This window comes from Rhizobium sp. N621, assembly GCF_001664325.1.
In the GTDB taxonomy this organism is placed as follows: Bacteria; Pseudomonadota; Alphaproteobacteria; order Rhizobiales; family Rhizobiaceae; genus Rhizobium; species Rhizobium esperanzae.
In genome coordinates this window covers 57,672-112,867 of sequence record NZ_CP013498.1, presented here as the reverse complement: position 1 = coordinate 112,867, position 55,196 = coordinate 57,672, and the positions used below count along the sequence as shown (strand labels likewise).

Below are 55,196 nucleotides of genomic sequence, written 5' to 3'. Positions count from 1 at the left end.
CAGCCTTCGCTCTTTCGATCGATGGACCGTGATAGTCGAAGCCGGTGAAACGTGAGGCGGGATAGGCCTGCGCCATCAAGATGGTCGATGCGCCGTGACCGCAGCCGACATCGGCGACGTTGGCGCCCGCCTTGAGCTTTTCCTCCATGCCGGCAACAGACGGAATCCATTCGTCGACGAGATGGCTGTTGTAGCCCGGGCGAAAGAACCGTTCGGTTCCGCGGAACAGGCAGGTGCTGTGTTCATGCCAGCCGAGGCCTTTGCCGGTGCGGAAAGCGTCGGCAACCTTCGGCTCATCCATCCACATGGATTGCACGACCTCAAAGGCGCCGACGAAGAAGGCGGGGCTGTTTTCCTTGGCAAAGACCATCGCCTGCTCCGCCGTCAGGCTGAAGCGATCGGTTTTTTCATCGTAAGTGACATAATCGGCGGCAGCCTGGGCGCTAAGCCATTCCCGGAGATAGCGCTCCTTCACCCCCGTTTTCGCGGCGAGCTGCTCGACTCTCAAAGGTGTCCCATCGGCCATCGCCTTGAACAACCCCACCTTGTCGCCGAGCACGACCAAGGCACCTGACATGGCGGCGCCGACATCGCCGACAAGACGGCCGACAAGCGCATCGAGTTTCTGCATATCTGGCTCACGCATTGTGACCTCCCGGGGTGCGTGACAAGGAGGAGTTAAATTAGACTTTGATAATATTCAGTCAATCAACCCTCCCCCTCGCCCAATCAGGTAGGTCGTCAAAACTCGCATCGAGCCGGAGATCATCATCACGTGCTTGCTTTCCCAGCCTTCAGGCACATCTTCATTGCTGACCCAGGCCAAGGATCGGAGTCTCGATGCAAGACGGTTCGTCGTGCCTATCGCCAGCGCAGTGCCGCGCCGCGCGGGCACTCATCGCGTGGTCGAAGGGCGATCTGTCCTCAGCCTCGAAGATCCCCGAGGCGACGATTGCCGGTTACGAGGCCGGAAAGCTTTTCCCTGATGAGCAGGCCTTGCGTGACATGAAGCGCAGCCTGGAAAATGCGGGCGTGCTTTTCATCCCCGAAAACGGCGGCGGCGCCGGCGTTCGCTTGGCAAGACCTGCATCGGCTTCTATAGACACTGACGAGACCGAGACGGTCCAGTACGAAGAATATCTGAAAAACGACGCCCCTCCCGGCGCTGGCGGTTGAATGGCAAAGAAACAGCAGCTTGAGCACTCCGAATTGGCAGGGGAATTCACCGATGACGGAGTAACGGTGCTCGTCGACATCTTTCGAACCTCCGGCAGCAATGAGGACTGGACGATGGAAGTCGTCACCCAGGCGGAGGATCTGATCCGCTGGGAGGAGCCCTTTGCGACCGACCGGGAGGCCTTCGACGAATTCCTGGCAGTCGTGGAGCGGGACGGCATCCGATCCTTCCTCGACGATGAAGAACCTTCCGTGCATTGAGGGGCGGCCCCCATGAAAAGCATCAATGATCTCGTCGCCTCGGCGAAAACCGTCTGCGAGCGATACCGGGCCGGGCGGATGGAGCGCGAGACCGTGCGCGAGTGGGTTCTCCGGCTGGGCGCCTATCCCGCGCCGCACGGGGACCGCGTGCGTGACGCCGCCGAATGGTTCCGCCTTCACAATCGCGAACCCGTTTCCGAAGATATCGTGTTGGGCGACATCGACCGGCTCGAGGCGATTTCAGCACCGTGACGGGGGCGTGCGAGCTCTGTCTGGAATAACTTCAGCCCGATCCGGACTGGCGCAATTACGCCGTTACTCGACGGCGTAGGACCAATGACGATTATGAGCCTTATGCATAATGGCTTATCCAGCTTCGAGAGGGAGAGGTCTGGGGTTTTGCAGCTTCGGCAAATGTGACACGCTCACGAGGCTGACATGGCTCCTGCATCTCACGCGAAGCGTAAGCCAAGCGCGGCTAGGTAGTTTTAATTCGTGCGGAAATAGAAGGAACAGCACGTGGCAGCATTTCCGGAAAAGGCAAAGGTCGTCATCATCGGGCTCGGCGGCATCGTCGGCGCCTCTATCGCGCATCATCTCGTCGAGCGCGGATGGGACGATATCGTCGGCATCGACAAGTCGGGCATCCCGACCGATATCGGCTCCACAGCCCATGCCTCGGACTTCTGTTACACCACCAGCCACGACTATCTCTCCGTCTGGACCACGCAATATTCGATCGATTTCTACGAGAAGATGGGGCATTACGCCCGCATCGGCGGCCTCGAAGTGGCGCGTACCGGCGACCATGCCTGGATGGAGGAAATCAAGCGCAAGCTTTCCTCGGCCCGCGCGTTCGGTACGCGCGCCCATTATGTCAGCCCTTCCGAGATCAAGGAAAAATTCCCGCTGATCGAGGAAGATCAGGTGATGGGCGGCCTCTTCGATCCGGATGCCGGCCTCGTCATCCCGCGCTCGCAGACCGTCGCCGGCAAGCTGGTCGATGCCGCCGAAAAGGCCGGCAAGCTGCAGGTGTTCGGCAACACGCCGGCGAAGTCGCTGATCGTCGAAGGCGGCCGCATCAAGGGCGTCGTCACCCATCGCGGCACGATCATGGCCGACCACGTCATCGTCTGCGCCGGCCTCTGGGGACGCCTGATCGCCGAGATGGTCGGCGAAGACCTGCCGGTCATGCCGGTCGATCACCCGCTCACCTTCTTCGGCCCCTATAACGAGTTCGAAGGCACCGGCAAGGAAATCGGCTTCCCGCTGCTGCGCGACCAGGGCAACTCCGCCTATATGCGCGATACCGGCGACCCGGCGACGACCGAGGGCGGCCAGATCGAGTGGGGCTATTACGAAGCCAACAATCCGCGCATGTGCCATCCGCGCGAGCTTCTCGAAAAACACGAAGCCCGCCTTTCGCCCTCGCAGCGCGATCTCGAGATGGAACAGATCCTCGAGCCGCTCGAGCGTGCCATGGAACTGACGCCGATCCTCGGCGAACTCGGCTATAACGAAGGCCACTCCTTCAACGGCCTGCTGCAGGTTTCCGCCGCCGGCGGCGCGTCCTGCGGCGAGAGCCAGAAGGTGCGCGGCCTCTGGTATTGCGTTGCCATCTGGGTCAAGGACGGCCCGGGCTACGGCAAGCTGATCGCCGACTGGATGACTGACGGCCGTACCGAAATCGACCACAACAGCATCGACTACGCCCGCTTCTATCCGCATCAGTTGACCGAAGAATTCATCGAAGGCCGCTGCTACGAAGCCGCGCAGAAGATCTATTTCCCGGCCGTTCACACCCGCGAACCCTATCTATCCGGCCGCAACGCCAAGCGCTCCCCCTTCTACGAGCGCGAGAAGGAGCTGGGCGGCTACTTCATGGAACTGGGCGGCTGGGAGCGTGCGCACGGCTATGCCGCCAACGAGCACCTTCTGGAAAAATACGGCGACCGGGTGCCGGTGCGCGAGAACGAATGGGACAACCGCCATTTCTGGCGCGTCTCGAATGCCGAGCATCTGGCGATGAGCGAGGATTGCGGCATCGTCAACCTCAGCCACTTCCACATGGTCGATATCGAGGGGCCCGATCATGTCGAGCTGATGGAGTGGCTGTGCGCCGCCAAGGTCGGCGGCGATGCCAATATCGGCAAGGGCGTCTACACCCACTTCCTCGACGACGAAGGCATGGTCCGCGCCGACTTCACCGTCTTCCGCATGGCCGACCGCTGCCGTCTCGTCAACGGCGCCGATGCCGGCCCGCGCGACCTGCACTATATGAGACGCGTCGCCCAGGATCGCGGCCTTGACGTGACGATCACCGACGTCTCGGAAAAATTCGTGACGGTCGGCATCTGGGGTCCGAACGCCCGCGAGACGCTGAAAAAGGTCGTGGCCGATCCGGCCGGGCTCGATCAGGAAAACTTCGCCTTCGCAGCCATCAAGCCAATCGAAATATCAGGCAAGACAGTCACCGCCTTCCGCATCTCCTATGTCGGCGAGCAGGGCTGGGAACTGCACATGAAGTACGAAGACGGCCTCGCCGTCTGGGACGCGCTGCGCTCGACCGGCGTGATGGCCTTCGGCGTCGAGACCTATGCAAACTCGCGCCGCATGGAAAAGAGCCTGCGCCTGCAAAACGCCGACCTGCTGACCCAGTACAACCTGATCGAAGCCGATCTCGCCCGTCCGAAGGTCAAGGAAGCCGATTTCCGCGGCAAGGCAAAACATCTCGAATACAAGGCGCGCGAACACCAGCCGGCCATGCTCTGCACGCTTGTGATGACCGAGAATACCGACAAGTCGGGCGTCAAGCGTTATCCGCTCGGCAACCTGCCGGTCGTCGATCCCGCCACCGGCGAGGTCCTGGTCGACGAGCTCGGCCGCCGCTCCTACACCACCTCGATCGCCTACGGCCCGACGGTCGGCAAGAACATTGCGCTCGCCTACCTGCCCTGGTCCTATTGCCAGGTCGGACGCAAGCTGAATGTCGAATACTTTGCCGAGACCTATCCGGTGGAAGTCGTCGGCGTCGGCTACAAGCCGATCTACGACCCGGAAAACCTGAAGCCGCGCACTTAAGCGCTGAAATCCCTGTGGCGCCCCATGCGGGCGCCACAGTCGTTCTAAGCCTATGTCCTAGTCACCGTCGCCATTGCCGTTTTCGAGGCCATCGCCCGGGGCTCTGCTCGGGACGAAGCGTTTCGAGATCAGCCAGCAGCCGAGCGCCCAGAGGGCGCCCGCACACCATCCGGCGAAGACGTCGGTGGGATAGTGAACGCCGAGATAGATCCGGCTCAAGCCGATGATGACGGCGAGGAAAACGCCGGCGGCCATGACGAAGATCCGCGTCGAGCGGTAACGCTGCGTGCGGGCTAAGAGCGCGCCCAGCGTCAGATAGGTCACCGCCGAAACCATCGCATGGCCTGAGGGAAAACTGAGATCGCTGACCTCGACGAGATGCGGGACGATATCGGGGCGCGGCCGGGCGACGAGGATTTTCAGCGTCGTGCTCGCCAGCCATCCTGTCAGCACCGAGGAAAAGACGAAGATCGCGATCGGCCAGCGCCGGTCAAGCAAGAGATAGACTGTGACGAGAACGGTCATCAGCGAGAGAACGGTGATGCCACCGAGACTGGTGATGTCGCCGACGGCATGCGTCAGCCAGCCGGGGCCGATCGGCACGCCAAGCTCACCCGGCCGTCGCAACGCCAGCAAGATCGTTTCGTCGAAACGGAGCGTCTCGCCTTCGAGCACCTCGCTCGTCAGCCGCTGCAGCACGAACAGCCCGCCGGCGATCGATGCCATGGTGATCAATGTCAGCGGTTCATATGCGCCGAGTCTCTTCCAAAATCCGCGTTGTTGAACCTCGCTCATCCCTGAGTTCGAACTCCCTTCTTATCATGCCGCTCTCCGCCAGATCGGCAAGGTGAGCCGCAAATTCAAGACCTTGCGACATTTGAGGCGTGTTCATAATGGCATCCGCTGCCCATCCCGGCGTCCGGTAGCAAAAGCTCAACCTTCTTTTGCTATCGCTGGAGCGATTGACCTGGAGAGGTTTCGGCGATGAAAATTCTGACCGCGATGGTTCTGATGGCAGCCGCCCTGCCGCCGGTCTCGGCCTTCGGCGAGACCGAATGGATGGGCGGCGCAAGGCAATGGTCGGTCGGCTTTGCCAGCGAGCACCCTGCCTACTGCCGGCTGCAGTGGGACAGCGAACTGGGCAAGACGATGGAATTTCGCCAGAGCGCCACCGAAACCTTCTGGCTGGTCTCGAAGAACACATGGGACATTCCCACCGGCACCACGACCGAGGTGACGCTGACCGATCGAGCGGCAACGAAGGTGGTCGCCGCGGAATTCTTCGACAAGAACACGCTTCGCCTCTGGCCCAAAGGCAGCAAGGGCAGCGGCGGACTGAAGAAGATCATCAAGAATTCCTTTGCTGGAACGCCTGACGTGCAATTGACCTTTGCCGGCGACGAAGGTGACTGGACGCTGCCGCTTTCGCGGGTGGACCAGCTCTATCCAACCTTCGCCCAATGCCTCAAACGGCTCGAGGCCAGCGAGCCGGCCAAGCAGGATTCGGCAACAAGTAAACCTTTCTGACGACTCGCCTAAACAGCCGGCGGCGCTGTCTCGCGGATCAGATTGCGTACGGCCTCGATATCGCCGTTCAGCGGCCGCTCGTCGCCATAATGAACCACATGTTCACGCACGGCTTGATAGAGGAGCTCCGTGCCTGCCGCCCGCGGCGCGGTTGCCGCCAGGAAATCATGCGCCTGGGCTGCGGCCATCAACTCGATCGCCAGGATATATTCGGCATTGTCGATGACGGCGAGCAGCTTGCCGGCGGCCGCCGTCGGATGGGCGAGAAAATCCTCCTGCAGGCCGGAGGTCAGGCCGCCGTCCATGGCCGCGGGCGCGGCAAGCCGACGGTTGTCGTTGCTCAGCGCGGCTGCGGTATATTGGGCGATCATGAAGCCGGAATGGCTGCCGGCATCGCTCGCCAGAAACGGCGGCAGGCCGCTGACCAGCGGATTGACCAGCCGGTCCATGCGTCGCTCGCTGATCGCGCCGATCTGCGCCAGCGCAACGGCGAGGCTGTCGGCCGCCTGCCCGAGCGCCGGGGCGACGGCATGCGCCTCGGAGGAAACGATCGGCTGCTCCGGCGTGCCTGAGACAGCCGGATTATCCGTCACCGAGGCAAGTTCCTGATCGGCGATGCGGGCGGAATTGTCGAACACGTCGCGGGCGGCGCCATGGGCATGCGGTACCGAGCGAAGGCTCAGCGCATCCTGGGTGCGCCGGCCGAAGGCGGCGGCGACGAGGCCGCTGCCCTGGAGGCGGGCGCGCAAGCTGGCTCCGACCTTTTCGATCCCGGCAGACGGGCGCAGCGCCAGCACCGCCGCGTCGAAGGCGGCGATCTGACAGCCTGCCGCTTCCAGCGTCAGCGCCGCGATGGCATCGGCCCAGTCGAGCAGCCGTTCGGCACGCAAAAGCGCTGCTGCGATCAGCCCCGTGGCGCAGGCCGTGCCGTTGACGAGGCTCAGGCCCTCCTTGGCGCCGAGCACCAACGGCTGCAGGCCGATCGCCGCCAGCGCCTCGCGGCCGCTCATGCGCCGACCGGCCACAGTGGCGCTGCCTTCGCCGATCAGGACGAGCGCGGTATGAGCATTGTGGGTGAGGTAACCGGCCGAGCCTTTCGACGGCACGTCGGGAATGCAGTCATGCTCCAGCAAGGCTGTGAGATGCTGGACGATCTCGCGCCGCACGCCGGAATGGCCGTGGGCGAAATTGGCGATCTGGGCGGCGATGATGGCGCGCACCTCCCGCCCGGCCAGCAGCGGCCCGACGCCGCAGGCATGGCTGAGCACGATGCTGCGCGACAAAAGGCTCTGCGAGGCGCGGTCGACCACGGTATCGGCGAGCGCTCCGACGCCGGTGTTGACACCATAGGCGCGCACGCCCGTCTCGACGATGCTGGCGACGATGCGGCTTGCCTGCTCGACCCGCGCCCAGGCGGCCGGCGACAGCGCAAGCGCCTCCCCTGCCCCGACCCGCGCGACATCGCGCCAGGTCAGCACCCTATCGATGGTGATCGTCATTGGCCTGTTCCGAAATGACCGATGAACTGGCGGAAAGCCGGCGACGCGCCGCCGCCGAACATATCGTCCGGCTTGCCGCTGCTTTCGACCAGCCCTTCGCGCATGAAGACGACGCGGTTCGAGACGTTGCGGGCAAAACTCATCTCATGGGTGACGACGAGCATGGTCATGCCTTCTTCGGCAAGCGCCCGCATGACGCGCAGCACCTCGCCGACGAGTTCCGGATCGAGTGCGGATGTCGGCTCGTCGAAGAGCATGACCTTCGGCTTCATCGCCAAAGCGCGGGCGATTGCGGCGCGCTGCTGCTGGCCGCCGGAAAGATGGGCGGGATAGGCATGACGCTTATCCGCAATACCGACCTTTTCGAGCAGCGCTTCGGCCTCGGCGATGCAGTCAGCGCGTGGCCGCTTCAGCACATGGATCGGGCCTTCGATGACGTTCTGCAGGATCGTCATATGGGACCAGAGATTGAAGGACTGGAACACCATGCCGAGTTCGGAGCGGATATGGTCGACCTGCTTCTGGCTGGCCGGCCTTGTCTTGCCGTTCTTGTGCACCATCTCGATGTGCTCGCCATCGACCCAGATCTCACCGTCGCTGGCGGTTTCGAGCAGGTTGATGCAGCGCAGAAAAGTCGATTTGCCGGAGCCGGAGGCGCCGAGCAGCGAAATCACATCGCCGTCCTCAGCATCGAGGGAAATGCCGCGCAGCACTTCGTGCGTGCCGAAGCTCTTGCGGATATTGCGGACCGAAAGTCGGGTTACGCCTGGCATGGTTGCTCCAATCGATTCAGGTTCCGCCTAGACCTTCAGCGCCTGCGGGATCGCGCGGCGGTGTCGGGACAGCGAATATTCGAGCAGAGCCATGCCCTGCAGGATGATGAAGTTCAAAACGAGATAGATGATCGCCGCGCAGAGGAAGACTTCCATCGTGCGGTAGGTTTGCGAGATCAGCCGCTGGGCCACACCGGTGACCTCCCAGACGGTGACGAGGCTGGCGAGCGCCGTCGACTTCATCATCAGCACGATCTCGGTGGAATAGGCCGGCAGCGCGTGGCGGAAGGCGATCGGCGCCAGGATGCGGCGCACCATCAGGAAACCGGACATGCCGATCGAGCGGGCGGCCTCGATCTCCTTCGGGGAAACGGCGCGGATGCCGCCGCGGAAGATCTCCGCCGTGTAGCCGGCGGTGCAGAGCGCCAGCGACAGCACGGCGCAGACCATCGGCTCGCGCAGGAACGGCCAGAGGAAGGAATAGCGGATGACGCCGAACTGGCCGAGGCCGTAGAACACCAGGAACATCTGGATCAACAGCGGCGAGCCGCGGAAGACGAAGATATAGCCCTTGGCGAAACCCGACAGGTAGCGGTTGCCGCTGACCCGCATCGTGACGATGACCAGCGCCAGCAGACCGCCGAAGAAGATCGACAATGAAAACAGGATCAGCGTCGTCGGCACCGCCTTCAGCAGCGTCACCATGGTCGAGGCGAGAAAGGTGAAATCCATCGTCGCCCCCTTACGTCTGGCCCATGGCGGAGGCCGGCATGCTGCGATTGGCGCGGCGTTCCGCGCCGTTGAAGATACGGTCGGAAAGACTGGTCAGGATCAGGTAGAGGCAGCCGCCGGCGATGAAGAACAGGAAATATTGCCGGGTCGAGCCGGCCGCCACCTGGCTGGTGCGCATCAGCTCGGCAAGGCCGGTGACCGAGATCAGCGCCGAATCCTTGAGGCTGAGCTGCCAGACATTGCCGAGGCCGGGAATGGCGAAGCGAAGCACTTGCGGGATGATGATGCGGCGGAAACGCATGCCGCGATGCATGCCGATCGCCGAAGCCGCTTCGAGCTCACCCTTGGAGATCGCCAGATAGGCGCCGCGAAACACCTCCGCCTGATAGGAGCCGGAGATGATGCCGACGGCAAGCGCGCCGGCGGCGAAGGAGGGCAGGCCGAGGAAACCCTCGTAGCCCATCGCCTTGCCGATCGAGGTGACGGCGGAGGAGCCGCCGAAATAGATCAGATAGATGATCAGCAGTTCCGGAACGCCGCGAAACACTGTTGTATAGACGTTGCCCAGCGAGACGAGGAGAGGATTGCCGGAAAGCTTCGCACCCGCGACGATCGCGCCCAGCACCGCGCCGATCGCAAGCGCCGTCGCGGTGACGGCCAGCGTCATCAAGGCAGCGAGAATGAGCAGCGCGCCCCATCCCGTCGAGCCGAAGCCAAGCAGTTCCAAGGTTGCCATAGCGTCCGTTCCCCGTCCGTGGCAGTGTTTTGTCGATCGAGAATAACACGCGGTCTCCGGCGATAAAGCCGGAGACCGGCGCCTGCGGCCAAAGGGCCGAAGCGCTTACTGTTGCGGGCTGACGTCGACCTTGAACCACTTCATCGAAAGGTTCTTGACCGTGCCGTCGGCGAGCGCCGATTTGATCGCCACGTTGAACTTGTCGCGCAGATCGGTGTCGGCCTTGCGGATGCCGAGGCCTTCGCCCTCGCCCCAGATCGAGCCGACGATTTCCGGGCCGGTGAAGTCGAGCGCGCCGTTGGCGGCCTGGAAGGCATTGGCGAAATAGACGGCGTCGTCGAATCCGAGGTCGATACGGCCGTTCTGCAGGTCGAGGTCGCGGTCGGCGCCGGTCTTGTATTCGCGGATCTCGGCAATATCACCGAAATTGTCATAGACGAACTTGGCGTAAACGGTCGCCGCCTGGATGCCAATCGTCTTGCCCTTGAAGGCTTCCTTCAGCGCGTCGATCTCCTTCACGCCGGTCTGGCCAGGCGTCATCTTGATCGTGGCACCGGTGCCGGCGGCTTTCGCCAGCGGGCTGTCCTTGGCGGTGGCGAAGGCGGCGGGGGTCGCAGCATAGGGAACGGTGAAGTCGATGACCTGCTTGCGCTCCTCGGTGATCGACAGCGCATCCATGATGACGTCGAACTTGCCGGCATTCAGTGCCGGGATCATGCCGTCCCAGTCGGAGGCGACGAGCGTGCATTCGATCTTGGCGCGCTCGCACAGCACCTTGGCAAGCTCCGGCTCGAAGCCGCCGAGCGTGCCGTCGGCATTGGTGAGGTTCCACGGCGCATAGGCGCCCTCGAGCGTGATGGTCGCCTTCGTCCAGTCCTTGGCAAAGGCGGGGGCGGCAAAGGCGGAAAAAGCGGCGACGCCGCAAAACAGGATGGCGCTAAATTTCATTGATGAATTCTCCTCTGGAGTTGAAACAGACCTTGCGGCACCGCCGATCTCCGCCGGCTTGCCCTTTCCGTCCTATTTTTATCTCGAGGACCGATTGGGAGGTTGTATATGGTACCATATGAGATATTTTGTGATATGCAAGAGGAAAGTCGATTATGTGGCAAATTGCATCCGTGCAAAAGGAATAGGCAATGAAGCGTTCCGGCGAGATGAAGCGCGACCTGGCGGGAAATGACAGCACGCCGCTTTACGCCGGCGTCAAGCAGGTGATCCTCGACCGCATCCACAGCGGCGAATGGCCGCCGAAATACCGCGTGCCGTCGGAAAACGAGCTGGTCGTCGAACTCGGCGTCAGCAAGATGACCGCCAACCGGGCGCTGCGCGAACTTGCCAGTGAAGGCGAACTCGTCCGCATCCAGGGCGTCGGCTCCTTCGTCGCCGAGCGCAAGGGTTATTCGGCACTGTTCGAGGTGCGCAACATCGCCGAGGAGATCGCCGAACGCGGCCATATCCATGAAGCCTCGGTCGTGGTTCTGGCCCGGGAAACCGCCTCTCCGGAGATCGCCGACGCCCTGGAGCTGGCAATCGGCGCCGCCGTTTTCCACTCGCTGATCGTCCACAGCGAAAACGGTGTCCCGGTGCAGATCGAGGACCGGTTCGTCCATCCGGAGGCCGCTCCCGAATATCTCGATCAGGATTTCACGACGCTGACGCCGAACGCCTATCTGACCGCCGCCGCCCCGCTCAGCGGCTCCGAGCACGTCGTCGAGGCGGCGATGCCGCAGGCCTGGGAATGCAAGCTGCTGACCATCCTGAAGAGCGAGCCGTGCCTGACGATCCGCCGGCGCACATGGTCGGCGAAACAGGTGGTTTCGACCGCCCGTCTCGTCTATCCCGGCTATCGCTACCGGCTGGAGGCGCGCAGCGGCAAGATGTTCGAAGACTAAAACACCTGTTATCTTGTATATGGAACCTTGCTTACTGCGACGCCGGTGTGAACCGCGCCACCAGTGCGTGACGATCGCCGGGATAGGTGAAGCGCACGTGGGTCACCGGTCCGGCGCCGCTCCAGGTGCGGCGCTCGACCACCAGGCAGGCGGTGTTGCGGGCGATGTCGAGGGCGGCCGCCACCTCGGCGCTGGCGGAAACGGCGTGAATCCGGTGTTCGGCGGTGCTCCACGGCACCTGGTTGAGCAGCCACGGCCCCGGCGCCACCGTCAGGAAATCGGCATCGGCCGCCTCCGGCACGGTCGCGAGGCTGATCAGCCGTTCCTCCAAACAGAAAGGCCGCGCGCCGGCATTGTGGATGCAGACCACTTCGACGACCGAGGACGCCAGAGGCAGCTCCAGCCGGCGGCTGTCTTCCGCCTTGGCCTTGCGGCTCGTCTTCTTCGACACCGCATAGGAATAAGGCAGGTTCAGCGACTGCACCTCGGCCTTGATGTCGTGGATTTCGAGAACCGCCGATTGCGCCTGCGGCTGTGTGACGAAACTGCCGGATTTCTTGCGGCGCTCGATCAGCCCAGCCTTGGCGAGCTGGGTCAGCACCTTGTTCACCGTCATCCGTGAGACGTCATACTGCGTGGCGAGATCGACCTCGAAGGGAATGCGATGCCCCGGCGGCCATTCGCCCGAGACGATACGGCCTTCGATGTCGCCCAGGATGCGCTGATGCAAGGTGGGATCCCTGCTTTGATTCATCGCCACGTTCCGATTGGTTTCCCGATCTAGTCCGAATGCCCCGCTCATGAAAAGCTCTTTTTCAGGCGGCCAGCAACTCACCCATCGCGGCAAGGAAGCGACGGTCGATGGCGTCACGCTTGCGATGGCGACCGCCCTCCACCTGCTTGCGGCCGCACGCCCAGACGCAATCGACGGAGATGCCGCCGGCAAACAGCCAGTGATCGAGGATCTGATCGCCGGAGAGATAAGGAACGGCTGACATATCGAGCGAAACGAGATCGGCGTGATGGCCCTCGACGAGACCGGCCGGGGCTTTCAGCGCCGCGGCTCCGCCGGCAAGCGCCTGGTTGAACAGCGACAGCGCCGTCGAACCGCCGGGTGCTGCAATGACGTTGCGGGCGCGCAGCGCCAGGCGCTGCGAATATTCGAGCTGGCGCAGTTCCTCCGGCAGGGAGATCCGCACGTTGGAATCCGAGCCGATGCCGTAGCGCCCGCCCTCGTCGAGGAAGAGCGGCGCGGCAAAGGCGCCGTCGCCGAGATTGGCCTCGGTGATCGGGCAGAGGCCGGCGATCGCCCCGCTTTTCGCCATCCGCCCCGTCTCGTCCTCGGTCATGTGCGTCGCGTGGATCAGGCACCAGCGCTCATCCACCGGCATATGATCGAGCAGCCATTGCACCGGCCGCGCGCCCGACCAGGCGATGCAGTCCTCGACCTCTTTTACCTGCTCGGCGACATGAATATGGATCGGACCGTCGCCCGCCATCGGCACGAGCTTCGCCAATTGCTCGGGTGTGGCGGCGCGCAGGCTGTGCGGCGCCAGTCCGAGTTCGGCGCCGTCGAGCCGGCCGGCCACTGCTCGGCATCCCTCCATCAGCCTTTCGAAACTTTCGAGCGAATTGATGAAACGCCGCTGGCCGTCGATCGGCGCCGCACCCCCGAAGCCGGAATGGCCATAGAAGACCGGTAGAAGCGTCAGGCCGATGCCGGTCTCCTGGCTTGCCGCACCGATACGTTCGGCAAGCTCGGCGATATTGGCATAGACGCCGCCATCCCTGTCGTGATGGAGATAATGGAACTCGCCGACGCGGGAAAAGCCCGCCTCCAGCATCTCCGCATAGAGCTTGGCCGCGACCGCCTCGACATGCTCCGGCGTCATCGCCAAAGCGAATTTGTACATGACCGTGCGCCAGCTCCAGAAGCTGTCGTTTGCCGGACCGCGCACCTCGGCAAGACCGGCCATCGCCCGCTGGAAGGCGTGGCTGTGCAGGTTGCCCATGGCCGGAACGATCAGGGCATGGCGCTCATCGCCGGGCGCGGCGGCGACGCCCACCTCGACCCGGGCGATGCGCCCGGCCTCGAGCGTCAGCCGCACGTCCTTCTGCCAGCCTTGCGGCGTCAGCGCCGTCCTCGCGTGAAGTATGGTCATGGCCTTTTCTCCCCTTCTGCCGCGCCGCCGATCTTTCTTTTCCAGAAGAGCGCGCAAAATTTCTCTTGTCACCTGCTTATTATGTATATACATGTTTCGGCATAAGGAAAGGCGCAAAGCTGATGACCGGGAACAATTTTTCTGAAGAAACCGCATCCGCCGAGGTCAGACCGGCGCTGTGGCGCAATGCGCGCTTGGCGACGCTCGCGCCTGACAGAGCCGGGCTCGGCATCATCGAAAAGGGCGCCGTTCTGATCGAAAACGGCCGCATCGCCTTTGCCGGCGCCGAAAGCGAGCTGCCGGCATCGGCCATCGAACGCTCCGACATCGTCGATCTCGAAGGCCGCTGGGTGACACCCGGTCTCGTCGACTGCCACACCCATATCGTTCACGGCGGCAATCGCGCCCGCGAATTCGAGATGCGCCTTGAGGGCGCGACCTATGAGGAGATTGCGCGGGCCGGCGGCGGCATCGTCTCCTCCGTTCAGGCAACCAATGCCCTGTCGGTCGAGGAACTTGTCGCCACGGCGCTGCCGCGGCTCGATACACTGCTTGCCGAAGGCGTGACGACGATCGAGATCAAATCCGGCTATGGCCTCAACCGCAGCGGTGAAGTGAAGATGCTGCAGAGCGCCCGCCTGCTCGGCCACATCAGGCCGGTGCGCGTCGCCACCAGCTATCTCGGCGCGCATGCGACGCCGGTGGAATATAAGGGCCGCAACGGCGACTATCTCGACGATGTCGTGCTGCCCGGCCTCGACGACATGTATAATCTCGGCCTTGCCGATGCCGTCGACGGCTTCTGCGAAGGCATCGCCTTTTCGACAGCCGAGATCGCCCGCGTCTTCGACAAGGCCAAAACGCTCGGCCTGCCGGTCAAGCTGCATGCCGAGCAGCTCTCCAATCTCGGCGGCGCCAAGCTGGCGGCCGCCTATGGCGCGCTTTCGGCCGATCACCTGGAATATCTCGACGAGGAAGGCGTTGCGGCGATGGCCGCTGCCGGCACCGTCGCTGTGCTGCTGCCCGGCGCCTTCTACGCCATCCATGAAAAGCAGAAGCCGCCGGTGGAGGCACTACGCCGGGCCGGCGTGCCGATCGCGATCGCCACCGATTGCAATCCGGGCACCTCGCCGCTCACCTCGATGCTGCTCACCATGAACATGTCGGCGACGCTGTTCGGCCTCACCGTCGAGGAATGCATCGCCGGCGCCACCCGCGAAGGCGCGCGCGCGCTCGGCCTCATCGGCGAGACCGGAACGCTCGAAGCCGGCAAATCCGCCGATCTCGCCGTCTGGAATATCGAGAGCCTTGCCGAGCTCGTCTACCGCATCGGCTTCAACCCGCTTCATACACGCGTCTTCAAAGGCGAAAGGAACGGTCGATGACCATCACGCTCCACCCGGGCTCCGTCTCGCTCAAGGACCTGGAAATCATCTATTGGACCGGCGAGCCGGCAAGGCTCGATCCCGCCTTCGATGCTGGCATTGCCAAAGCCGCCGCTCGCATCGCGGAGATCGCCGCCGGCAATGCGCCGGTTTACGGCATCAATACCGGCTTCGGCAAACTCGCCTCGATCAAGATCGACAGCGCTGACGTCGCCACGCTGCAGCGCAATCTCATCCTGTCGCATTGCTGCGGCATCGGTGCGCCGCTGCCGGAAAATATCGTCCGACTGATCATGGCGCTGAAGCTGGTGTCGCTCGGCCGCGGCGCCTCCGGCGTACGGCTGGAACTGGTGCGGCTGATCGAAGGCATGCTCGAAAAGGGCGTCATTCCGCTGATCCCGGAAAAGGGCTCGGTCGGCGCCTCCGGCGATCTTGCACCACTTGCCCACATGGCAGCGGTGATGATGGGCGAGGCCGAAGCCTTTTTCGCCGGCGAACGTCTTTCCGGCGCCGAGGCCCTTGCACGGGCCGGGCTGAAACCGGTGGTGCTCGCCGCCAAGGAAGGCCTGGCGCTGATCAACGGCACGCAGACCTCGACGGCGCTGGCGCTCGCCGGCCTCTTCCGCGCCCATCGTGCCGCGCAATCCGCCTTGATAACCGGCGCCATGTCGACTGACGCAGCCATGGGTTCCTCGGCACCCTTTCATGCCGATATCCATACGCTGCGCGGCCATAAGGGCCAGATCGATACCGCAGCGGCGCTTCGCGGCCTGCTCGAAAATTCCGTCATCCGCCAGAGCCATATCGAGGGCGACGAGCGTGTGCAGGATCCCTATTGCATCCGCTGCCAGCCGCAGGTCGACGGCGCCTGTCTCGATCTGCTGCGCTCGGTCGCCCGCACCCTCGAAATCGAGGCCAATGCCGTCACAGACAATCCGCTGGTGCTGTCGGACAACTCGGTTGTGTCAGGCGGCAATTTCCACGCCGAACCCGTCGCCTTCGCCGCCGACCAGATCGCGCTCGCCGTCTGCGAGATCGGCGCCATTTCGCAGCGCCGCATCGCTTTGCTGGTCGATCCGGTGCTTTCCTACGGCCTGCCGGCCTTTCTCGCCAAGAAGCCGGGCCTGAACTCCGGCCTGATGATCGCCGAAGTCACCTCGGCGGCGCTGATGTCCGAGAATAAGCAGATGTCGCACCCCGCCTCGGTCGATTCGACGCCGACATCGGCCAACCAGGAAGACCATGTCTCGATGGCCTGCCACGGCGCCCGGCGCCTGCTTGGCATGACCGAAAACCTGTTCGGCATCATCGGTATCGAGGCGCTGACCGCGGCCCAAGGCGTCGAACTGCGCGCGCCGCTTTCGACGAGCCCGGAGCTTTCGAAAGCGATCGCCGCGATTCGCAGCCAGGTGCCGAGCCTCGATAACGACCGCTACATGGCGGGCGATCTCGCCGCCGCCGCCGAGCTGGTGGCGACGGGGGCGCTGAATGCTTCGGTTTCGTCAGGTATCTTGCCGGTTTTGGAGGGTTGATCGTGATGTATGCGCATCTGGCACCCCCCTCTGTCCTGCCGGACATCTCCCCCACAAGGGGGGAGATCGACTCGCGGGTGGAATCTGCCCAAACAATCGATGCTGGAACGAGCGGGTCCGCCGAGCTGATCTCCCCCCTTGTGGGGGAGATGTCCGGCAGGACAGAGGGGGGTAATGCCCGAGACGCCGGAGATCTTTGCTTATGACCGAACCATACGAAATCCATCGGGGTACCTCCCCCGTCATCCTCGCCTTCCCGCATACCGGCACCGACGTGCCGCCGGCGATTTACGACCGCCTCAACGACAACGGCCGGATCCTCGCCGATACCGACTGGCATATCCACGAGCTCTATGACGGGCTGCTGTCCGACGCCACGACCGTGCGCGCCACCTTCCACCGCTACGTAATCGATGCCAACCGAGATCCGGCCGGCGTCAGCCTCTATCCCGGCCAGAACACCACCGGTCTCGTCCCGGCAACGGACTTCGACGGCAAGCCGATCTGGAAGGATGGGCAGGCGCCCGACGAGGCCGATATCGCGGCGCGGCTCAGGGATTTTCATGCGCCCTATCATGCGGCTCTTACAGCCGAGATCGAGCGCGTCAGGGCCATCCATGGCGTGGCTGTCCTTTATGATTGCCACTCGATCCGCTCGCACAGTCCCTTCCTCTTCGAAGGCAAGTTGCCGGATTTCAATATCGGCACCGATATGGGCAGGACCTGCGACAGCGCCATCGAACAGGCGACGCTGACCGTCGTCGAAGCCGCGGAAGGCTATGACAGCGTGCTCAACGGCCGCTTCAAGGGCGGCTGGACGACCCGCCATTATGGCCGGCCGGAAACCGGCGTGCATGCGATCCAGATGGAGCTCGCGCAATCGACCCATCTGCAGACCGAAGCGCCGCCCTTTGCCTATGACGCCGCCAAGGCCGACAGGCTTCGCGTCCATCTCAAAGACATTCTGGTGCGCATTGAGCAGATCGCACCAGGCCTGAAACGATAACGATCACCGACAGGGGAACCGCCATGAGCAATCCACGCCATAACATCCGCGAAATCCGCGCGCCCCGCGGCAGCGAGCTCAATGCCAAGAGCTGGATGACCGAAGCGCCGCTGCGCATGCTGATGAACAATCTCGATCCCGATGTCGCGGAAAACCCGAACGAGCTCGTCGTCTATGGCGGCATCGGCCGCGCCGCCCGCACCTGGGAAGATTTCGATCGCATCGTCGCGACGCTGAAGACGCTGACGGAAGAAGAAACGCTCCTCGTCCAATCCGGCAAGCCGGTCGGCGTCTTCCGCACCCACAAGGATGCGCCGCGTGTGCTGATCGCCAATTCCAACCTCGTGCCGCATTGGGCGACCTGGGATCATTTCAACGAGCTTGATAAGAAGGGCCTTGCCATGTACGGCCAGATGACGGCCGGCTCTTGGATCTATATCGGCACGCAGGGCATCGTGCAGGGCACCTACGAGACCTTCGTCGAGGCCGGCCGCCAGCATTACGGCGGCAATCTCAAGGGCAAATGGATCCTGACCGGCGGCCTCGGCGGCATGGGGGGCGCCCAGCCGCTCGCCGCCGTCATGGCCGGCGCCTGCTGCCTCGCCGTCGAATGCAACCCCGACTCGATCGATTTCCGCCTGCGCACCCGCTATCTCGACGCCAAGGCCGAAACGCTCGACGAAGCGCTCGAGATGATCGACCGCTGGACCAAATCAGGCGAAGCCAAATCCGTCGGCCTGCTCGGCAATGCCGCCCAAATCCTGCCGGAAATGGTCCGTCGCGGCATCCGCCCCGATATGGTCACCGACCAGACCTCGGCCCACGACCCGATCAACGGCTACCTGCCGAAGGGCTGGACGATGGCCGAATGGAAGGCCAAGCGCGAAAGCGATCCGAAGGCGGTGGAAAAAGCGGCGCGCGCCTCGATGCGCGAGCATGTCGAGGCGATGATCGCCTTCTGGAACGCCGGCATTCCGACCCTCGACTACGGCAACAACATCCGCCAGGTCGCGAAGGAAGAAGGCCTCGAAAACGCCTTCGCCTTCCCCGGCTTCGTGCCGGCCTATATAAGACCGCTGTTCTGCCGCGGCATCGGCCCCTTCCGCTGGGCCGCCCTGTCAGGCGACCCGGAGGATATCTACAAGACCGATGCCAAGGTGAGGGAGCTGACCCCCGGCAATACCCACCTGCACAACTGGCTCGACATGGCGAGAGAACGCATCTCCTTCCAGGGCCTGCCCGCGCGTATCTGCTGGGTCGGCCTCGGCGACCGTCACCGCCTGGCTCTGGCCTTCAATGACATGGTCAAGAACGGCGAGCTTTCAGCTCCGATCGTCATCGGCCGCGACCATCTCGACTCCGGCTCCGTCGCCTCGCCGAACCGCGAAACCGAAGCCATGAAAGACGGCTCGGACGCCGTCTCCGACTGGCCGCTGCTGAACGCCCTGCTCAACACCGCGTCGGGCGCCACCTGGGTATCGCTGCACCATGGCGGCGGTGTCGGCATGGGCTTCTCCCAGCACTCCGGCGTCGTCATCTGCGCCGATGGCACCGACGATGCGGCAAAGCGTCTCGAGCGGGTGCTCTGGAACGATCCGGCGACCGGCGTCATGCGCCACGCCGATGCCGGCTACGACATCGCCCTCGATTGCGCGAGGGACAAGGGCCTGCGCCTGCCCGGCATTCTCGGGAACTGAGCCCCATGCGGATCCTGCGCGCCGGCGATCACAAGCGCATGCCGTGGAAAAACGGCGGCGGCGAAACGGTGGAGATCGCCGTTTCGCCGGAAGCGGGCGGCCTTGCCGGCTTCGACTGGCGCGTCAGCATGGCAACCGTCGCCGCCGACGGGCCGTTTTCGATCTTCCCGGGCATCGACCGGACACTTGTGATCCTCGACGGCAACGGCATGGTGCTCGACATCGAAGGCAGCATACCGGTGCTGCTGACGACGGCGAGCGATCCCCTCGCCTTCCCGGCAGATATCCCGGTGGCTGCCAGGCTCCAGGACGGCGCGATCACCGATCTCAACGTCATGACGCGCCGCGACGGTCTCGCCCACACGCTGATCCGCATCGACATCGACGGCGGCACGTCCGTGCCGCTGACGTCGTCGACATGCCTGCTGCTCTGCCATCGCGGCGCATTGTCGTTCAGGCGGGACGGTGAGAGCGGCACGCTTGCGGCCGGCGATGCGCTGCTGATTGCGGATGCGGCTGGAACCGCACTGGAAATCGACGGCGAGGCCAGATGTTATCTCGTCTCGATCGCCACGCCCTGATCTTCGCACAACGGCTTGAAAAAACGGGACAATCGAAAAATGGCTTGGGCCTTCGCAGCGACGATTGCGATTTCCGGCCATGGACGTCATTCCTACTTTTGGTCTAAACTTCGCCTTGCTGATGCAGAAGAAGACCTAGACTGTCCGGACGTGCCGGGTAGCAATGGAGCAGGCGTGACGGATCCCTACGATATTCTCGGAGTTGACCGCGATGCGGACGAGGCCCAGCTGAAGGCCGCCTATCGGCGCCTGGCGAAGGTTGCCCACCCGGATTCGGGCGGCGATTCGCAAGCCTTCGACAATCTGCAGAAGGCCTATGCGCTGCTTCTCGACCCGGTCCGCCGCAAGGTTTACGACGACACCGGCTATGATGTCGAGTTCGCCGATGCCGCCGAGCTGCAGGCGCTTGTCATCATTGAGAAGCTCGTCACCGACGCGGTGCTCGACGAGCGCGCGCCCGGAAGTTTCGATCCCGTCGCCGTGATGCAGGACAGCCTGTCGGAGGAACTGCGCAAGGCGCGGTTCAGCAAGAGTGAACTGGAACGCCACGCCTCACGCGTCGGCCTGCACCTGGAGCGCCTAGAAAAACAGTCCGGCCGCGATGTGCTCGCCCATATGTTCCGCGCCCGCATCGAAGCGATCGCCAAGGCGGTCGCGGAAACCGAGGCGAAGATCAAGGCGACCGAACGCGCCGCCGACATGCTGAGCGGCTATGTCTACGACATCGATCCGTCGCTGTTGCCGGAGGCCTCGGTCACAAACCTCGAATGGATCGAGCCCTCCAGAAACCGCTCCACCGGCTGATGAAGCGCGCTGACGCGTCAATAGGACAGCTTCGGATACCAGTCCGGCGCGCGGCCTTCCGGCGTCGTGTCGATCAAGGTCCAGAGCGGCATCAGGTCGGGGGCGCCGCGCGGATCCTCGCCGGGATCGGAGGTGACGTCGCCCATTTCCTGGCTCCAGAAGTGGCGGATGGTGCCGTCGCGCCGTGTGAAGACGTTATAGGCAGGGTCATCGCCGCCGCCTTTGCCGATGGCGTTGTAGTCGCGGCTGTAATCGCCGGTCGTGTCGGAATAGAGCGGCAGGTGATGCCAGCCGCGTTCCTTCTTGAAGGCAAGCAGCTTTCCGATCGGCGAGCGGGCTACGACCGCAAGGGCGGCGCGTTGCTGGATGTCAGGCACCTCACCGTCCCAGGCCGACAGCAGCGAGGTACACATCGGGCATGGGCGCTCGCGCTCGGGGCCGAACATGTAGCTGTAGACGATCAGCGTGTCCTTGCCGGCGAAGAGTTCGGTGAGCGAGATCGGCCCGTCGGCACCTTCGAAGCGGTAATCCTTCTTCACCGCGCCGCCCGGCGGCAGCGCCCGGCGCTGTCTCGCGACGCGCTCGATGTGCCGGCGCAATTCGATCTCCTCGGCAAGCAGCGCGTCGCGGGCTCTGCGATATTCCTCGCTCTCGTTGGGAAAACGGACGCCGTTTTTTGCCGCGAGCACGGCGGCGGGTACCAGCTGTTGATCATCCATCACATATCCTCCTTCTATCGTCGCGTCTCTGGCGCTCAAAGGATGTGCCGCGATCGCAACGGATTTCCAGCACATCGTTAGAATGACGATCCGCAGATGCGAAAATCGACAGGACCGGCTGGAAAAATCCGCCTTCGAGGAGGAGTGGAACAGAAAACCGCGGTAGCGACCGAGGCGACCGGCATGAAGAACTTCATGCCGGTGCTACCGTTCGCGTGATGCCGTGCCGCTTCTCTGTCTTTCAGTGCTTGAGAACGACCTTCCCGGGAGCGCCTGCCGCAACCGCGTTTTGGGCGAGGCCGATCTGGTCCAGGGTGAAGGTGTAGGAAATCGGGATCACCAGCTCACCGCTGGCGGCGGATGCCAGAATAGCGTCGAGCATGGCCGCGTCGGTGCGATGGTAGAGTTCACGGACGATAACGCGGCCTGCGGTATTGGCGCCTTCCGGCACCGGAACGATGCTCGCAACCGTGCCACCGTCGCGGACATGACCGATGAGGTTGCCGGCCACCGGGCCGGCCGTGCTGATCGCATAGTCGAAGCTTGGGCTTGCGGCGGCAACCGTGATGTCGAGCGCTTCGCCCGCCAGCCCCCGGCCTTCGTTCAGCCGCTCGGGCCGGACGCCGGCAACCGGCTGGGCGCCGATCTGCTTGAGATATTGAATGGCGGACCGTCCGACCGTGCCGAGGCCGCCGGAAACCAGAACCCGTTCGCCGGCCTTGACGCCGAGCGCTTCGACGGTCTGCCGGCCGGTAAGACCTGCCTTGACCAGCGAGGCGCCCTGCTCGAAGCCGAGTGCGGCGGGCAGCCTTGCGATGGATGTCGAGGGAACGACACCATACTCTGCATGGGCGCCTTTGCCGTTTGCGGCAAAATCGGCGACGACCCGCTCGCCGACCGCAAAACCGGTCACGCCTTCGCCGAGGGCCGAGATGGTGCCGGCGGCGTCACCGCCGAGCACGGCCGGCAGCGGAAGCGGGATATACTGGGCCATGAGGCCCTGGCGGAGAATGAGATCGAAAGGGTTGACGGCGGATGCCTCGATCTTGATCAGGACTTCGCCCGGTCCTGGCTTCGGCGCCGGAAGGTCCGCGATTTCGAACTGGTCGACATCACCGTAGGATTTGAGAAGTGCCGCTTTCATGGCGTCTCCAGAATTTCAGCGTTTCGTTATGCCCAATTGCCGCCCGGCAGCCGGGCACAGGCGATTTCCGGATAGTGCCGTCTCAGGCCGTGGCGGGACGACGCGCAGTGTCGAGCGTCCAGGCGCCGCCGCCGGCAAAGGCGATGTAGAAGAAGATGAAGCAGAACAGGATGGCGCCTTCGCCCATGTTGAGCGCCGGCCAGAAGCCATACGGCATGTGGCCCATGAAGTAGGCGGCAGCCATTTCGCCCGAAGCGATGAATGCTGCGATGCGCGTTTGAAATCCGACGAGCATCAGAGCAGAGGTGATTTCGATCGCGCCTGCAACCAGCATGATGGTGGGCAGCGGATAGGGGACGCCTTGAATCGGACCCGGAAACTGCAGAAACTTCATGGTTGCATGTTCGAGGAAGAGTAAGGCCGCCATAATGCGCAGAAGTGCGAGGACGTATGGCGTCCATTTGCCGGTATTGGTCATCGAGTTTCTCCAACGAGGTTGAGGGGAGGTCAGGCGGCGGAGGCCGCCTTCTTGAGTTCCTGATTTTCTTTCCAGAGCCTTATCGACATGGCGAAGACGGCCTGACGTTTCCGCTGGTCATTGCAGGTCTCCATTCGACGGCGCGGCTGCGGGGACGCGGCCGAAACGGAAGCTCGATGCGGTGAGCCCGCCGGCGAAGTCCTTCTGGTGATAGGTGGTCGCGCCGGCTTCGTTCTCGGCGGCGCCGACCACCACCATCAGCGGGATGAGATGGTCTTCGCGCGGATGCGCCGCCCGCGCAGCCGGCGCCTGCTGCCATTCGAGCAGCCGCTCGGTGCGCTTGTCGGATGGCGTGTGAACCAGCGTTTCCTGAAGCCAGGCGTCGAAGCGGCGGGACGGCTCATATCCGCCCGTGCCGCGCATGGCCGAAAGGTTGTGATAGCTGAGACCGCTGCCGATGATCAGGACGCCCTCGTCACGCAAGGGCGCCAGCGCCCGGCCGACGCTGATGTGCAGCGCCGGATCGTAACCCGCATCCAGCGAAAGCTGCACGACAGGGATGTTCTCTTCCGGATAGAGCGGCTTCATGATGCTGAACGTGCCGTGATCGTAACCGCGGGTCGGATCGAGCGCCGCCTCGATGCCGTTCGCCCGCAGCAGATGCTGCACGCGGTTTGCGAGTTCGGGCGAACCGGGGGCATTGTAGGTGATGTGATAGAGGTGTTCGGGAAAGCCGTAATAGTCGTAGACCATGCCCGGCTTGACGCCCGACGATATGGCAAAACCTTTCTCCTCCCAGTGACCCGAGACCACGAGGATCGCCTTCGGCGCATCGCCGAGTTCGGCGCGCATATCGACCAGCGACTGTTCGAGCACATCGAAATTGCGGCGGAATTCACCCGTCATATAGGGCCAGGGGCCGCCGCCATGGCTGACGAAATAAGTCGGGAGTCTGGAATTTGTCATCGGAATTGTCCTTCGCATCATTGCCACGAGCATTGGGGCAGCGCTTCGATGGGAGGATTTTGATTTTTTCTCCGTTATTGATCAATGTGGCAGATATTGAAGAACCATTTCCTGGATGTTGATGATAAATGGATACGATGACGAGCCTGCGGGTGTTCTGCACCATCGCCGAACTGAAAAGCTTTACCGCTGCCGCCGATCGCCTTGGCGTTTCACCGGCAATGGCGAGCAAGCATGTGATGCAGCTCGAGAACCGGCTGGGGACGCGGCTGCTCAACCGAACCAGCCGCCATGTCAGCCTGACGGAGAGCGGCCGGCTTTATTTCAACCAGACCAGGGAGATGCTCGAACGGCTTGACGAGGTGGAAGATGCCATCGGCAATGTGACGGTGGCTCCGCGTGGCACCCTGAAATTGAGTGCGCCGGTTTGGGCGGCAACCGGCTATTTTACAGACATGCTGGCAGCCTATAACCGGCGCTACCCCGATGTCTGCCTGGACCTGGATCTCAGCGGCCGGCTGGTGAACCTGGTTGACGAAGGTTTCGATCTGGCGCTGCGGGCGACGTCGCAGGACAGGCTCGATCCGGGTCTCGTCGCTCGCCCGCTGACGAATGTACAGTTCCGTCTCATGGCCTCGCCGGATTACCTCGCGCGAACCGGGCGTCCTCAAAACGTCGCCGACCTCAACGGCCACGCACTGCTTCGCTACTCCGGCGTCAACCTCGGGGAAAGCATGTCGCTGGAAGGTCCGGACGGACCACACAAGATCACCTTCCGCACCGTGATGCTGAGCGACAACGAGACAATTATGCACCTGGCGGCCCTGCGCGGCATGGGCCTCGCCTTCCTGCCGGCATGGCTGGCTGAGCAGGATATCGAGGCCGGCCGACTGGAGATCGTGCTTCCGGCCATTATGCTCGGCTTCAACAGCACACTTTACGCCGTCTATCCGAGCCGCAAATATCTCTCGGCCAAGGTCCGCACCTTCATCGATTTTCTGACGGCGAGCACCCGGGAGATGGGATAATCCCCGCCCTCATTGGAACCGTAGGCCATCTTGCCTCCAGCACGGCAGCAACGCGAAAAACGGCGGCATGAAAAAATCTCACTTCGGAATCCCGAAATTCCCCCGCTTCGGGATTCCGAAATTCGCCGCGTTTTCCGCCCCGTCGGCGTAAGAAAATACGCAGTGATTTCAATGATGCAGCCAATTTCGGGATTCCGAAGTGCTATATAGATTCTGGTGGGAGTTGCTCGCTACCGCCACCAGGCAATGATTCCACCCGAGGTGCGAGAAGCAAAAAGGGCGCTCGACCCTTGCGGGGAGCGCCCTTATCCTGTCGGACAGCGAACAGCTCGACGACGTCGATACCGGGCGCATCCATTTTTCAGGCAGGGCCGCTATATGGACGCTCGCATTCGTCATTTCAAGGGGTCTTTTGCATCATCGTTGGCGAACGGCTGCTAAAGGGCGACGCCGGTCACGGGATTGACCACCGGCCGCTCGCTTTTGTCGCCTTCCCCAGCCGGCTGCACGGCCGGCGTCGCCATCGATTCTGCGTCGCCCGGCTCCGGTTTTTCGGGAACGGTTCCGACATCCTTGGGACGGCGCTGCTCGGGCTTTACGTTTTCGTCATTCGTCGACATTGTCTGTCTCCTTTCCAGAGAGGAAGTCGGGGCCGTCGACATGGTTCCGGCGGTGAATGGAGGACTGCCGATGTTTGAGAGGTTTCTGCTGCAGGGGCCGCCGGATGCGCGCGTCACCATCCTACTTGCCCATGGCGCCGGCGCGCCGATGGATTCGGCGTCGATGACAGCGGCGGCCGACGCGCTTGCCGGCGTCGGCTTTCGCGTCGCCAGGTTCGAATTCGCCTATATGGCCGCCCGCCGCACTGCGGAAGGCCGCAAGCCGCCGCCGCGCGCCGAAACGCTCAACCCCGAATATCAGGCGGCGATTGCCGCGCTCGACGCCGGCGGTCCCCTGATCATCGGCGGCAAGTCGATGGGCGGACGGGTTGCGAGCATGGTCGCCGACGGTCTCTATGACAGTGGAAAGATCGCCGGCCTGCTCTGCCTCGGCTATCCCTTCCATCCACCTGGCCAACCGGAGAAGCTGCGTACCGGCCACCTCAAAAGGCTCGCGACACCCACGCTGATCTGTCAGGGTACGCGCGACGAGTTCGGGACAAAGGACGAAGTGCCGGGCTACGATCTCTCCGACAGGATCGAGATCCTCTGGCTCGAGGACGGCGACCACGACCTCAAGCCGCGCAAGAAAATCTCCGGCTTCTCCGCCGCCGACCACCTTGCGACGATGGCGAAGACGGCCAAGGCATGGGCCGAACGCCTACCGGTTTAGGCGCCCTTTCGGCGGTCGCCGTCGGGTGGAAAGCTTCCTCACATCGATGCGCCGGTCGGCGGCGAAAACGGTGATTTCGAAATGATCGGCCTGCACCACGTCGCGGATATTCCTCGGCCGGTGCGCCGCGACGTTCACCCCGCCTCGCAGCCGCACACTGTCATAGAGAATGCCGGCGCCGCCGCTTAAGCGCACCGCCTCGCCGAGCAGCTGCGATGCCGCATAACTCGTGCCGTCATAGATATCGGGCCGCAGCGCCTGTTCGCCGCGAATGTCGAGATAGTCACCGATCAGGGTGGCGGCATAACTTCGATAGGTGCGCGCCATCGTCGCCACCCCACGCGCCACAGCCTCGCGCCGGAGATGATGACCGACCTCGGCGGCGGCCGTCTTGAGATTGTCGGCGGCATACCAGGCGCCGAGATCGGGGCCGTTGAAGCGCATGCCGCCCGGTGCGACATGCAGGAACGCCGCCATCACGATACTGGCGTTCGCACTGCCGTAAACCCACTCGTTTTCGGGAAGCCGCCGGATGCGGTCGGCGACGAGCCGGTCGTTGGTCCATCCCACAAGTTCCATCACGGCTTCGAGATCGGCCGCCCTTGCCACCGTATCGAACAAACCGATTGGCGGAAATTGCGACGGGATCAGCCGGTAAGATGGGCGCGGCGCCTCGGCAAAACGATCGCTCACCGGAAGACGATGTCCGTATCTTCGTACGGCGTGAATGCCTCGTCGAGCCCGTTCGGCGGCATGTAGAGCCCGCCGCGCGCACCGTCGAGGAACCGGCGCACGGTCATCAGCCCGTCCTGGGTTCCGCTTGTGACGATATCGAGTGGCGGATGGCCGCCGAAAACAGGCGCCTGATGCGGCGTGCGCAGCCAGTCGACACCTAAGCGTTCGTCGGCAAACAGCACGCGGAGCGCCTGGTGGATGCCGAGCACGGCGGAGATGCGGGTCAGCGTATCGACATCGAGAGTGAAAGCGCCGTGCTCGCGCGCCTGCTTGGCCCAGCTGTGATAGGTCGAGCGGGAGGGATAGCCGAGCACGAGCAGGCGCTGCTCCTCGCTCAAACCCCACAGATCGGCGATCGCCAGAAAGGTCCGCAAAGCCGGCGGACTCAGCCGCCTTCGATTGGCAGGTGCAAACCGCTCCGTTTCAAGCCGCTCCGGCTCCTGCTCCCTGCGTCTTGCCTGCTGCATTAGCAATCTCCTGTCTTGAACTAGATTTAGTCCAAATCTGGGCATCCGGCAAGGGAATTGGAAGAGGGGAGTTCAGGAAAGCTCCGCGGCCGCTTCCCGGATTGTCTGCATCAGGATCGATTGCGGCGCCGACGGCACGGCACCGGCCCGCATCGTCAGCCCGACCGGCCCTTTAGTCTCACCGGTATCGACCGGCAGCAGCGCCAGCCGCCCATCGGCGACATCGCCTGCTACCACGCCGTGGGAAATGATCCAGATGGCGTCGCTTGCCTTGAGAAAGGCACGGCCGAAGGAATCCGACACCGTCTCGATCTGGTTCGACAGGCTGGAGATGCTGTTGGCAATGAGGAAATTTTCGACGACCGGCCGGATGATCGAGCCTCGCGTCGGCATCAGCACCGTATAGTCGCCGAAGCCCGAAAACAGCGATTGCCGGCTGTTCAGCAGCGGATGGCCGGCCCGGACGGCAAACACCACCTGTTCGGAATAGAGATGTTCGAAGGAGAAGCCTGCCATCTTCTCCGCCCCGGCCAGACGGCCGACCACGAGGTCGAGATCGCCGACGCGAAGCTCTTCCAACAGCACGGCGTTTTCGCCGGTGACGATCTTCACTCGGCTTCGGGTATTTTCCTTGAGGAAGAGCTCCATCGCCCGCGGCATGATGCGCGATGATACCGTCGGCAGGGCGCCGATCCGGATCGGCGGCGCATCGGCGAACTGCTCCTGCGAGACGGAATCGAGACCCTGGCGCAGCGCCGTCAGCGCGGCGCCTGCATGGCGCAGGAAGACCTCGCCGTAACGGGTGATCTTGATGCCGCGGCCGTCGCGCTCAACGACGTTGACGCCCAGCACCTGTTCCAGCTCGCGGATCGTCTTCGTCACCGCCGGCTGGCTGACATGCAGCAGTTCCGCCGCCTTCATGACGCTCTTCTGCCGCGCCACCTCGACAAAGGTCTGCAGATGGCGAAACTTAACGCGGCTGTCGATCATCTGTTTTCATAACTCCAGAGTTATCGAAAAGCCGTAAAATATCATTTTACCTAACCGGATCAACCAATCAGTTTTGTCGTCAAGAGATGGTGTCGAGAAGGCTAACCCCAAATTCCGTCACCTCGGGCTTGACCCGAGGATCTATGCCGCGGGTGTTGGTGGGCGCGTGTGGATGCTCGGGTCAAGCCCGAGCATGACGGAGGGTGGGGAGGCATAAGGAGCCATTCGCGGCGTTGTCGCCTGTGGCCGGGCTCCTGTGATGAGAATAGGAAAGAAAGTGCGGCTTGGTGAAACACGCGATGCGATGTGTCACTGTTGGACGAGATCAGTTTGGCGGGAAGGCTAACCCCAAATTCCGTCATCCTCGGGCTTGACCCGAGGATCCATGCCGCGGCTGCTGGTGGGTGCCGTGTGGATGCTCGGGTCAAGCCCGAGCATGACGGAGGGGTGGTGTGCGCTAACTTGAACAGGGAGGAGAGCGGCATGCAATTCGCCCGCATAAACGACGTAACGATCCATTATCAGGTCATCGGCGCGCCCGCCGACCGGCCGATGGTCGTCTTTATCAATTCGCTCGGGACGGATTTCCGCATCTGGCGCGATGTCGTGGTGCGACTTGCCGGCGACTATGCCGTCGTGTTGTACGACAAGCGCGGCCACGGCCTTTCCGATGTCGGCCAGCTGCCCTCGTCGATCGAGGACCATGCGACCGATCTTGCCGGCCTGCTCGATCTGCTGTCGGTGAAAAATGCGGTCATCTGCGGCCTATCGGTCGGTGGCCTCATCGCCCAGTCGCTGGCGCAGCGCCGGCCGGACCTCGTCGGCGCTCTCATTCTTTGCGACACCGCCCATAAGATCGGCACGGCAGAGAGCTGGAACGCCCGCATCGCCGCCGTCGAAGACAAGGGCATCGGCAGCATCGTCGACGCCGTCATGGAGCGCTGGTTCACGCCGGCCTTCCGCCGGCCCGAGAACACCGCCTATTCCGGCTATTGCAACATGCTGACGCGTCAGCCGGTCGAGGGTTATCTCGCCGCCTGCGCCGCCATCCGCGATGCCGACTTCACCGAAGCGGCCAAGGCGATCGCCGTTCCGACGATCTGCATCGTCGGCGACCAGGACGGCTCGACGCCGCCGGATCTCGTGCTCTCCACCGCGCGGCTGATTCCGGGCGCCCGTTATGAGGTCATCCGCGATTGCGCCCACATTCCCTGCGTCGAGCAGCCGGAGGCGTTGACGGCGATCATCCGCGCCTTCCTCACATCGATTTCGCCTGGAGAAAGCAGCCCATGAACGAGACCGCCTCCCCCTCCGAACGCTACCGGCAAGGCATGGCGACCCGCCGCGCCGTGCTCGGCGACGCCCATGTCGACCGCGCCGCGGCCGGCGAGACCGGCTTCGACCGCCCCTTCCAGGAGCTGATCACCGAAGCCGCCTGGGGTCATGTCTGGTCGCGCCCGGCGCTGACCAAGCGCGAGCGCTCGATCGTCACGATCGCCCTGCTGGCCGCACTCGGCCAGGATGAGGAGGTCGCCATGCATGTGCGCGCGACCGCCAATACGGGTGCGACGCGCGAAGATATCTGCGAGGCGCTGTTACATGTGGCGATTTATGCCGGCGTTCCCGCCGCCAATCATGCGATCAAGATTGCCAAGCAGGCCTTTGCGGAGATGGACGCCGAGAAGGCGGCCTGAGGGGGAGAAATGTCCGAACGAGCAAACAGCAAGCCGGAGACCGGCGCCTTCTTCGCCCGCGACCGCGCCTGGCACGCGCCGGCGCTGACCCCAGGCTACAAAACCTCGGTGCTGCGCGCGCCGCAGCGCGCGCTGCTGTCGCTCGACGGCACGATCTCCGAGACGACAGGTCCGGTCTTCGGCCATTCTATCATCGGCGAACTCGACAACGACCTGATCCTGAACTATGCGCGCCCCGGCGAAAGCGCCATCGGCGAGCGCATCATCGTCCACGGCCGCGTGCTCGACGAGCGGGCAAAGCCGGTTGCCGGCGCCCTGGTGGAATTCTGGCAGGCCAATGCCGGCGGCCGCTATCGCCACAAGAAGGAAACCTATCTCGCGGCGATCGATCCGAATTTCGGCGGCTGCGGCCGCGCCATCACCGATGAGGAGGGCCGCTACCATTTCCGCACCGTGCGACCCGGCGCCTATCCCTGGCCGAACGGCGTCAACGACTGGCGCCCCGCCCATATCCACTTCTCGATCTTCGGCCACGGCTTTGCCCAGCGGCTGATCACCCAGATGTATTTCGAGGGCGATCCGATGATCTGGAAATGTCCGATCGTCGGCACGATCCCGGACAAGGCGGCGATCGAGCAGCTGATCGCACCGCTCGATTGGGGCAACACCATTCCGATGGATTCACGCGCCTATAAATTCGATATCGTGCTGCGCGGCCGCCGCTCGACGATGTTCGAAAACACGCTGGAGGGCAACTGACCATGCAGCAGCTCGGCTATCTCAAGGAAACCCCGTCGCAGACGGCCGGTCCCTATGTGCATATCGGCCTGATGCCGAATTTCTGCGATATAGCGGGCGTCTATGACAGCGATCTCGGCACAGTGATGCTCAACGACAAGACGCTCGGCGAACGCATCACCGTCACCGGCCGCATCTTCGACGGCGCCGGCGCGCTGGTGCGCGACGCCGTCGTCGAGATCTGGCAGGCCGACAGCGCCGGCCTTTACAACAGCCCCTCGGAAATGCGCGGCGCCGCCGATCCGAACTTCGCCGGCTGGGGCCGTAGCCCGACCCGCGCCGAGGACGGCGTCTACAGCTTCGAGACCATCAAGCCCGGCCGTGTCCCCTTCAAGGACGGCCGCAGACAGGCGCCGCACATCACCTTCTGGATCGTCGCCCGCGGCATCAATATCGGCCTACATACGCGGATGTATTTCCCGGAAGAGGCCGAAGCCAACGCGGGCGACCCGCTGCTGCTGCGCATCGAACATCGCGAGCGCGTCGCAACCATGGTCGCCACCCGCGACGGCACGATCTGCCGTTTCGATATCCATCTGCAGGGGCCTGACGAAACCGTGTTTCTGGATATTTGATTGTATGCGGGCTCTTTAATCGGAGAGCTTCGCGCAAGTGGCCCCCTCACCCTGCCCTCTCCCCGACGGGGAGAGGGGAACAGTGCCATACGAGATCGCCCGCTCATAAACACCAGGGCCGCGCCCCGAGTCCCTTCTCCCCTGGGGGAGAAGGTGGCGGCAGCCGGAAGAGGGGCCACCACCACAACGAGCCGACCATGACCGCATCGCCCTTCGACCACCCCTTCCTCTCCGGCCTCGTCGGCGATGACGAAATCGCACCCTATTTTTCCGCCGAAGCCGAGATCCGCGCAATGCTCTCCTTCGAGGCCGCGCTCGCCAGGGCCGAAGCCGCGCACGGCCTCATTCCCGGCGAAGCCGCAAGGAAGATTGCCGAAGGCTGCGCCGGTTTTTCTCCGGATCTTGCCAGCCTTCGCGCGGCAACGGCGAAGGACGGCGTCGTCGTCCCCGACCTCGTCAAGCAGCTGCGCGCTGAGGTCGGCGAGGAAGCGGGCAAAAACCTGCATCTCGGCGCCACCAGCCAGGACGTCATCGACACCAGCCTGATGATCCGCCTGAAAGCGGTGGCCTTCCTGTTTGCCGCCCGGCTATCCGCCATCCTCGCAGCGATCGACGGGCTCGACCGGCAATTCGGCGGCAACCGGCTGATGGGCCATACCCGCATGCAGGCGGCGATCGCGATCAGCGTCTCCGACCGTCTCAACACCTGGCGTGCGCCGCTGGCGACCTATCGCGACCGCCTGACCGAGCAGAGTTTTCCCGTCCAGTTCGGCGGTGCTGCCGGCACGCTCGACAAGCTTGGCCCACAGGCTGTGGCCGTCCGTGCCTCGCTCGCCCAGGAGCTCGGCCTCACCGACATCGGCCAATGGCAGAGCTCGCGCCTTGTGATCGCCGATATATCAGGCCTGTTCGCCTCGATCTCCGGCAGCCTCGGCAAGATCGGCCAGGACATCGCCCTGCTCGCTCAGATGGGCGGCGAGATCGAAGTCTCAGGCGGCGGCACCTCCTCGGCCATGGCGCACAAGCGGAATCCGGTTGCCGCTGAAGTCCTGGTCTCGCTCGCCCGCTTCAACGCCACGGCGCTCTCCGGCATCCACCAGTCCCTCGTCCATGAACAGGAACGCTCCGGAGCGGCCTGGACGCTCGAATGGCTGCTGCTGCCGCAAATGACGATGGGAACCGCTGCGAGCCTGCGGCTTGCCCGAGAACTGACCGGAAATATCAAGCGGCTTGGTACGGGCTGAGGCCGCAGCTGAAGGCTGGCGCGGCGGCAAAGGAATGCGGCGGGATGGCCACAAGCATAGCGATTTGCTTTTTCAATCGTGCGCAACCATCTAATAGGCATGACTTGCGGAAAACGCCCCGCCCGAGCAGCCCATTTACCGAAAACCAACCATACTGGGTTGCTTTCCGAAGCGAAAGCCGATTGCTTAGGAGAATATACTTCTTCTTCCGCTAGCGGTTAGGAGAATGAAAGGGGGCGCAGGCAAACCCGTGGAATTCTGCTGCTTCGCATCGGGATAAACTACGATTACGATGGCGATGCGGGAAGGCCGGTTTGAAAAACGATGACGACAGAACTGTTTCAGATAAAATTTTGGGGCGTCCGCGGCAGTATTCCCGTATCGGGCCCCGAGTTCGATCGCTACGGCGGTAACACTTCCTGCATCGAGATTCGCTGCGGAAAACATCGGTTGCTTTTCGACGCAGGTTCCGGCCTGCGCGAGGCGGGGTTGTCGCTGCTGGCCGACGGCGTCAGTGACGTCGATCTGTTCTTCAGCCACTGCCATTACGACCACATCATCGGCCTGCCCTTCTTCAAGGCGATCTATTATCCCTCGATCAACGTCAACATCTGGTCCGGCCATCTCGACGGCAAGATGAGCACGCGTGAGATGGTCGAGCAGTTCATCAGCCCGCCCTGGTTTCCGGTGAAGACCGACATCTGTCAGGCGACGATGAACTTCCGCGATTTCCATGCCGGCCAGATTCTGACCCCGCATGAGGGCATCGAGATCAAGACCTTCACGCTGAACCATCCGGGCGGCGCCATCGGCTACCGCATCGAATGGCAGGGCCGTTCGATCGCTCTGATCTACGATATCGAGCATATCCCCGGCAGCTATGATCCGGTCTCGCTGGAGATGATGCAGGAGGCCGATCTCGTCGTTTACGATTGCACCTACAATGAAGACGAGATGCAGCGCTTCAAGGGCTTCGGACATTCGACCTGGGAGCACGGCACCGAACTGGCCAAAATGGCGGGCGCCAAGCGCTTCGCCCTGTTCCACCACGCGCCCTCTCGCACGGACGAACAATTGGCCGAAATGGAAGCGCAGGCCGAGGCCGCCTTCCCCGGCGCCTTCGCCGCCCGCGACAATCAGACAGTAGTGATTTAGAACACCAAGTCTCCTGCGCCGGCGCAAGCAGGCGCCGGCCCGTTCGCGCTTTGCTGACGGAACAGATGCCGGGTCCGACCGTTTCCCCGGCAGCGCAAGATCGATGAAACGGGATATCAACCATGACCGTGCTCTCCGGACAATGCCTTTGCGGGCAGGTGAAACTTTCTGTTCGTGGCGAACCGCTGCGCGTCGGCATTTGTCACTGCACCGACTGCCGAAAGGAAAGCGGTTCGGCCTTTACCTTTTACGGGGTCTGGCCCGCCGGCCAGTTTGAACATTCCGGTGAAACGGGCGAATTCCACGGCCGACGCTTCTGCACCGGCTGCGGTTCGCGGCTGTTTTCCGCCGATGATCAAGAGGCGGAAATCAAGCTTGGCATCCTCTCACAGGCGCCGACGCCGCTGGTGCCGCGCTATGAACTTTGGATCAAACGCCGCGAGACGTGGCTGCGACCCGTGGAGGGCGCAGAGCAGTATGAGGAGGACCGAACGTGAACCTGGCCACGCTCGTCCGGCATAAGCTCGTTACGATCGCAGGCATCGAGATCTTTTACCGTGAGGCTGGTCCGCCTGATGCGCCGGTCCTGTTGCTGCCGCACGGCTATCCCTGCTCGTCTTACGAATTTCGCAATCTCATGCCGCGCCTTGCCGACCGCTGGCGGCTGATCGCTCCGGATTTTCCCGGCGCGGGCTATAGCGGCACGCCCGATGATTTCGACTATAGCTTCGATGGTTATGCCGCCTGGTTGGAGGCTTTTATCGGCGTGCTCGATGTCGACCGCTTCGCCCTCTATCTCCACGATTTCGGCTCGCCGATCGGAGCGCGGCTGGCAATCAGAAACCCCAGCCGCATCGCGGCGCTGATCATCCAGAACGGCGATATTCCCTATGAGGATGCGCTCGGCCCCAAGTATGCTGACATCGAGGCGACATGGGCGCTGCCGCACGCGGAGATGAGGAAGGCGCTGGCGGAAGCAATCAGCGAGGAGACGTTTAAGGAGGAGTTTCTCAACGACCTGCCGCCGCCTCTGGCCGACACGATCCCGCCGGATCTCTGGAGGCTGCACTGGTCGCTGATCACGCCGCGGCGCAAGGAAATCGCCATCGACCTGATCGCCGGATTGAAGGAGAACCGCGCCTGGTTCCCCGAGCACCGGAAATATCTCAGACAGTACCGGCCGCCGACCCTGATCGTCTGGGGGCCGAACGACCACTATATGCCAGAAAAGTCGGCACGCGCCTATCTCCGCGATCTGCCGGAGGCCGAACTGCATCTGCTCGACGGCGGGCATTGGCTGTTGGAAACGCATTTGGATGAGGTCGCGGAACTCATGCGGGATTTCCTCAGGCGTGTTCACGCCGGATGATCGATAGCCTAATCTTGCAGGAGTTCGGGCGCCGACGACCAAGCGAAGGCAGGATGATCGGCCGTCGCCGCAAACAAGGCCGACAGGAAATCCCAGGCTGCATGATCATGCACCAGATGATGTGTGAGCACGCCGATCGGCTCCTCGTTGCCGGCAAACCGATCGCGGAGTTCGGCAACCAATTCGGCCACCAGTTCCTCCGCGCTGCGGCCGCCGCGCGTGCCGTGCCAGTCGATAATGTCGATATGGGTGTTGAGAAGCGGGATCGGCCCGCCCTCTCTTGCCCGCCCGTACACCGAGAGCGCCGCAAAGCCGAGTTCGGGCAATGCCGGGATCAGCGTGGCGTCGATCCGGTTCCACGGCGGCACCAGCACCGGCACGAAGCGGGCAGGATGGAGCCGCTTCAAGCGCTGCCATCCTGCACGCAGCTCGCCGAGCACCACCTCGGCCGGCCGTTCGCCGCCGAGTTCCTGTTTCTTACGCTCCTGCCCGGCGTGATTGCTGTGCGACCAGCCATGCACAGCGACAGCAACGCCCGCTTCCGCCGCCAGCCGCGCAGCCAAGGCCTCGCCGGTCAGGGCAGGAATAACGGCAAGGGTCAGCGGAATCCCGTTCCCGCCGGTCAGCGCCAACAACTGCTCCAGATCGGGCGTCGGCTCGACGGCGTCGTCGTCGCGCAGCCAGAGCCGCGCCACGCGGCCGGCGGCACGCCAGCGGTCGAGCTCGCGGCGCAGCGGTTCCCAGCTCATCCCTTCGCTCATCACCTCACTCCTGTTCCTGCGCTGTTGCGCAAAATCTCGTCCAGGGCGCGGGCAGCCGTCGCAAGCGAGCGCTCCTCGAGCACGAAGCGCCGCGCCGCCTGTCCCATAGCGTCGCGTTTTTGCCCGTCGCCAAGCAGGTCCGCGATGGCCCCGGCATAGGCGGCGACATCGCCCTCTGGCGTCAGCAGGCCGGTGACCCCGGCCTCGACCACGGCAGGCACGCCCGCCGTTTGCTGCGCCACGACAGGCAGGCCGGCGGCCTGGGCTTCGAGATAGGCAAGGCCATAGGCCTCGCCGCAGCCGGGCCAGACATAGATGCCCCCGCGCGCGAGCAGGCTGGCGATCTCAGCTTCACCTTGCTCGCCCAGCCATTCGATGCGGCCGGCAAAGCCGGCAAACAGTGCCTCCACCTCCCGGCGCATCGGCCCATCGCCGATGACCGCCAGGGTCCATGGCCGGCTTTCGATCAGCCGCAATGCTTTTGCGAGCATCGCGTAACTTTCCATCTTGTCGCCGGCCCGCATCATCGCGACGGTCATCAGCCGGCTGGGATCGGGCGCCGGCCGCACCGCCTCGAACAGCGCCGGGTCGATGAACGGCTTGAGAGCTGCAAGCCGCGCCTGCGGAAAGGCGGCGGAAAGCCCGGCCTGATCACGCTCGGTGAAGCTGATATTGACCGCCGCCTGCATGACCGCCTCGCCCACGCGTTTCTGCCGGGCCGCCCAACCGGTCCGGTCTCGTTTTGCCGCATAGGAGGCCTCGGCCGTGACATAGGGAATGGCGAATTCGGCTGAGATCACCGGCCCGAAGGAATCGGGGGATTTGTAGTAAGGGTGGTAGCAGAACCAGAGATCCGGCCGGGGCTCTTCTTGCCATTTCACCCGCAGCCGCGCCAATTCGGCTGAGATCGCGGGTTCGAGCGCCGCGGCCGCCTCGGGCGTCGCGGCATGGGTGCGGAATTCGGAGACGACCTCGACCTGATGCCCGGCAAGCTGCAATGCCCGGATCAGCAGCCGCGCCATCAGCCGGTCGCCCGAGGGCACCGGATGGTTCGGCGATTTCATCGGCGCATAGAAGGCGACCCGCATGCGCATCCCTCGCATAGACACACTGTTTCCAATCAGTTTCCACGGGCGATCATAGATTATTCGAATCCGTAACCAAATCAGTTAGATGGATGAGGAGGTCGCATTCAGCCCGCCCATGGTTTGCGCCATCGTAGCCGGCGGCGAAAAAATCCCTTATTGCTGCCTTCCCGAAAACTTGCGCATAAGCATATGCAATGTGATCGCAATGGAAGCAATTCCGCCTCTTTCCCCCCTCTCTATGGGCCTGCGATTGCATCGGCAAGAACGGGAATGAATGACGACGGTCTCGGCCACAGGGATTTTTTCGGAACGCTCGATCAGAAGGGCAAGGCTCGGTTCCGGGCTGGTCATCTTTGTCTTCGTCCTCTTGCATTTGTCGAACCATGCGCTCGGACTCGTTTCGATTGCCGCAGCCGATAAGGCTCGCCACCTTTTCCTGGCCCTCTGGCGCAATCCCCTCGGCACCGTCCTGTTCTATGGATCGGTCCTCGTCCATGTGACCCTGGTGCTGCGCGCCATCTACATCAGGCGCAGCCTGGTCATGCCCAAGGGGGAAGCAACCCAGATGGTGCTCGGCCTGCTGATCCCGCTGCTTCTCATCGATCACGTCATCGGCACCCGCATCGCTCATGAACTCTACGGCTATATCGACAACTACGAGACGATCGTCGGCATGTTGTGGCTGCGGACGCCGGCGACGGGCGTGCGTCAGGCACTCGGCCTGATCGCGGTGTGGTTCCACGGCTGCATCGGCATCCATTACTGGCTGCGTTATCGCCCCTGGTACGGCGGTTTCGCACCGCTGTTGCTGGCGCTGGCGATCCTCGCGCCGGTGCTGTCGCTGCTCGGCTTCGTCGAAATGGGCCGCACACTCGCCGACCCCGCCTATCAGCTGACCTCGATCGAGCCTTACGCGACCACGGTGAATTCCCACTATGTCTCCGACCCCGCGATTCGCAGCCAAATCGCCATGGTCCGCGCCGGACTCTACGGCGCCTTCTCGGCCTCGCTGATCATCGTCGTTGCCGCCCGCACCCGGCGCAGGCTGAAGGAGCGTCTCGATCAGGTCGCCGTGCACTATCCGGGCGGCGAAGTGATCCGGGTGCCGCGTGGGTTCACGGTGCTGGAGGCGAGCCGGCTCGGCGGCCTGCCGCATTATTCGGTCTGCGGCGGCAAGGGCCAGTGCTCCACCTGCCGGGTGCAGATTCTTGGTGATTACCAGAAGCTGCCGCCGCCCGACAAGCTGGAACAGACGACACTGAAACGCATCAATGCCGGCCCTGATGTCCGCCTCGCCTGCCAGCTTCGGCCGGATGCCGACGTCGCGGTCGCGCCCCTTCTCGTACCAGCCGTCGAGGCGGCTATTCCCGCCAACAGCCAGGAGACGAGCCCTGGCCGTGAGCGTGAAATCGTCGTGCTCTTCGTCGATATCCGTCATTTCACCACGCTGACGGAAACCCGCCTGCCCTTCGACGTCGTCTTCCTGCTGAACCGCTATTTCGCCATCATCGGCAAGGCGGTGGAGCAGGCGGGCGGCCGGCTCGACAAATTCATCGGCGACGGCGCCATGGCGCTCTTCGGCCTCAACGCCGCGCCGGAGGAGGCCTGCCGCCAAGCGCTCGACGCGGCGGCGGCGATCGTCGCGGGAATCGAGAAACTCGCCGCCGAACTGGCCGAAGAGCTGACGCTGCCGCTGCGGATCGCCATCGGCATCCACACCGGCCCGGCCGTCGTCGGCACGATGGGCTACGGCCGGGTCCGCAGCATGACGGCGATCGGCGATACGGTGAATGTCGCGAGCCGGCTGGAAAGTGCGGCCAAGGAATTCGACGCGGCGATCGTCTTCTCCGAGCCGGTGGCCAGGCTTGCCGGCGCCGATCTTGCCGATGTCGAAAGCCGTGAAATCAGCGTGCGCGGCCGCGCCCTGCCCTTGAAAGTCTATGTCGTTCCGAGAGAGAAAGCGGCAGAACCGCTCGAAGGAAAAGCCTAATGCCCGGCAAGCCGTGGCTCACCGCCAAATATTGGAGCCGCCGGCTGCGCAAGGCGCGCAATCGCGCCGCCTCGCGCTTCTTCGACAGTCGCCTCGGCCGTCGCCTGCTGATCGAGAATATCGGCCCGCGCGTCGTCTCGATGACAGTCGATGCCGGTGATCACCTGATGACCTTCTCGCCTTCCGACTATATCGGCCGCAAGGTCTTCCGTAAGGGCCACTTCGAGCGCGACGCCGTCGACCGGCTGATCGTCATCCTGCGCGAGCGCGGCCTGCTCAGAAAGGATGCGACGCTGCTCGAGATCGGCGGCAATATCGGCACCCAGACGATCTATTTCGCCTTGAGCGGCACCTACGCCGATATCGTGAGCGTCGAGCCCGATCCGCGCAATTTCCCGCTGCTTGAACTCAACATCCGCCAGAACCGGCTGGAGGAGAAGGTTCGGCTCGTCAACTGCGCCGCGGGGGAGCACGCAGGCGAGATCGACTTTTTTCTCAACCTCAATAATCACGGCAAGAGCAGCGCCATCCGCCAGAGCCCGACCGACCGGAAGATCAGCGTGCCGGTGAAGCCGGTCTCCGAAATCCTCGCCGGCCTCTCGATCGATCCGACCGCAATCGGCCTTGTATGGATGGATATCGAAGGCTACGAGCCGGTCGCCTGCCGCTCGATGCAGCCGCTGCTTGCCCGCCGCGTGCCGCTTCACATGGAATTCACGCCGCTGTTCTACGGGCGCGAGGGAACGAAGGCGTTCATAGCGATGCTGTCAGGATTTTACGAAGATTGTGTCGTGCTGTTCGAGGATCGCGAGGTGGAGATGAAGGTGCGGGATCTGCCTGACGAGTTCGATCAGTACAATGTGCTGTTTTTGCCCTAGGCTTACGCCCTAAAAGCGGACCATTGGCGCCGTGCCGTGCAGCCCTGCGGGCCACCCGCTGGGGAGAAGAGCGAGCAAGCCGCACCGGCATGCCTGCACGAAACAACGCCTACTAAAGGGGCCCCGCCCAAGCTGGCGATGACGAACCGGCGTTCTCCCTTCTTCTCCCCAGCGGGGAGAAGGTGGCCCGCAGGGTCGGACGAGGGGGCATCAGGGCACGCCTTTCATTTCGGGGCGGCGTATTCCGGCGTCGGCGTCCGTGAATTTCCGCGGTCAATTGGCTGCAGCTCAAAACCACGATTCTTTCACGTTTCGATCGGTAGACCCTCAAACGAGTTTCTTCGCCTCCGTCCGCGTATGCTCATGATACTTGTTCTCCCGCAGCGTTCCAAAAAGCTTTAAGCTCTCCAGATGCTCGCGCTGAGCGCGGTAGAAGTCATTGAGGAATAGGAGCTCCTGGCCCGGCCTCACAACGTCTTCATACCGGATCTTTCGAGTAATGGTTCGCACGATCTGTATGATCTCTTTATGGTCTGACGTCTTCACCGAGTCGCGAAGCACATCCTCCAGCGTCTGCAGCTCATATTTGCCGTAGACATCGAGATGTTCCGGCTGGAAATCGAAGGCCGGCTGCGACGAGGCGGCGGCGGGTGCGGACAAAGCAAGGTCCGCGAGCAGCACGGAGCGCGGCGTGTCGACGACCAGCGTGCCGGCAATGATATCGCCGAGCCGTTGCCGGCGTCGGTTTGCCAGCGGAACGACCACCACCACCAGAAGCCAGAGGCCTGCCAGACCGTTCTCCCAAGCTCCCTGGGTTTCCATGCCCGCCAATAGGCCCATCGGACCGAAGATCTCGACCTCCTTCATGAGGTTGCGTGCGGTCACCTGGTGCGGGGTGAGCCGCCGCCCGTCCATGTTGACGACGCGGATACCGGTAATTCTTTTCCCGAGCGTGCGGCCGTTCCAGATGAGCTCGGACAGGATGTAATAAGGGGTGCGCAAGAGAAAGCCGAGCAAGGCGGCGAGCATCAGATCGGCGCTCACCGGCAGAAACCCCGTGAAGATGATAACGGCCGCGCAAATGAAGATGATGAGCGCCGTAAAGAGGATGTCGAGGAATTGCGCGCCGAAGCGGCTCGCCAGCGAGGCGATCGCGAAATTGATCGGCACTCCTTCGGGCGGGATGAACTGTTCGGTGCGCCTGCCGTCCGTCACTGGCCGATTCATCGCTTCGGCCCCCGCGAAATCTTGCTTTCGCGTCCGCTGAACAGCAGCCAGCTCACCCAGAAGACACCCATACCCCAGCCGATGCCGAGGCGCCATATCGGCTCCTGGATCGTCTGGCGAAGAACCCCTTCGATGAAGGCTGCCACGATAAGCATCAGAGCCGCGAGGATCGCGAGTTTGACGGCATCATGCGCCTGGTGGCGCAGGGCTTCCCTGCGCGTTCGCATACCCGGAACGAGAACGGCAAGGCCGAGCCTTGCACCGCCCGCACAGGCAATGGCGATTGCCGCAAGCTCGGTCACCCCGTGAATCGAGAGCCAGGCGAAAATGTCGTAGCCCAGCCCCTTGCGAGAAAACATCGCAAAAAACGCGCCCAGCATCAGGCCATTGTAAAAGGTCAGGATGAAGCTCGGCACCGACATGAAAACGCCGAGCGCAAAAATGAAGACGACGATGGTGGTGTTGTGGGAAAAGAGAAATGCGGAAAATGCCGCGAGCCTGTCGCTCGCATGCCGTTCATCGCCGTAAAGCGTCGAGCGGAGAAAATCGACCGACGCTGCCGGGGTGCGCTGATCGGCCATGTCGGGCGGCACGAAGGTATAAAACCAGCTCGGGTCGTGGGTGAAGAGCCTGTATCCGGCGGCCGCCCCGAGAATGAGAGCCAGGAAGCCGATGAACAGGGGCAATGCCGATCGGCGCACCGCCTGAGGAATGCCCTGGACCAGCAGGCGGGTAATCAGCCCCCTGAGACTTTCCTGCGGCGCATAGACGACCAGATAGGCCCGGGCGCAGAGGCTCTCCAGATAGGCGACGAGGGCGCGATCGAGGGAAATGTCACGCGCGACGCTCAGCGAGTTCATCGCCTGCCTGTATCCGGCGGCGAGGTTGCGAACATCGTCATAACCGAGCGTCGCTGCGCCACCCTTCTCCGCCCGCGTCACGAGCTCGTCCAGCTGACGCCAGTGCGCCTCGCGCTCCATGCGAAAGCGCGCCGAGCGCAGCAAATCGGTCTGGATGGCGCCGACGTTTACCGACGCGCCCGTCTCTGTCCTGCTGTCGATCCCAAGATCCATCATATCATCTCGCGGGATTTGATTTCGATGTAGCGCGCAATGAGATCCGAAGTCAGCGCCTCCGGCGTGCTGTCGAGGCAGAGTACGCCGAGACGCACCAGCTTTTCCATGACAGTGCGCCTCTCCTGAACGATCTGACGCGCTGCCACGGAGCGGGCGACCGCGTCCAAGCTGATTTCCTCCGGTTCCGTCAGCTTTGCGAGCATCGGATCGCGCAAGGCGACGTAGACGATGAAATGATGCCGGGCGAGGACCTGGATGTTCTCGATCATCAGCTCCGCCGTGATGCTGTCGACGAAATCGGAGAATATCACGACCAACGAACGTCGCTTCAGCCGTCCCGACAAATGCGTCAGTCCGAGCGTATGATTGCTCTCCTGGGTCTCATAGCGTAGCTCGGCGCATTTCGTCTGAAGCCGCGGAAAGGCCGCTCTTCCGGGCAAGGCAGGCACGAACAGCCGCGGGCGGCTATCGAAGCTGTAGAAGCCCACGAGATCGCCGGCAAGCCCGGCCCCCCAGCACATCGCCAAGGCGGCGTTGATGGCGCGATCGAGCTTGGTGAAACCGCCGAGCTGCTCGGCCATCAGCCGCCCGGAATCGATGCACAGGATGATCTGATGGTTTCGTTCGGCCCGCATCTCGCGCACGACGAGATTGCGCATCCGGGCGGATCGCTTCCAGTCGATGCTGCGGGGGTCCATGCCGCTGGCAAACTCGCGCAGCTGATGGAATTCCGATCCTTCGCCGCGCAGCCGCAAATCCTTCTGGCCGGCTTCCAGCGGCAGGATCTGGGTCCTTATCGCTCCCGACAGGACCGGCGATATGTCAGGCAGGACGGCGATCTCCTTTTCCACCGGCATCTGCGCGATAATGTCCAGCAGCCTCAGCCGCGATGGCCATTTCAGCCACAGCACATGGATCGCATACCGCCCCCGTCGCGTCAGACGAAGATTCACAGTGGCTCTGACATGGCTTTCTCCGGCGACGGACGCAGCACGCGCCAATCTGCCTTCGCCGACGGCAAGCTCGGGAGCACAATCGATCCGAATCTCGACATTGTCGGGCACCGCGTCCTTCTGCGGCCGGATCGCCACCGCAAATACAGCGGTGTGACCGACAAAACCTTGCGGCGGCAGATCGAATTCCACCGTCATCCGGCCCGATGAGGCCGACATCGCCAGATCGCCTGCCGTCAATGCCGCAAGCGCGACCCACAGCATCAGCAGCGGATAACCCATATCGCGCCACCAAACGCTGACGAAGACCGTCACCGCGGCCAAAATCAGAACGAGCGCGATCAGGTAACGGGATGGCCGCATTAACGAGGCGCATCCACGCGGTTCATGATGCTGCGCAGCACCTCGTCGGGGGTACGGCCATCGATTTCGGCCGAAGGCGAAAGAACGATGCGATGGCGAAGCGCGGGCACCAGCAACGCCTGGATATCGTCCGGCAAGCCGTAATCCCGGCCTTCGAAGGCCGCCCGCACTCTGACCGCCGAGGCAAGGGCGTCGGCAGCGCGCGTGGATGCGCCGTAGAGAATATCGGGATCGGAGCGCGTGGCGCGCACCAGATCGACGACATAGGTCAGGGTCGTCTCATCCAGATGGATGGCGTCGATCAGCGCCCGCCCGTCGGCAAGCGCTGCGCTGGTGACAAGCGGACGGATGCCGGCATTGCGCATGTCCGATTTCAGCGCCTGCCTGGCGTGTTTGGAAAGGATGGCGATTTCGGTGTTGCGGTCGGGGAAATCGACGACGAGCTTGAACAGGAAGCGGTCGAGCTGTGCTTCGGGCAAGGGATAGGTGCCCTGCTGCTCGATCGGATTCTGCGTGGCAAGCACAAAGAAATCCGACCCCAGCAAATAATCGGTCCCATCGATCGTCACCATCCGCTCGTTCATCGCCTGCAGCAGGGCGGATTGCGTCTTCGGCGGAGCGCGATTGATCTCGTCGGCCAGAAGGATGTCGGTAAAGACAGGGCCCTTGGTCAGGTGGAATTGATTGGTCTGGAAGTTGAAGAGATTGACGCCGAGCACATCGCCCGGCATCAGGTCGGGCGTGAACTGGATACGGCGATAATCCAGCGCCATGGCCGCGGAAACCGAGCGGGCCAGCAGGGTTTTGGCCGTGCCGGGAGGCCCTTCGACAAGGCAGTGCCCGCCGGCAAAAATCGAAATCAGAACGAGATCGATGATCGCGTCCTGCCCTTGCACCACCTTGCCTATTTCCCCACGAACCGTAGCGATAAGATCGCGAAACTCACCTAGATCCAAACTCAAAGCTCCCTAGCAATTTTCTGAATGTCTCGAGATTGCGATGCAGATCCGAGCGCGTCATGATATGTCCGCGTTCGATCAGCGCCTCGGCTGCGGCGTGCAAGGCCTGTGCGGCTGCCTTGTCTTGACGCGCCAGGCGTTGGAACAATCGTGCGATGCCTGCCTGATTGCCGGCGCCGGAGCCGAAGAGCAATTGCGCCTTATCGGCGAGCAGATGCAGCACGAACTGTCCCGTCATCCGGCCGTCATTGCCCGAAAGCCGCAAGAGCCGCGCCGTGGCTTCGATCGCGGCGGTCTTGGACAATTCGATATTTCCAGAGACCTCACGCAAAGGCGGCCCGAAGCGATAGGCGCCCCGCCAGAAGCAGATCGCCGCCACAACCAGCACGGTTCCCCAGATGGCCGATAAGGGATAGGCGAAAAAGCGCTTCAGATCGGTGGTGGAGCGCTCATAGGATTGCCCCTCGTCGACCGTTGCCTCGCTATCGAGAGGTTCGCCCGATGTATCCAGATAGATCGGCCGCGACTCGCCGGCGGCGCGGAGAGACTGGACCAGTGAGACGGCAAAGGCGGCGTTATCGGCCAACGCCAGTCCGTGGTTATTCAGCAGATCGGGATCCGACAGCAGATAGACGGTGGGATCGGCCGCGCAGTGCAGAAGCAGCACACCCGATAGCGTACCCACGACCTCCCCGCAGCCGCTCGGCAGGCTCGACCGCTCGAAGGTTTGCGCCCGATAGAGGGCAATCTTGATCGGCTGGCCCGGTTGCAGCTGCGGCTGCGCTTCCTCAAAACTTGTCTCACTGCGGGCGAAGCCAAAATCCGAGTAGCCGATCTTGTCAAGTTCATTGCTGATGTCGGCGAGATCAATCAGCCCCGATTTGCCGGCGACGCCTTCCGTCGATACGATGCCGCGCCATTTCGGCAAAACAATCAGCGTCGGCAGGGCATATTGGTCCGCCTCCACAACGGGGTTTTCCGGGTCCAGACCGTCCGTTTCATCGTCTGATTGAGGTGTGACAGCCTCGCCTTGATGTATCGACAGGGGAACGATGCGCAGCGAGATTTTGGAGCGCGCCTGGGCAATATGAGGGTCGGAACGGACGACCGGGATACCCTTGGTCTGCAGCCACAATTCCAGCCCCTTGCTGCCAAGAGGCGAACGGTCGTAATCGCTGCCCCGCGACACCGCAAAGACCGCCAGTGCAGCCAGCGCGAGCACCAGCCCCAGGATTAAAACGGGGGCGGATTTACGCATGGGCCACTCTGCCTGCTGCAAGCAGATCGCGCCCGGTCGCAAGAAGGACGCTGAAATGGTTCTCCGCAACGGTGCGGCCACCGTAATGAACGAGTTCCACCGCCGTCAGGAAGCTGGCAAGCCGGTCGCGGCCGGGCATGGTTTTCGGCAAGCGGGCAAAGACGGCACGTTCCGTATCGGCGCGGGAAAGCCGCGTATCCGTGATGTCGGCGGCGTGGAGCAGACAATGCCTGAGCAGCAGGACAAGCGCCTGCCTTCGATCGGCCATGGCCGCAATCCGCTGCAGGAAATCGCTTGGCTTTTCCTCAACCTCTTCGGCGCCGGTCCGCCAACTTTCCGGCGCCTCCTGGCGCTGCTTGATGTCGCTCGGAGCAGACGACAGCAGGACGCCGCCGTTTCCGAAACGCATCCACAAGCCGATTGCCGCTGCCAAGCCGACGAGCACGACGGCAACGGCCAGAGGGCCGCCGCTGATCACCGGCTCCCGCGGGAAAGATGACGGCGCGCGTCGCAGCGGCGGCTTGTCTTGAGACGACGTCGTACCCGACGCCGCTTTGGCCTGATCGGACGCATCGCCGTAGACGAGCGTGCAGCGCAGGCCGTTCAGCAGGCACTGCGAGGCATATTCCGTCCCGACGGCGCTGATCGGCTGATGGCTGTCGGCGGGCTGACCGCCGCTGTCCTGCGCCCAGACGGGCGGAAATGAAACCGAGGCGGCGAGGAAAAGGGCCGCCAGCAGGCCGGCGTTGCGGGTGGTCATGCTCTAGGCAAAGACCTCTGCTCGCGCTTCGGGACGCAGCGGATCCGGCCCGAACTTGTTTGGACCTTCCGTGCCCTTCCTCGCGGAAAGAACCGCAACTGCGATGCCCGTAGCCCGACCGATAAAGGGAACAGTGCCCGCCAAAATAATAATTGCGAGGTACCACCAACCGGACATGTTGCAATCATGAAAGCGGCGAACCTGAAGGGAGAGGATCGGCAAAACCAATGCAAGCCCCAACAATCCGCCGATGGCCCCGAAAATAAAGATCACCGGCGAAGATTCATTCTGATTAACGGAAAAAGCGCCGCTCAAGGCGGCCAGAATTACAAGTATGATCGCTATAAGCATATAGAATAGCTGAAACCACCAATACTCCGAGCGGGAGGCCCTCCCAGAGAAAGTTGCATATTTCTTCGTTAGAACTGTTCGAACAGCTTCAGTAAACCCCATATTAACCCCTCAATCCTGCTTGCTGCAGCACAGCGAACCTTACATCGCCTTGCCACAATAGTCACTTCTATGAAAACAGCTACAATTCAAACGCATAAATTGCAATAAGCCCCCTTCTTGAAAGGGGGCGTTATGCAGGCGGAAAACTGAGCCCGTAGGCAGCAGCAGAGCTAAGGGCAGGCCGGAGTGCGGGTGGCCACGCGCTAGGCAAAGACCTCAGCTCGCGCCTCGGGGCGCAACGGATCAGGTCCGAACCTGTTGGGCCCCTCGGTGCCGGGAAGCACACTGATCACGAGGACTGCGATACCCGCAATGAAACCAACGTAGGGAACGAAACCACAGACAAACAGTGCGAGATACCACCAGCCGGAAATGTTGCGATCATGAAAGCGACGAACCTGAACGGCCACCTGTGGCAAAAACATTGCGAGCCAAATCAATCCGCCGATGAATAAGAGAAGGGCGACTGGGGGTGGAACGCCGTCTCGAAGATCCGAAAAGCTGGCGGTCACAAGACAAGCGAGCCCGATTGCGAACAGCACTAGAAAATAGAATAAGACAAACCACCAAAATTCCGAGCGCGAGGCCCTGCCGGAGAAAGTTGCATATTTCTGCACCAGCGCCATTCCGGCAGCCTCAGCAAACCCCACTTTAACGCCCCATTCTTATTTGCCGCAAATCTGTTGATGTCTCACCAGCGTCGGAACGAAGATCATTCCGCCGGAAAGTGACTACAATTTAAACGCAGAAATTGCAATATGACCGGGTTGGCGCAGCCTTAGAAACTGCGCTTGTACTTTTACCACCCAGCGATCCGCGCAGCTGGGCCCCGGGTCTCTAGCCCACTGGTGTGAACTCGACCGGTATTGCTGACTGCGCCTGCGTTAAGCCGCGGGCTGCACGATAAGCGACTGATGGCAGTGCACGCCAGCGAGGACACCCGAGGCGGAGGCGAGCGTGCCGCTGTGCATGGAGCTTGCGGCATCGCCGGCGGCGAAGACGCCCTTGACGCTGGTCTCCTTGTTTTCGCCCGCGCGGATGACCGGCCCGAAGGCACCGTCGTCGAAGGCGCAGCCGAGCTGTTCGGCGATGGGGCTCGCCATCGCCGTCTTCGGCGCGACGAATATGGCGTCGAGCGGAACGATACGGCCATCGGCGAGACGCACCGCCTGGAGTTTCGGGCTATCGCCCAACAGCTCCACGATCGGGCTGCGCTCGATGCGTACCCCACGGGCAGTCAGCCGTGCCAGCTGCTCTTCATCGGGCTCGAACAGTGCCTGGGTGAAGAAGGTGGTCGCGCCCCAGTCCGGGATCATCATGGCGGAATGGGCCGAATGCGGATGGTTTGCAAGGACACCGAGTTCGCCGCCGCTTACCTCATAGCCGTGGCAATAGGGGCAGTGCAGCACCGACCGGCCCCAGCGGTCACCAAGGCCGGGGATGTCGGGCAGCGTGTCGCTGACGCCGGTTGCGAGAATGAGGCGGGCAGCGCGTTCTTCACCGCCGCCTTCGACGGTGACGACGAATTCCTCGCCCTCCTTCTGGGCGCGGATAACTTTGGCGTCGCGCAGCGTTATGTTCGGATAAAGCGAAAGCTGCCTCTTCCCCTCACCCATGATCGCCGCCGGCGCTTGACCGTCCTGTCCGAGAAAACCGTGCGAAGCCTGCGAAAATCGGTTTCGCGGCGCGCCCGCATCGACGAGCAGAACCCGCCGCCGCGCGCGGGTGAGCTGCATGGCTGCCGACAGGCCGGCAAAATTGCCGCCGATGACGATGACTTCGTAGGACATGCGCTGACTCCTTCGATATTGGCTCATGAATCATCATAAGTTACATGAATCGGAGCAGTCAAGACTCATGTCACTTGTCTTGTTACAAACTGGCTGCGATAATGGCGCGCTCGGTCGACAGGATAGAACCATGCGCAACGACAGCCGCCTTTCCCGCATGCTGCACGTGCTGATCCACATGGATCGGCATCAGGATGCGGCGACCTCCGAAATGATTGCAAAGATGCTGAACACCAATCCCGTCGTCGTCCGCCGCACCATGGCGGGGCTTCGCCAACAGGGCTATGTGCGTTCGGAAAAGGGCCATGGCGGCGGCTGGACGCTGGTGCGGCCTTTGTCAGAGATCACCCTGCTCGACGTCTACAACGCGCTTGGCGAACCGCACGTCTTTGCCATCGGCCCCGCCGACGATCAGCCCAAATGTCTGGTCGAACAGGCGGTGAATAACGCGCTGGCCGATGTAATGAAGGAGGCGGAGGCGCTGCTTTTGAGGCGGCTGGGCAGCGTGACGCTGGAGGAAATTGCGGCTGAATTCGAAGCAAAACTGACGGCGCGTTCGGCTGCGGCTTATTCCTGTGCCTCGTGAGCGGACGCTCCTAGGACTCAGCCGTCACGCCCCCTCACCGTCCACGAGGCGGTATCGCGATCGGGGTGCTGGTTGTTGCTCGCCCTGATCGCCGCGGCCCAGTCGGCGCCGTTGGTTTCGGTTGCACCGGTATTTTCTATGTCCGTGATCGTCTCGAACCATGCCACCATGTTCTCGGTGCAGGTATTGGCAAGCGGCGCGAAGGGATGAGGATTGTCCAGCGAACCGATCATCAGGTTGGTGCGACCGTTTTCCAGGTGGTGGAAGAACAATGGCGTGCCGCAATTGGCGCAGAAGCCGCGCTCGACAAGCTCCGAGCTCTTCCAGACGCTCGGCTTGCCGCGTGTCCAGCTGAGCGCATCGTCGGGCGCGGCGACGAGCGCGGCAAAGATGTTGCCCGAGGCCTTCTGGCACATGCGGCAATGGCAGAGATGCGAATTGTCGAACATGGCGGTGGCGTGGTAGCGCACGGCACCGCACTGGCAGCCGCCACTCACTTCCGTCTCGATGCGTTTCATTTTCTCCTCCTTCAAGAGGCGGGTGGGGCTTACTCTCCCCTCACACCCGCCGATACAGAAAATACCGTCCTTCCTTGATCCCCTCCGGCAGCGGCAGTGCGGTGAGCTCCGGATGCTCCAGCGGCAGACCGCTGACCGCGATCCCGTTCGGAGCGAGCACGCCGGCCATCAGCTGCGGCAGCCAGGTCAGCGTCACGGCGTCAATCTCGTCATGGCCGGTGCCGATATCGGCATGGGCAAGGGCTGCGCCGATGCCGAGGAAGGCTTGGCCGGAGTCGCGGATGTTACCGGTCACCATATCTTGCGGCTCTGGGGTCGAGGCCGAATAGGAGCGGACCTCCCAGTCAAAAGCGATGATGCGGCGGTCGGGGAATTTTTCGCGCAGATGATCATAGGTGCGGCCGTTGCCGAGGCCGAACTCCAGCACCGGACCTTCGATGTGCTCGACCAAATCGGCGATTGCGTTCAGAATGTCGCGTTGGGCCGTCAACCGGCGAATGAAGCTGTCGAGGCGGCTCATCGAAATCCGTATCCGTGATGAAAATCGTGAGCGCGTGCTAACACATGAAACCTTGCCAAGTCGATTGCCGTAAATGGGAATTGGCGTTGCAGCAGCGATATGTGTCTGTGCTAAGGTCGATGACATGACAACTGAGACCGACGAAGAATTCTTTGCGAACGTGCCGCTCTTCAGCGCCTTCGAGGGCGTGACCGATGCCGACAATTACCGGCCGCTGCCGGAGGGATGGGTGCTGGCGCTTGCCGATATCGTCGGCTCGACACAGGCGATCGCCGGCGGCCGCTACAAGGACGTCAACATGGCCGGCGCTAGCGTCATTTCGGCGGTGCTGAATGCCGTCGGCAAGGGCGACTATCCCTTCGTCTTCGGTGGCGACGGCGCGCTGATCGCGCTTCCGGGTTCGCTGGAGAAGGCGGCGCGCGATGCGCTCGCCGCCGTGCAGGTCTGGGTCGAGGAGGATCTCGGCCTGATGTTGCGCATCGCCATCGTGCCGGTCGCCGATACCCGCGCCGAGGGCCTCGACGTCCGTGTCGCGCGCTATTCCGCAAGCCCGCACGTCACCTATGCGATGTTCTGGGGCGGCGGCACGAGCTGGGCGGAACGACAGATGAAGCTCGGCCGCTACGGCATCGAGCGCGCCGCTCCGGGAACGCGGCCGGATCTCACCGGCCTTTCCTGCCGCTGGAGCCCGATCGAGGCCGAGAACGGCGAGATCGTCTCGATCATCGCCGTGCCCGGCGAAGGCCGGCCGGGCGAAGAATTCCGCGATCTCGTCAACGGCATCGTCGCCATCACCGCCGAGCAGAACCGCGGCAGCCATCCGGTGCCGGCCGAGGGCCCGAAATTCGCTTTCTCGCTGAAGGGCATCAATCGCGAGGCCAAGGCCACGGCGCCGGCCGGCAAACGTCTGCGGCAGAAGCTGATCATCTTCCTGCAGCTCGGCATCATCCTCGCGTGCTACAGGCTCGGCCTTCCGCTCGGACGCTTCGATGCCCGCCGCTACAAGCGCGACGTCGCCGGCAATTCCGATTTCCGCAAGTTCGACGACGGACTGAAGATGACGGTCGACGTCGACGCCGCCCGCTTGAAACGGATCGAGACGCTGCTGGAAGAAGCGCGGGCGAGAGGCATTGCCCGCTACGGCCTGCATCGCCAGTCCTCGGCGCTGATGACCTGCTTCGTGCCGACGCCGATCTCGCGCGACCACATGCATTTCATCGATGGCGCATCAGGCGGTTATGCCGTCGCCGCCAGCCGCATGACCGGCAAATCGCTTTCGGCCGTTTCCGTCATGCCTTGATGACGTGAGAGGCCGAGAGGCCGAGCCGGTCGAAGACGTTGCGCGTATCGATGATCAGCGCCGCAGTTTTGGCGAGCATCGTATAATCGATCCTGTCATGGTCGGTCGCGACCAGCACAGCATCGTAGCCGGCCACCGCCTCCGGCGTCAGCGTCACCGACTTGCGGCCTTTCAGCGCCTGGTGTTCGCGCGTCGGCGGGATCTCGGCGACGAAGGGATCGTGGTAATCGGCCCGTCCGCCTCGCTCCTCGATGATCTCGATCAGCCGCAGCGACGGGCTCTCTCTTATATCGGCGACGTTCTTCTTATAGGCGAGCCCCAGCACCAGCACCCGGCTGCGGCTCAGCGCCTTGCCGGCGCGTATGTCGAGCGCTTCGGCCAGTTTGCCGACGACATAACGCGGCATCGCCGAATTGATCTCGCCGGCAAGCTCGATGAAGCGGGTCGGCAACTCGTATTCGCGCGATTTCCAGGTGAGGTAGAAGGGATCGATCGGGATGCAATGGCCCCCGAGGCCGGGGCCGGGATAGAAGGGCATATAGCCGAACGGCTTGGTCTTGGCCGCGTCGATCACTTCCCAGACGTCAATGCCCATCGCCGCGTAGACGGTCTTCAGCTCGTTGACGAGGGCGATGTTGACCGAGCGGAAGATGTTTTCGGTGAGCTTGACGGCCTCGGCTGTCGCATTCGAGGAGACAGGAACGACGGTCGAAACGGCAGCGCCGTAGAAGGTCTTCATCAGAGCCAAGGCCTCGGGCCCGTCGCCGGCGACGACCTTCGGGATGGTCGCGGTGTGATAATGCTGGTTGCCGGGATCCTCGCGCTCCGGCGAGAAGCCGACAAAGAAATCGGCGCCGGATTTCAGGCCGGAGCCTTCGAGGATGACCTTGACGATATCGTCTGTGGTGCCGGGATAGGTGGTCGATTCCAACGCGACGAGCTGGCCGGAGCGCAGATGTTCTGCGATCGAGCGCGAGGTCGCCTCGACGAAGGAAAGGTCGGGGTCACGATGTTTGGTGAGCGGCGTCGGCACGCAGATGATGATCACGTCGCACTCGCCAAGGCCTGCGAAATCCGTGGTCGCCTGGAACCGCCCCGCCTCGATCTCGGCGGCGAGCGCCTCGTTGCTGACGGCGTCGATATAGGAACGGCGGGCCTCGAGCGCCACCATCTTCGAGGGATCGATGTCGAAGCCGGTGACCGCAAAACCGCTGCGCGCGACCGCAATCGCCAGCGGCAGGCCGACATAACCGAGCCCGATGATGCCGGCACGCGCCGCGCGGGTTTCGATCTTCTGCAAAAGCGTGTCGAAGGTGGAGGTGGCCAAGGCGGGCTCTTTCAATTGGGGAATTCAGGAAGCTGATCTAATGCATGATGGCGGGGAATTAAACCCGGGGCTTCTTCCCCGGCGGCAATGCCGTCTGGTTGGTGCCAATGAGGGGCTGGCCTCACCAATCTCTTAGGCCAGATGAATCCCTTTAGCCGGGTGTGGCGAAAATGCCCCGGCGGCGGCCTTTGCTGCAACTTCGGCGCACAAAAGCGTCCGCCTCCCATTGTTTCGCATCTGCAGCATCCCTATCTGAGTTTGATATTGAACCATCGAGAAAGGACTTCCCGTCCGGTCCCCGCTCGGGGAACTCAGGGGCGCTGCTGCCGGGCTTTCGGCGGATCGTTGACAAATATTACCGCTCGTACATCCTGATTTTCTTGTGACCTGCGCATCAAAATGCGTCGGCCGAGGGACTTTTGGCTCTTAGGGATGGCGTGCCTTATGAGGATCATACCGCGAATGAGCACGATCGAATCCAGCGTGTCCTCCATCCTGTTGGACCGGGTCGCCGAATGGCTGACGCATTCCTCGCTGGCAGGCGACGACCTTGAAAACATCGTGCGCGGCTTCTGCGAAAGGCTTGCCTCCGCCGGCCTGCCGATTGCGCGCGTGCACCTGACCTTTTCGATGCTGCATCCGCTCTACGATGCGCTGAGCTTCACCTGGCGGCGCGCCAGCGGCGTCACCATCGAGGGTTTCCGCATGCCGGCCGGGCAGAAGCCGGACCGCTTCCTGCAGAGCCCCTATTATTACCTGCTCGACAACAACCTGCAGCACATCCGCCGGCGGCTGATGCAGGAAGGGCCGGCCGAGTTCCCGATTTTCGAGGACCTGCGCAAGGACAGGATGACCGATTATCTCGCCTTCGTGCAGCCCTTCGGCGACGATTCGGTGCAGGGCATGATGGGCTCCTGGTCGACCGATCACCATGACGGTTTTACCGACGACATGATCGACGCGCTGCTCCGGATGCAGAACCATCTGGCGGTCGCCGCCAAGATGGCGGTGCTCGGCAAGCTCGCCAACAACATGCTGACCACCTACCTCGGCGGCGACGCCGGCAAGCGGGTGCTGAACGGCCAGATCCGCCGCGGCGACGGCGAAACGATCCGTGCGGCCCTCGTCATGGGCGACATGCGCGAATCCACCATGTATGCGGAAAAGGAAGGCCGCCAGGCCTATATCGATACGCTCAACCAGTTCTTCGACGCGATCGCCGCCCCCTTCAACCGCAATGGCGGCGAGATTCTGAGCTTCCTCGGCGACGGCTTCCTCGCCGTCTATCCCTGCGGGCGTCACAAGGATCCGTCCAAAATCGCCTGCGAGGCTGCACTTTCGGCCGTCTATCAGGCACAGGCGCGGGTGGCCGAACTCAACCGCGACCGCGAGGAAAAGGGTCTGGCCAGGATCGGTTACGGCATCGGCCTGCATGTCGGCAACGTCATGTTCGGCAATGTCGGCCTCAAGGACCGGCTGACCTTCTCCGCCTTCGGATCGGCGGTCAACGAGGTGCAGCGTCTGCAAATCCTGACCAAGAAATACGGCCGCGAGGTCGTCGCCAGCCAGGCCTTCGCCGGTTATTGCGGTGGCGAATGGACGACCCTCGGAGAGGAGAAGCTGCGCGGCATCCGCCAGAAGGTGACGGTGCTCCAGCCACGCGCCCCGGCCCCGGAGATCCATGTCGACGAACATTTCCGCGAGGCCGTGCAGAACGGACTTTCCGAAGCCGAGCAGGTCATTCTGCTGCACCGGGATGCGAAGAAACAGGTCAAGCGCACCAGCATGGAGAAGTTCATCCAGTAAAATGCCAGGTCGGCACCGATAAAATTGCGTGTTTCGTCCGCA

General features: G+C 63.0%; 58 protein-coding genes (1 of these 58 only partly in view). 27 read left to right on the top strand and 31 right to left on the bottom strand.

What is annotated here, in order from left to right:
• A protein-coding gene (locus tag AMK00_RS25165) for a class I SAM-dependent methyltransferase (RefSeq protein WP_064812086.1) crosses the window boundary here: on the bottom strand, window positions 1-646 show its 5' portion. It extends 416 nt beyond the left edge of the window; 646 of the gene's 1,062 nt are visible here — the first part of the coding sequence; the start codon lies at window positions 644-646; its stop codon lies beyond the left edge, outside the window.
• Between the two features lie 194 nt (window positions 647-840).
• On the opposite strand from AMK00_RS25165, the gene AMK00_RS25160 reads away from it, so the two are divergent.
• From AMK00_RS25160 to AMK00_RS25145, 4 genes are all read left to right on the top strand, one after another.
• The gene (locus tag AMK00_RS25160; RefSeq protein WP_064812085.1) at window positions 841-1,176 is read left to right on the top strand and encodes a transcriptional regulator; all 336 of its coding nucleotides are present in this window, start codon (window positions 841-843) and stop codon (window positions 1,174-1,176) included.
• Entirely contained in the window at window positions 1,177-1,437 is a 261-nt protein-coding gene (locus AMK00_RS25155; protein WP_064812084.1) for a hypothetical protein, read from the top strand.
• 12 nt (window positions 1,438-1,449) lie between these two features.
• Window positions 1,450-1,689: a hypothetical protein gene (locus AMK00_RS25150; protein WP_037145066.1), complete on the top strand. Its 240-nt coding sequence runs from the start codon at window positions 1,450-1,452 to the stop codon at window positions 1,687-1,689.
• A gap of 267 nt (window positions 1,690-1,956) precedes the next feature.
• Window positions 1,957-4,518 (top strand): GcvT family protein, encoded by a 2,562-nt coding sequence (locus AMK00_RS25145; RefSeq protein WP_064812083.1) that lies wholly within the window; start codon window positions 1,957-1,959, stop codon window positions 4,516-4,518.
• 57 nt (window positions 4,519-4,575) lie between these two features.
• On the opposite strand, the gene AMK00_RS25140 is transcribed toward AMK00_RS25145, so the two are convergent.
• The gene (locus AMK00_RS25140) at window positions 4,576-5,313 is read right to left on the bottom strand and encodes a phosphatase PAP2 family protein (RefSeq protein WP_064812082.1); all 738 of its coding nucleotides are present in this window, start codon (window positions 5,311-5,313) and stop codon (window positions 4,576-4,578) included.
• Window positions 5,314-5,502: 189 nt separating this feature from the next.
• Between AMK00_RS25140 and AMK00_RS25135 the strand changes: the two genes are divergently transcribed.
• Window positions 5,503-6,045 (top strand): hypothetical protein, encoded by a 543-nt coding sequence (locus AMK00_RS25135; protein ID WP_010017196.1) that lies wholly within the window; start codon window positions 5,503-5,505, stop codon window positions 6,043-6,045.
• 8 nt (window positions 6,046-6,053) lie between these two features.
• Here the strand turns inward: AMK00_RS25135 and AMK00_RS25130 are convergent, their stop codons facing one another.
• From AMK00_RS25130 to AMK00_RS25110, 5 genes are all read right to left on the bottom strand, one after another.
• Window positions 6,054-7,544 (bottom strand): HAL/PAL/TAL family ammonia-lyase, encoded by a 1,491-nt coding sequence (locus AMK00_RS25130; protein ID WP_064812081.1) that lies wholly within the window; start codon window positions 7,542-7,544, stop codon window positions 6,054-6,056.
• Entirely contained in the window at window positions 7,541-8,317 is a 777-nt protein-coding gene (locus AMK00_RS25125; protein ID WP_064808170.1) for an ABC transporter ATP-binding protein, read from the bottom strand. Before AMK00_RS25125 ends, AMK00_RS25130 begins: the two co-directional genes overlap by 4 nt.
• A 27-nt stretch (window positions 8,318-8,344) precedes the next feature.
• Entirely contained in the window at window positions 8,345-9,049 is a 705-nt protein-coding gene (locus AMK00_RS25120) for an ABC transporter permease (protein ID WP_004674851.1), read from the bottom strand.
• 10 nt (window positions 9,050-9,059) lie between these two features.
• The gene (locus AMK00_RS25115; protein ID WP_064812080.1) at window positions 9,060-9,785 is read right to left on the bottom strand and encodes an ABC transporter permease; all 726 of its coding nucleotides are present in this window, start codon (window positions 9,783-9,785) and stop codon (window positions 9,060-9,062) included.
• Window positions 9,786-9,890: 105 nt separating this feature from the next.
• Window positions 9,891-10,733, bottom strand: coding sequence for a transporter substrate-binding domain-containing protein (locus AMK00_RS25110; RefSeq protein WP_012490473.1), 843 nt, complete (start codon window positions 10,731-10,733; stop codon window positions 9,891-9,893).
• A 191-nt stretch (window positions 10,734-10,924) separates the two neighbouring features.
• Here AMK00_RS25110 and hutC (AMK00_RS25105) point away from each other — a divergent pair, with 191 nt between their 5' ends.
• Entirely contained in the window at window positions 10,925-11,680 is a 756-nt protein-coding gene (hutC, locus tag AMK00_RS25105; protein WP_064812079.1) for a histidine utilization repressor, read from the top strand.
• Between the two features lie 31 nt (window positions 11,681-11,711).
• Here the strand turns inward: hutC (AMK00_RS25105) and hutC (AMK00_RS25100) are convergent, their stop codons facing one another.
• Window positions 11,712-12,434, bottom strand: coding sequence for a histidine utilization repressor (gene hutC, locus AMK00_RS25100; protein ID WP_064808163.1), 723 nt, complete (start codon window positions 12,432-12,434; stop codon window positions 11,712-11,714).
• Window positions 12,435-12,495: 61 nt separating this feature from the next.
• Entirely contained in the window at window positions 12,496-13,842 is a 1,347-nt protein-coding gene (locus tag AMK00_RS25095) for a formimidoylglutamate deiminase (protein ID WP_064812078.1), read from the bottom strand.
• Between the two features lie 122 nt (window positions 13,843-13,964).
• On the opposite strand from AMK00_RS25095, the gene hutI reads away from it, so the two are divergent.
• The 6 genes from hutI (at window position 13,965) to AMK00_RS25060 (ending at window position 20,847) form a co-directional block, all read left to right on the top strand.
• Window positions 13,965-15,227 (top strand): imidazolonepropionase, encoded by a 1,263-nt coding sequence (gene hutI / locus AMK00_RS25090; RefSeq protein ID WP_064812077.1) that lies wholly within the window; start codon window positions 13,965-13,967, stop codon window positions 15,225-15,227.
• Window positions 15,224-16,759, top strand: coding sequence for a histidine ammonia-lyase (gene hutH / locus AMK00_RS25085; RefSeq protein ID WP_064812076.1), 1,536 nt, complete (start codon window positions 15,224-15,226; stop codon window positions 16,757-16,759). The genes hutI and hutH overlap by 4 nt, the downstream gene beginning before the upstream one ends.
• Before the next feature lie 202 nt (window positions 16,760-16,961).
• Window positions 16,962-17,765, top strand: a complete 804-nt coding sequence (gene hutG / locus AMK00_RS25075; RefSeq protein WP_064812074.1) for an N-formylglutamate deformylase — start codon at window positions 16,962-16,964, stop codon at window positions 17,763-17,765.
• A 23-nt stretch (window positions 17,766-17,788) separates the two neighbouring features.
• Window positions 17,789-19,462, top strand: coding sequence for a urocanate hydratase (hutU, locus tag AMK00_RS25070; RefSeq protein ID WP_064812073.1), 1,674 nt, complete (start codon window positions 17,789-17,791; stop codon window positions 19,460-19,462).
• Window positions 19,463-19,467: 5 nt separating this feature from the next.
• On the top strand, window positions 19,468-20,043 hold the full coding sequence (locus tag AMK00_RS25065; protein WP_064812072.1) for a HutD/Ves family protein: 576 nt from the start codon (window positions 19,468-19,470) through the stop codon (window positions 20,041-20,043).
• A 174-nt stretch (window positions 20,044-20,217) separates the two neighbouring features.
• Window positions 20,218-20,847, top strand: a complete 630-nt coding sequence (locus tag AMK00_RS25060; protein ID WP_064808149.1) for a J domain-containing protein — start codon at window positions 20,218-20,220, stop codon at window positions 20,845-20,847.
• Window positions 20,848-20,864: 17 nt separating this feature from the next.
• On the opposite strand, the gene AMK00_RS25055 is transcribed toward AMK00_RS25060, so the two are convergent.
• The 4 genes from AMK00_RS25055 to AMK00_RS25040 all read right to left on the bottom strand — a co-directional run bounded on the left by AMK00_RS25055 (window position 20,865) and on the right by AMK00_RS25040 (window position 24,154).
• On the bottom strand, window positions 20,865-21,566 hold the full coding sequence (locus tag AMK00_RS25055; protein ID WP_064812071.1) for a DUF899 domain-containing protein: 702 nt from the start codon (window positions 21,564-21,566) through the stop codon (window positions 20,865-20,867).
• Window positions 21,567-21,807: 241 nt separating this feature from the next.
• Complete coding sequence (locus tag AMK00_RS25050) at window positions 21,808-22,710, bottom strand: NADP-dependent oxidoreductase (RefSeq protein ID WP_064812070.1); 903 nt, start codon at window positions 22,708-22,710, stop codon at window positions 21,808-21,810.
• Window positions 22,711-22,792: 82 nt separating this feature from the next.
• A complete protein-coding gene (locus tag AMK00_RS25045; protein ID WP_064812069.1) occupies window positions 22,793-23,188 on the bottom strand; it encodes a DoxX family protein in 396 nt (131 codons plus the stop codon).
• A 117-nt stretch (window positions 23,189-23,305) separates the two neighbouring features.
• Complete coding sequence (locus tag AMK00_RS25040) at window positions 23,306-24,154, bottom strand: DODA-type extradiol aromatic ring-opening family dioxygenase (RefSeq protein ID WP_064812313.1); 849 nt, start codon at window positions 24,152-24,154, stop codon at window positions 23,306-23,308.
• Window positions 24,155-24,282: 128 nt separating this feature from the next.
• Here AMK00_RS25040 and AMK00_RS25035 point away from each other — a divergent pair, with 128 nt between their 5' ends.
• Window positions 24,283-25,182, top strand: coding sequence for a LysR family transcriptional regulator (locus AMK00_RS25035; RefSeq protein WP_064812068.1), 900 nt, complete (start codon window positions 24,283-24,285; stop codon window positions 25,180-25,182).
• A gap of 437 nt (window positions 25,183-25,619) precedes the next feature.
• Here the strand turns inward: AMK00_RS25035 and AMK00_RS25030 are convergent, their stop codons facing one another.
• Entirely contained in the window at window positions 25,620-25,802 is a 183-nt protein-coding gene (locus AMK00_RS25030) for a hypothetical protein (RefSeq protein WP_064812067.1), read from the bottom strand.
• A 70-nt stretch (window positions 25,803-25,872) separates the two neighbouring features.
• On the opposite strand from AMK00_RS25030, the gene AMK00_RS25025 reads away from it, so the two are divergent.
• A complete protein-coding gene (locus AMK00_RS25025) occupies window positions 25,873-26,514 on the top strand; it encodes an alpha/beta hydrolase family protein (protein ID WP_064812066.1) in 642 nt (213 codons plus the stop codon).
• On the opposite strand, the gene AMK00_RS25020 is transcribed toward AMK00_RS25025, so the two are convergent.
• From AMK00_RS25020 to pcaQ, 3 genes are all read right to left on the bottom strand, one after another.
• Window positions 26,503-27,207: an RES family NAD+ phosphorylase gene (locus AMK00_RS25020; protein WP_064812065.1), complete on the bottom strand. Its 705-nt coding sequence runs from the start codon at window positions 27,205-27,207 to the stop codon at window positions 26,503-26,505. The two genes, AMK00_RS25025 and AMK00_RS25020, sit on opposite strands and share 12 nt — an antisense overlap.
• Window positions 27,204-27,716 (bottom strand): MbcA/ParS/Xre antitoxin family protein, encoded by a 513-nt coding sequence (locus AMK00_RS25015; protein ID WP_064812064.1) that lies wholly within the window; start codon window positions 27,714-27,716, stop codon window positions 27,204-27,206. Before AMK00_RS25015 ends, AMK00_RS25020 begins: the two co-directional genes overlap by 4 nt.
• A gap of 72 nt (window positions 27,717-27,788) precedes the next feature.
• Window positions 27,789-28,706 carry a pca operon transcription factor PcaQ gene (pcaQ, locus tag AMK00_RS25010; protein WP_064812063.1) on the bottom strand — a complete coding sequence of 306 codons (918 nt, stop codon included), beginning with the start codon at window positions 28,704-28,706 and terminating at the stop codon, window positions 27,789-27,791.
• Window positions 28,707-29,189: 483 nt separating this feature from the next.
• On the opposite strand from pcaQ, the gene pcaD reads away from it, so the two are divergent.
• The 8 genes from pcaD to AMK00_RS24970 all read left to right on the top strand — a co-directional run bounded on the left by pcaD (window position 29,190) and on the right by AMK00_RS24970 (window position 35,541).
• A complete protein-coding gene (gene pcaD, locus AMK00_RS25005; protein WP_064812062.1) occupies window positions 29,190-29,999 on the top strand; it encodes a 3-oxoadipate enol-lactonase in 810 nt (269 codons plus the stop codon).
• The gene (gene pcaC, locus AMK00_RS25000; RefSeq protein ID WP_064808130.1) at window positions 29,996-30,400 is read left to right on the top strand and encodes a 4-carboxymuconolactone decarboxylase; all 405 of its coding nucleotides are present in this window, start codon (window positions 29,996-29,998) and stop codon (window positions 30,398-30,400) included. Before pcaD ends, pcaC begins: the two co-directional genes overlap by 4 nt.
• A 9-nt stretch (window positions 30,401-30,409) precedes the next feature.
• The gene (pcaH, locus tag AMK00_RS24995; RefSeq protein ID WP_064812061.1) at window positions 30,410-31,159 is read left to right on the top strand and encodes a protocatechuate 3,4-dioxygenase subunit beta; all 750 of its coding nucleotides are present in this window, start codon (window positions 30,410-30,412) and stop codon (window positions 31,157-31,159) included.
• A 2-nt stretch (window positions 31,160-31,161) separates the two neighbouring features.
• A complete protein-coding gene (gene pcaG / locus AMK00_RS24990) occupies window positions 31,162-31,773 on the top strand; it encodes a protocatechuate 3,4-dioxygenase subunit alpha (protein WP_064812060.1) in 612 nt (203 codons plus the stop codon).
• 197 nt (window positions 31,774-31,970) lie between these two features.
• On the top strand, window positions 31,971-33,017 hold the full coding sequence (locus tag AMK00_RS24985) for a 3-carboxy-cis,cis-muconate cycloisomerase (RefSeq protein WP_064812059.1): 1,047 nt from the start codon (window positions 31,971-31,973) through the stop codon (window positions 33,015-33,017).
• Window positions 33,018-33,341: 324 nt separating this feature from the next.
• On the top strand, window positions 33,342-34,172 hold the full coding sequence (locus AMK00_RS24980; protein ID WP_064812058.1) for an MBL fold metallo-hydrolase: 831 nt from the start codon (window positions 33,342-33,344) through the stop codon (window positions 34,170-34,172).
• A gap of 122 nt (window positions 34,173-34,294) precedes the next feature.
• On the top strand, window positions 34,295-34,669 hold the full coding sequence (locus tag AMK00_RS24975; protein ID WP_064812057.1) for a GFA family protein: 375 nt from the start codon (window positions 34,295-34,297) through the stop codon (window positions 34,667-34,669).
• A gap of 2 nt (window positions 34,670-34,671) precedes the next feature.
• Complete coding sequence (locus AMK00_RS24970; protein WP_064812312.1) at window positions 34,672-35,541, top strand: alpha/beta fold hydrolase; 870 nt, start codon at window positions 34,672-34,674, stop codon at window positions 35,539-35,541.
• An 8-nt stretch (window positions 35,542-35,549) separates the two neighbouring features.
• On the opposite strand, the gene AMK00_RS24965 is transcribed toward AMK00_RS24970, so the two are convergent.
• Both AMK00_RS24965 and AMK00_RS24960 read right to left on the bottom strand, forming a co-directional pair.
• Window positions 35,550-36,302, bottom strand: coding sequence for a polysaccharide deacetylase family protein (locus tag AMK00_RS24965; RefSeq protein WP_064812056.1), 753 nt, complete (start codon window positions 36,300-36,302; stop codon window positions 35,550-35,552).
• A complete protein-coding gene (locus tag AMK00_RS24960) occupies window positions 36,302-37,390 on the bottom strand; it encodes a glycosyltransferase family 4 protein (RefSeq protein WP_064812311.1) in 1,089 nt (362 codons plus the stop codon). The genes AMK00_RS24965 and AMK00_RS24960 overlap by 1 nt, the downstream gene beginning before the upstream one ends.
• Before the next feature lie 274 nt (window positions 37,391-37,664).
• Here AMK00_RS24960 and AMK00_RS24955 point away from each other — a divergent pair, with 274 nt between their 5' ends.
• Window positions 37,665-39,380, top strand: coding sequence for an adenylate/guanylate cyclase domain-containing protein (locus AMK00_RS24955; RefSeq protein ID WP_064808117.1), 1,716 nt, complete (start codon window positions 37,665-37,667; stop codon window positions 39,378-39,380).
• The gene (locus AMK00_RS24950) at window positions 39,380-40,258 is read left to right on the top strand and encodes an FkbM family methyltransferase (RefSeq protein WP_064808115.1); all 879 of its coding nucleotides are present in this window, start codon (window positions 39,380-39,382) and stop codon (window positions 40,256-40,258) included. The genes AMK00_RS24955 and AMK00_RS24950 overlap by 1 nt, the downstream gene beginning before the upstream one ends.
• A 327-nt stretch (window positions 40,259-40,585) precedes the next feature.
• Here AMK00_RS24950 and AMK00_RS24945 read toward each other — a convergent pair whose 3' ends face one another.
• From AMK00_RS24945 to AMK00_RS24905, 9 genes are all read right to left on the bottom strand, one after another.
• Window positions 40,586-41,485: an RDD family protein gene (locus AMK00_RS24945; RefSeq protein ID WP_064808113.1), complete on the bottom strand. Its 900-nt coding sequence runs from the start codon at window positions 41,483-41,485 to the stop codon at window positions 40,586-40,588.
• Window positions 41,482-42,558, bottom strand: coding sequence for a stage II sporulation protein M (locus AMK00_RS24940; RefSeq protein WP_064812055.1), 1,077 nt, complete (start codon window positions 42,556-42,558; stop codon window positions 41,482-41,484). The genes AMK00_RS24945 and AMK00_RS24940 overlap by 4 nt, the downstream gene beginning before the upstream one ends.
• Window positions 42,558-43,877 (bottom strand): DUF58 domain-containing protein, encoded by a 1,320-nt coding sequence (locus tag AMK00_RS24935; RefSeq protein ID WP_064812054.1) that lies wholly within the window; start codon window positions 43,875-43,877, stop codon window positions 42,558-42,560. Before AMK00_RS24935 ends, AMK00_RS24940 begins: the two co-directional genes overlap by 1 nt.
• Window positions 43,877-44,833 carry an AAA family ATPase gene (locus tag AMK00_RS24930; RefSeq protein WP_064812053.1) on the bottom strand — a complete coding sequence of 319 codons (957 nt, stop codon included), beginning with the start codon at window positions 44,831-44,833 and terminating at the stop codon, window positions 43,877-43,879. The genes AMK00_RS24935 and AMK00_RS24930 overlap by 1 nt, the downstream gene beginning before the upstream one ends.
• A complete protein-coding gene (locus AMK00_RS24925; RefSeq protein WP_064812052.1) occupies window positions 44,820-46,094 on the bottom strand; it encodes a DUF4350 domain-containing protein in 1,275 nt (424 codons plus the stop codon). The genes AMK00_RS24930 and AMK00_RS24925 overlap by 14 nt, the downstream gene beginning before the upstream one ends.
• A complete protein-coding gene (locus AMK00_RS24920) occupies window positions 46,087-46,854 on the bottom strand; it encodes a hypothetical protein (RefSeq protein ID WP_064812051.1) in 768 nt (255 codons plus the stop codon). Before AMK00_RS24920 ends, AMK00_RS24925 begins: the two co-directional genes overlap by 8 nt.
• A gap of 3 nt (window positions 46,855-46,857) precedes the next feature.
• Window positions 46,858-47,307, bottom strand: coding sequence for a DUF805 domain-containing protein (locus AMK00_RS24915; RefSeq protein ID WP_064808101.1), 450 nt, complete (start codon window positions 47,305-47,307; stop codon window positions 46,858-46,860).
• Window positions 47,308-47,510: 203 nt separating this feature from the next.
• Window positions 47,511-47,957: a DUF805 domain-containing protein gene (locus AMK00_RS24910; RefSeq protein ID WP_064812050.1), complete on the bottom strand. Its 447-nt coding sequence runs from the start codon at window positions 47,955-47,957 to the stop codon at window positions 47,511-47,513.
• A 234-nt stretch (window positions 47,958-48,191) separates the two neighbouring features.
• Window positions 48,192-49,097, bottom strand: coding sequence for an NAD(P)/FAD-dependent oxidoreductase (locus AMK00_RS24905; RefSeq protein ID WP_064808098.1), 906 nt, complete (start codon window positions 49,095-49,097; stop codon window positions 48,192-48,194).
• A 130-nt stretch (window positions 49,098-49,227) separates the two neighbouring features.
• On the opposite strand from AMK00_RS24905, the gene AMK00_RS24900 reads away from it, so the two are divergent.
• Window positions 49,228-49,683, top strand: a complete 456-nt coding sequence (locus tag AMK00_RS24900) for an Rrf2 family transcriptional regulator (RefSeq protein WP_064812049.1) — start codon at window positions 49,228-49,230, stop codon at window positions 49,681-49,683.
• 17 nt (window positions 49,684-49,700) lie between these two features.
• On the opposite strand, the gene AMK00_RS24895 is transcribed toward AMK00_RS24900, so the two are convergent.
• Together AMK00_RS24895 and AMK00_RS24890 are read right to left on the bottom strand one after the other, a co-directional pair.
• Entirely contained in the window at window positions 49,701-50,201 is a 501-nt protein-coding gene (locus tag AMK00_RS24895; protein ID WP_064808094.1) for a GFA family protein, read from the bottom strand.
• 40 nt (window positions 50,202-50,241) lie between these two features.
• Window positions 50,242-50,721: a class I SAM-dependent methyltransferase gene (locus AMK00_RS24890; protein ID WP_064812048.1), complete on the bottom strand. Its 480-nt coding sequence runs from the start codon at window positions 50,719-50,721 to the stop codon at window positions 50,242-50,244.
• A gap of 124 nt (window positions 50,722-50,845) precedes the next feature.
• Between AMK00_RS24890 and AMK00_RS24885 the strand changes: the two genes are divergently transcribed.
• On the top strand, window positions 50,846-52,021 hold the full coding sequence (locus AMK00_RS24885) for a DUF3095 domain-containing protein (protein ID WP_064812047.1): 1,176 nt from the start codon (window positions 50,846-50,848) through the stop codon (window positions 52,019-52,021).
• Here AMK00_RS24885 and AMK00_RS24880 read toward each other — a convergent pair.
• Window positions 52,011-53,348, bottom strand: coding sequence for a nucleotide sugar dehydrogenase (locus AMK00_RS24880; RefSeq protein ID WP_064812046.1), 1,338 nt, complete (start codon window positions 53,346-53,348; stop codon window positions 52,011-52,013). The genes AMK00_RS24885 and AMK00_RS24880 overlap by 11 nt on opposite strands.
• Window positions 53,349-53,810: 462 nt before the next feature.
• Here AMK00_RS24880 and AMK00_RS24875 point away from each other — a divergent pair, with 462 nt between their 5' ends.
• Complete coding sequence (locus AMK00_RS24875) at window positions 53,811-55,154, top strand: adenylate/guanylate cyclase domain-containing protein (protein WP_064808086.1); 1,344 nt, start codon at window positions 53,811-53,813, stop codon at window positions 55,152-55,154.
• The last annotated feature ends 42 nt before the right edge of the window (window positions 55,155-55,196 follow it).

Excerpts from the sequence above, each read along its gene's own strand:
- hutH (WP_064812076.1), top strand. The coding sequence starts at position 15,224 with ATGACCATCACGCTCCACCCGGGCTCCGTCTCGCTCAAGGACCTGGAA.
- pcaD (WP_064812062.1), top strand. The coding sequence starts at position 29,190 with ATGCAATTCGCCCGCATAAACGACGTAACGATCCATTATCAGGTCATC.
- pcaQ (WP_064812063.1), bottom strand. The coding sequence starts at position 28,706 with ATGATCGACAGCCGCGTTAAGTTTCGCCATCTGCAGACCTTTGTCGAG.
- AMK00_RS24900 (WP_064812049.1), top strand. The coding sequence starts at position 49,228 with ATGCGCAACGACAGCCGCCTTTCCCGCATGCTGCACGTGCTGATCCAC.
- AMK00_RS24980 (WP_064812058.1), top strand. The coding sequence starts at position 33,342 with ATGACGACAGAACTGTTTCAGATAAAATTTTGGGGCGTCCGCGGCAGT.
- AMK00_RS24960 (WP_064812311.1), bottom strand. The coding sequence starts at position 37,390 with ATGCGGGTCGCCTTCTATGCGCCGATGAAATCGCCGAACCATCCGGTG.
- AMK00_RS24975 (WP_064812057.1), top strand. The coding sequence starts at position 34,295 with ATGACCGTGCTCTCCGGACAATGCCTTTGCGGGCAGGTGAAACTTTCT.
- AMK00_RS25135 (WP_010017196.1), top strand. The coding sequence starts at position 5,503 with ATGAAAATTCTGACCGCGATGGTTCTGATGGCAGCCGCCCTGCCGCCG.
- AMK00_RS25130 (WP_064812081.1), bottom strand. The coding sequence starts at position 7,544 with ATGACGATCACCATCGATAGGGTGCTGACCTGGCGCGATGTCGCGCGG.
- hutU (WP_064812073.1), top strand. The coding sequence starts at position 17,789 with ATGAGCAATCCACGCCATAACATCCGCGAAATCCGCGCGCCCCGCGGC.
- pcaC (WP_064808130.1), top strand. The coding sequence starts at position 29,996 with ATGAACGAGACCGCCTCCCCCTCCGAACGCTACCGGCAAGGCATGGCG.
- AMK00_RS24885 (WP_064812047.1), top strand. The coding sequence starts at position 50,846 with ATGACAACTGAGACCGACGAAGAATTCTTTGCGAACGTGCCGCTCTTC.
- hutC (WP_064812079.1), top strand. The coding sequence starts at position 10,925 with ATGAAGCGTTCCGGCGAGATGAAGCGCGACCTGGCGGGAAATGACAGC.
- AMK00_RS24905 (WP_064808098.1), bottom strand. The coding sequence starts at position 49,097 with ATGTCCTACGAAGTCATCGTCATCGGCGGCAATTTTGCCGGCCTGTCG.
- AMK00_RS25115 (WP_064812080.1), bottom strand. The coding sequence starts at position 9,785 with ATGGCAACCTTGGAACTGCTTGGCTTCGGCTCGACGGGATGGGGCGCG.
- AMK00_RS25015 (WP_064812064.1), bottom strand. The coding sequence starts at position 27,716 with ATGCAGCAGGCAAGACGCAGGGAGCAGGAGCCGGAGCGGCTTGAAACG.
- AMK00_RS25045 (WP_064812069.1), bottom strand. The coding sequence starts at position 23,188 with ATGACCAATACCGGCAAATGGACGCCATACGTCCTCGCACTTCTGCGC.
- AMK00_RS25025 (WP_064812066.1), top strand. The coding sequence starts at position 25,873 with ATGTTTGAGAGGTTTCTGCTGCAGGGGCCGCCGGATGCGCGCGTCACC.
- AMK00_RS24950 (WP_064808115.1), top strand. The coding sequence starts at position 39,380 with ATGCCCGGCAAGCCGTGGCTCACCGCCAAATATTGGAGCCGCCGGCTG.
- AMK00_RS25030 (WP_064812067.1), bottom strand. The coding sequence starts at position 25,802 with ATGTCGACGAATGACGAAAACGTAAAGCCCGAGCAGCGCCGTCCCAAG.
- AMK00_RS25095 (WP_064812078.1), bottom strand. The coding sequence starts at position 13,842 with ATGACCATACTTCACGCGAGGACGGCGCTGACGCCGCAAGGCTGGCAG.
- AMK00_RS24915 (WP_064808101.1), bottom strand. The coding sequence starts at position 47,307 with ATGGGGTTTACTGAAGCTGTTCGAACAGTTCTAACGAAGAAATATGCA.
- AMK00_RS25150 (WP_037145066.1), top strand. The coding sequence starts at position 1,450 with ATGAAAAGCATCAATGATCTCGTCGCCTCGGCGAAAACCGTCTGCGAG.
- pcaG (WP_064812060.1), top strand. The coding sequence starts at position 31,162 with ATGCAGCAGCTCGGCTATCTCAAGGAAACCCCGTCGCAGACGGCCGGT.
- AMK00_RS24875 (WP_064808086.1), top strand. The coding sequence starts at position 53,811 with ATGAGCACGATCGAATCCAGCGTGTCCTCCATCCTGTTGGACCGGGTC.
- AMK00_RS25110 (WP_012490473.1), bottom strand. The coding sequence starts at position 10,733 with ATGAAATTTAGCGCCATCCTGTTTTGCGGCGTCGCCGCTTTTTCCGCC.
- AMK00_RS25155 (WP_064812084.1), top strand. The coding sequence starts at position 1,177 with ATGGCAAAGAAACAGCAGCTTGAGCACTCCGAATTGGCAGGGGAATTC.
- AMK00_RS24955 (WP_064808117.1), top strand. The coding sequence starts at position 37,665 with ATGACGACGGTCTCGGCCACAGGGATTTTTTCGGAACGCTCGATCAGA.
- AMK00_RS25120 (WP_004674851.1), bottom strand. The coding sequence starts at position 9,049 with ATGGATTTCACCTTTCTCGCCTCGACCATGGTGACGCTGCTGAAGGCG.
- hutI (WP_064812077.1), top strand. The coding sequence starts at position 13,965 with ATGACCGGGAACAATTTTTCTGAAGAAACCGCATCCGCCGAGGTCAGA.
- pcaH (WP_064812061.1), top strand. The coding sequence starts at position 30,410 with ATGTCCGAACGAGCAAACAGCAAGCCGGAGACCGGCGCCTTCTTCGCC.
- AMK00_RS24965 (WP_064812056.1), bottom strand. The coding sequence starts at position 36,302 with ATGAGCGAAGGGATGAGCTGGGAACCGCTGCGCCGCGAGCTCGACCGC.
- AMK00_RS25125 (WP_064808170.1), bottom strand. The coding sequence starts at position 8,317 with ATGCCAGGCGTAACCCGACTTTCGGTCCGCAATATCCGCAAGAGCTTC.
- hutG (WP_064812074.1), top strand. The coding sequence starts at position 16,962 with ATGACCGAACCATACGAAATCCATCGGGGTACCTCCCCCGTCATCCTC.
- AMK00_RS25035 (WP_064812068.1), top strand. The coding sequence starts at position 24,283 with ATGGATACGATGACGAGCCTGCGGGTGTTCTGCACCATCGCCGAACTG.
- AMK00_RS24940 (WP_064812055.1), bottom strand. The coding sequence starts at position 42,558 with ATGGATCTTGGGATCGACAGCAGGACAGAGACGGGCGCGTCGGTAAAC.
- AMK00_RS24945 (WP_064808113.1), bottom strand. The coding sequence starts at position 41,485 with ATGAATCGGCCAGTGACGGACGGCAGGCGCACCGAACAGTTCATCCCG.
- AMK00_RS25140 (WP_064812082.1), bottom strand. The coding sequence starts at position 5,313 with ATGAGCGAGGTTCAACAACGCGGATTTTGGAAGAGACTCGGCGCATAT.
- AMK00_RS24925 (WP_064812052.1), bottom strand. The coding sequence starts at position 46,094 with ATGCGTAAATCCGCCCCCGTTTTAATCCTGGGGCTGGTGCTCGCGCTG.
- hutC (WP_064808163.1), bottom strand. The coding sequence starts at position 12,434 with ATGAATCAAAGCAGGGATCCCACCTTGCATCAGCGCATCCTGGGCGAC.
- AMK00_RS25160 (WP_064812085.1), top strand. The coding sequence starts at position 841 with ATGCAAGACGGTTCGTCGTGCCTATCGCCAGCGCAGTGCCGCGCCGCG.
- AMK00_RS24935 (WP_064812054.1), bottom strand. The coding sequence starts at position 43,877 with ATGCGGCCATCCCGTTACCTGATCGCGCTCGTTCTGATTTTGGCCGCG.
- AMK00_RS25050 (WP_064812070.1), bottom strand. The coding sequence starts at position 22,710 with ATGAAAGCGGCACTTCTCAAATCCTACGGTGATGTCGACCAGTTCGAA.
- AMK00_RS24920 (WP_064812051.1), bottom strand. The coding sequence starts at position 46,854 with ATGACCACCCGCAACGCCGGCCTGCTGGCGGCCCTTTTCCTCGCCGCC.
- AMK00_RS25065 (WP_064812072.1), top strand. The coding sequence starts at position 19,468 with ATGCGGATCCTGCGCGCCGGCGATCACAAGCGCATGCCGTGGAAAAAC.
- AMK00_RS24895 (WP_064808094.1), bottom strand. The coding sequence starts at position 50,201 with ATGAAACGCATCGAGACGGAAGTGAGTGGCGGCTGCCAGTGCGGTGCC.
- AMK00_RS25040 (WP_064812313.1), bottom strand. The coding sequence starts at position 24,154 with ATGACAAATTCCAGACTCCCGACTTATTTCGTCAGCCATGGCGGCGGC.
- AMK00_RS24890 (WP_064812048.1), bottom strand. The coding sequence starts at position 50,721 with ATGAGCCGCCTCGACAGCTTCATTCGCCGGTTGACGGCCCAACGCGAC.
- AMK00_RS24985 (WP_064812059.1), top strand. The coding sequence starts at position 31,971 with ATGACCGCATCGCCCTTCGACCACCCCTTCCTCTCCGGCCTCGTCGGC.
- AMK00_RS25055 (WP_064812071.1), bottom strand. The coding sequence starts at position 21,566 with ATGGATGATCAACAGCTGGTACCCGCCGCCGTGCTCGCGGCAAAAAAC.